General features: G+C 45.9%; 48 protein-coding genes (2 of these 48 cut by a window edge). 29 read left to right on the top strand and 19 right to left on the bottom strand.

Annotation, left to right across the window (positions count from 1 at the left end; genetic code table 11):
- The 4 genes from RIF36_RS14515 to RIF36_RS14500 all read left to right on the top strand — a co-directional run.
- Positions 1–790, top strand: the 3' portion of a protein-coding gene (locus tag RIF36_RS14515) for an acyclic terpene utilization AtuA family protein (protein WP_350122371.1). 533 nt of this gene lie to the left of the window's left edge; 790 of the gene's 1,323 nt are visible here — the last part of the coding sequence; its start codon lies off the left edge, out of view; its stop codon occupies positions 788–790.
- Positions 787–1,086: an AtuA-related protein gene (locus RIF36_RS14510; protein ID WP_350122369.1), complete on the top strand. Its 300-nt coding sequence runs from the start codon at positions 787–789 to the stop codon at positions 1,084–1,086. Before RIF36_RS14515 ends, RIF36_RS14510 begins: the two co-directional genes overlap by 4 nt.
- Positions 1,087–1,178: 92 nt before the next feature.
- Positions 1,179–3,353: an NHL repeat-containing protein gene (locus tag RIF36_RS14505; RefSeq protein WP_350122367.1), complete on the top strand. Its 2,175-nt coding sequence runs from the start codon at positions 1,179–1,181 to the stop codon at positions 3,351–3,353.
- A gap of 128 nt (positions 3,354–3,481) precedes the next feature.
- Positions 3,482–5,158 (top strand): carboxylesterase/lipase family protein, encoded by a 1,677-nt coding sequence (locus tag RIF36_RS14500; protein ID WP_350122365.1) that lies wholly within the window; start codon positions 3,482–3,484, stop codon positions 5,156–5,158.
- Positions 5,159–5,227: 69 nt separating this feature from the next.
- Here RIF36_RS14500 and RIF36_RS14495 read toward each other — a convergent pair whose 3' ends face one another.
- Together RIF36_RS14495 and RIF36_RS14490 are read right to left on the bottom strand one after the other, a co-directional pair.
- A complete protein-coding gene (locus RIF36_RS14495) occupies positions 5,228–8,107 on the bottom strand; it encodes a calcium-translocating P-type ATPase, PMCA-type (RefSeq protein WP_350122363.1) in 2,880 nt (959 codons plus the stop codon).
- Between the two features lie 195 nt (positions 8,108–8,302).
- Positions 8,303–9,136: an aldo/keto reductase gene (locus RIF36_RS14490; RefSeq protein ID WP_350122361.1), complete on the bottom strand. Its 834-nt coding sequence runs from the start codon at positions 9,134–9,136 to the stop codon at positions 8,303–8,305.
- Positions 9,137–9,500: 364 nt separating this feature from the next.
- Here RIF36_RS14490 and RIF36_RS14485 point away from each other — a divergent pair, with 364 nt between their 5' ends.
- Complete coding sequence (locus RIF36_RS14485; RefSeq protein WP_350095804.1) at positions 9,501–10,370, top strand: DUF72 domain-containing protein; 870 nt, start codon at positions 9,501–9,503, stop codon at positions 10,368–10,370.
- 23 nt (positions 10,371–10,393) lie between these two features.
- Here RIF36_RS14485 and RIF36_RS14480 read toward each other — a convergent pair whose 3' ends face one another.
- The 4 genes from RIF36_RS14480 to RIF36_RS14465 all read right to left on the bottom strand — a co-directional run bounded on the left by RIF36_RS14480 (position 10,394) and on the right by RIF36_RS14465 (position 12,527).
- Complete coding sequence (locus RIF36_RS14480; RefSeq protein ID WP_350074155.1) at positions 10,394–10,573, bottom strand: type II toxin-antitoxin system HicA family toxin; 180 nt, start codon at positions 10,571–10,573, stop codon at positions 10,394–10,396.
- Positions 10,574–10,883: 310 nt separating this feature from the next.
- Positions 10,884–11,291 carry a GNAT family N-acetyltransferase gene (locus RIF36_RS14475; RefSeq protein WP_350074069.1) on the bottom strand — a complete coding sequence of 136 codons (408 nt, stop codon included), beginning with the start codon at positions 11,289–11,291 and terminating at the stop codon, positions 10,884–10,886.
- A complete protein-coding gene (locus RIF36_RS14470) occupies positions 11,292–11,597 on the bottom strand; it encodes a hypothetical protein (protein WP_350074067.1) in 306 nt (101 codons plus the stop codon). It abuts the gene before it with no gap.
- Between the two features lie 108 nt (positions 11,598–11,705).
- A complete protein-coding gene (locus RIF36_RS14465) occupies positions 11,706–12,527 on the bottom strand; it encodes a DUF2911 domain-containing protein (protein ID WP_350122359.1) in 822 nt (273 codons plus the stop codon).
- Between the two features lie 89 nt (positions 12,528–12,616).
- Here RIF36_RS14465 and RIF36_RS14460 point away from each other — a divergent pair, with 89 nt between their 5' ends.
- From RIF36_RS14460 to RIF36_RS14450, 3 genes are all read left to right on the top strand, one after another.
- On the top strand, positions 12,617–13,219 hold the full coding sequence (locus RIF36_RS14460) for a DNA-3-methyladenine glycosylase (protein WP_350122357.1): 603 nt from the start codon (positions 12,617–12,619) through the stop codon (positions 13,217–13,219).
- Positions 13,220–13,222: 3 nt separating this feature from the next.
- Positions 13,223–14,149 (top strand): 2-hydroxyacid dehydrogenase, encoded by a 927-nt coding sequence (locus RIF36_RS14455; protein ID WP_350122355.1) that lies wholly within the window; start codon positions 13,223–13,225, stop codon positions 14,147–14,149.
- Positions 14,150–14,282: 133 nt separating this feature from the next.
- Positions 14,283–15,908 carry an OmpA family protein gene (locus RIF36_RS14450; protein ID WP_350122353.1) on the top strand — a complete coding sequence of 542 codons (1,626 nt, stop codon included), beginning with the start codon at positions 14,283–14,285 and terminating at the stop codon, positions 15,906–15,908.
- Here the strand turns inward: RIF36_RS14450 and RIF36_RS14445 are convergent.
- The 3 genes from RIF36_RS14445 to RIF36_RS14435 form a co-directional block, all read right to left on the bottom strand.
- Complete coding sequence (locus tag RIF36_RS14445; RefSeq protein ID WP_350122351.1) at positions 15,905–16,747, bottom strand: SDR family NAD(P)-dependent oxidoreductase; 843 nt, start codon at positions 16,745–16,747, stop codon at positions 15,905–15,907. The genes RIF36_RS14450 and RIF36_RS14445 overlap by 4 nt on opposite strands.
- A 118-nt stretch (positions 16,748–16,865) precedes the next feature.
- A complete protein-coding gene (locus tag RIF36_RS14440) occupies positions 16,866–18,551 on the bottom strand; it encodes an N-acyl-D-amino-acid deacylase family protein (RefSeq protein WP_350122349.1) in 1,686 nt (561 codons plus the stop codon).
- Positions 18,552–18,617: 66 nt separating this feature from the next.
- The gene (locus RIF36_RS14435) at positions 18,618–19,445 is read right to left on the bottom strand and encodes a VOC family protein (RefSeq protein WP_350122347.1); all 828 of its coding nucleotides are present in this window, start codon (positions 19,443–19,445) and stop codon (positions 18,618–18,620) included.
- A 176-nt stretch (positions 19,446–19,621) separates the two neighbouring features.
- Here RIF36_RS14435 and RIF36_RS14430 point away from each other — a divergent pair, with 176 nt between their 5' ends.
- Both RIF36_RS14430 and RIF36_RS14425 read left to right on the top strand, forming a co-directional pair.
- Positions 19,622–20,203 carry a hypothetical protein gene (locus RIF36_RS14430; RefSeq protein WP_350093299.1) on the top strand — a complete coding sequence of 194 codons (582 nt, stop codon included), beginning with the start codon at positions 19,622–19,624 and terminating at the stop codon, positions 20,201–20,203.
- Between the two features lie 247 nt (positions 20,204–20,450).
- A complete protein-coding gene (locus RIF36_RS14425) occupies positions 20,451–21,584 on the top strand; it encodes a transporter (protein ID WP_350122345.1) in 1,134 nt (377 codons plus the stop codon).
- A gap of 144 nt (positions 21,585–21,728) precedes the next feature.
- On the opposite strand, the gene RIF36_RS14420 is transcribed toward RIF36_RS14425, so the two are convergent.
- Both RIF36_RS14420 and ggt read right to left on the bottom strand, forming a co-directional pair.
- Entirely contained in the window at positions 21,729–22,856 is a 1,128-nt protein-coding gene (locus RIF36_RS14420; protein ID WP_350122343.1) for a DmpA family aminopeptidase, read from the bottom strand.
- Between the two features lie 18 nt (positions 22,857–22,874).
- Positions 22,875–24,581 carry a gamma-glutamyltransferase gene (ggt, locus tag RIF36_RS14415; protein WP_350122341.1) on the bottom strand — a complete coding sequence of 569 codons (1,707 nt, stop codon included), beginning with the start codon at positions 24,579–24,581 and terminating at the stop codon, positions 22,875–22,877.
- 237 nt (positions 24,582–24,818) lie between these two features.
- Between ggt and RIF36_RS14410 the strand changes: the two genes are divergently transcribed.
- Positions 24,819–25,082 carry a hypothetical protein gene (locus tag RIF36_RS14410; protein WP_350074043.1) on the top strand — a complete coding sequence of 88 codons (264 nt, stop codon included), beginning with the start codon at positions 24,819–24,821 and terminating at the stop codon, positions 25,080–25,082.
- Between the two features lie 204 nt (positions 25,083–25,286).
- On the opposite strand, the gene can is transcribed toward RIF36_RS14410, so the two are convergent.
- The 3 genes from can to RIF36_RS14395 form a co-directional block, all read right to left on the bottom strand.
- Positions 25,287–25,928, bottom strand: a complete 642-nt coding sequence (gene can, locus RIF36_RS14405; RefSeq protein WP_151996909.1) for a carbonate dehydratase — start codon at positions 25,926–25,928, stop codon at positions 25,287–25,289.
- Positions 25,929–25,933: 5 nt separating this feature from the next.
- On the bottom strand, positions 25,934–27,505 hold the full coding sequence (locus tag RIF36_RS14400) for a SulP family inorganic anion transporter (RefSeq protein ID WP_350122339.1): 1,572 nt from the start codon (positions 27,503–27,505) through the stop codon (positions 25,934–25,936).
- Between the two features lie 91 nt (positions 27,506–27,596).
- On the bottom strand, positions 27,597–28,040 hold the full coding sequence (locus RIF36_RS14395; RefSeq protein ID WP_350122337.1) for a DUF2062 domain-containing protein: 444 nt from the start codon (positions 28,038–28,040) through the stop codon (positions 27,597–27,599).
- 463 nt (positions 28,041–28,503) lie between these two features.
- Between RIF36_RS14395 and RIF36_RS14390 the strand changes: the two genes are divergently transcribed.
- The 10 genes from RIF36_RS14390 to RIF36_RS14345 all read left to right on the top strand — a co-directional run bounded on the left by RIF36_RS14390 (position 28,504) and on the right by RIF36_RS14345 (position 38,279).
- A complete protein-coding gene (locus RIF36_RS14390) occupies positions 28,504–29,310 on the top strand; it encodes a hypothetical protein (protein WP_350074037.1) in 807 nt (268 codons plus the stop codon).
- Positions 29,311–29,368: 58 nt separating this feature from the next.
- On the top strand, positions 29,369–30,373 hold the full coding sequence (locus RIF36_RS14385) for an oxygenase MpaB family protein (RefSeq protein ID WP_350122335.1): 1,005 nt from the start codon (positions 29,369–29,371) through the stop codon (positions 30,371–30,373).
- A gap of 1 nt (position 30,374) precedes the next feature.
- Complete coding sequence (locus RIF36_RS14380) at positions 30,375–30,779, top strand: DUF2721 domain-containing protein (RefSeq protein WP_151996904.1); 405 nt, start codon at positions 30,375–30,377, stop codon at positions 30,777–30,779.
- A gap of 32 nt (positions 30,780–30,811) precedes the next feature.
- Complete coding sequence (locus RIF36_RS14375; RefSeq protein ID WP_350122333.1) at positions 30,812–31,429, top strand: hypothetical protein; 618 nt, start codon at positions 30,812–30,814, stop codon at positions 31,427–31,429.
- Positions 31,429–32,541, top strand: a complete 1,113-nt coding sequence (locus tag RIF36_RS14370; RefSeq protein ID WP_350122482.1) for a serine hydrolase domain-containing protein — start codon at positions 31,429–31,431, stop codon at positions 32,539–32,541. Before RIF36_RS14375 ends, RIF36_RS14370 begins: the two co-directional genes overlap by 1 nt.
- A 191-nt stretch (positions 32,542–32,732) precedes the next feature.
- Positions 32,733–33,296: an RNA polymerase sigma-70 factor gene (locus RIF36_RS14365; RefSeq protein WP_193217758.1), complete on the top strand. Its 564-nt coding sequence runs from the start codon at positions 32,733–32,735 to the stop codon at positions 33,294–33,296.
- Between the two features lie 57 nt (positions 33,297–33,353).
- Positions 33,354–34,292 carry a FecR family protein gene (locus RIF36_RS14360; protein ID WP_350122331.1) on the top strand — a complete coding sequence of 313 codons (939 nt, stop codon included), beginning with the start codon at positions 33,354–33,356 and terminating at the stop codon, positions 34,290–34,292.
- Positions 34,293–34,486: 194 nt separating this feature from the next.
- Positions 34,487–37,033 (top strand): TonB-dependent receptor, encoded by a 2,547-nt coding sequence (locus tag RIF36_RS14355; RefSeq protein WP_350122329.1) that lies wholly within the window; start codon positions 34,487–34,489, stop codon positions 37,031–37,033.
- 3 nt (positions 37,034–37,036) lie between these two features.
- Complete coding sequence (locus RIF36_RS14350; RefSeq protein WP_350090527.1) at positions 37,037–37,894, top strand: DUF4249 domain-containing protein; 858 nt, start codon at positions 37,037–37,039, stop codon at positions 37,892–37,894.
- A 211-nt stretch (positions 37,895–38,105) separates the two neighbouring features.
- Positions 38,106–38,279: a hypothetical protein gene (locus RIF36_RS14345; RefSeq protein WP_193217756.1), complete on the top strand. Its 174-nt coding sequence runs from the start codon at positions 38,106–38,108 to the stop codon at positions 38,277–38,279.
- 12 nt (positions 38,280–38,291) lie between these two features.
- On the opposite strand, the gene RIF36_RS14340 is transcribed toward RIF36_RS14345, so the two are convergent.
- A complete protein-coding gene (locus RIF36_RS14340; protein ID WP_350122327.1) occupies positions 38,292–39,572 on the bottom strand; it encodes an N-acetylmuramoyl-L-alanine amidase in 1,281 nt (426 codons plus the stop codon).
- Positions 39,573–39,691: 119 nt separating this feature from the next.
- Between RIF36_RS14340 and RIF36_RS14335 the strand changes: the two genes are divergently transcribed.
- From RIF36_RS14335 to RIF36_RS14325, 3 genes are all read left to right on the top strand, one after another.
- Positions 39,692–40,372: a head GIN domain-containing protein gene (locus RIF36_RS14335; protein WP_350122325.1), complete on the top strand. Its 681-nt coding sequence runs from the start codon at positions 39,692–39,694 to the stop codon at positions 40,370–40,372.
- 207 nt (positions 40,373–40,579) lie between these two features.
- Entirely contained in the window at positions 40,580–42,643 is a 2,064-nt protein-coding gene (locus RIF36_RS14330) for a carboxy terminal-processing peptidase (RefSeq protein ID WP_350122323.1), read from the top strand.
- Positions 42,644–42,664: 21 nt separating this feature from the next.
- Positions 42,665–43,669 (top strand): ABC transporter ATP-binding protein, encoded by a 1,005-nt coding sequence (locus tag RIF36_RS14325; protein ID WP_350122321.1) that lies wholly within the window; start codon positions 42,665–42,667, stop codon positions 43,667–43,669.
- A gap of 3 nt (positions 43,670–43,672) precedes the next feature.
- Here RIF36_RS14325 and RIF36_RS14320 read toward each other — a convergent pair whose 3' ends face one another.
- A complete protein-coding gene (locus RIF36_RS14320) occupies positions 43,673–44,479 on the bottom strand; it encodes a hypothetical protein (RefSeq protein WP_350122319.1) in 807 nt (268 codons plus the stop codon).
- Positions 44,480–45,071: 592 nt separating this feature from the next.
- Here RIF36_RS14320 and RIF36_RS14315 point away from each other — a divergent pair.
- Positions 45,072–45,671 carry a sigma-70 family RNA polymerase sigma factor gene (locus RIF36_RS14315; protein WP_350122317.1) on the top strand — a complete coding sequence of 200 codons (600 nt, stop codon included), beginning with the start codon at positions 45,072–45,074 and terminating at the stop codon, positions 45,669–45,671.
- A gap of 138 nt (positions 45,672–45,809) precedes the next feature.
- Positions 45,810–46,583, top strand: coding sequence for an acyl-CoA desaturase (locus RIF36_RS14310; RefSeq protein WP_317492035.1), 774 nt, complete (start codon positions 45,810–45,812; stop codon positions 46,581–46,583).
- An 89-nt stretch (positions 46,584–46,672) separates the two neighbouring features.
- Here RIF36_RS14310 and RIF36_RS14305 read toward each other — a convergent pair whose 3' ends face one another.
- Positions 46,673–48,079 (bottom strand): DEAD/DEAH box helicase, encoded by a 1,407-nt coding sequence (locus RIF36_RS14305; RefSeq protein ID WP_350122315.1) that lies wholly within the window; start codon positions 48,077–48,079, stop codon positions 46,673–46,675.
- A gap of 189 nt (positions 48,080–48,268) precedes the next feature.
- Here RIF36_RS14305 and RIF36_RS14300 point away from each other — a divergent pair, with 189 nt between their 5' ends.
- Genes RIF36_RS14300 through RIF36_RS14290 form a run of 3 tightly spaced genes read left to right on the top strand, consistent with a single transcriptional unit; the run spans position 48,269 to position 55,505 of the window.
- A complete protein-coding gene (locus RIF36_RS14300; protein WP_350122313.1) occupies positions 48,269–54,058 on the top strand; it encodes a T9SS type B sorting domain-containing protein in 5,790 nt (1,929 codons plus the stop codon).
- On the top strand, positions 54,055–54,978 hold the full coding sequence (locus RIF36_RS14295; RefSeq protein ID WP_350074012.1) for a PorP/SprF family type IX secretion system membrane protein: 924 nt from the start codon (positions 54,055–54,057) through the stop codon (positions 54,976–54,978). The genes RIF36_RS14300 and RIF36_RS14295 overlap by 4 nt, the downstream gene beginning before the upstream one ends.
- A gap of 50 nt (positions 54,979–55,028) precedes the next feature.
- A complete protein-coding gene (locus RIF36_RS14290; protein ID WP_350122311.1) occupies positions 55,029–55,505 on the top strand; it encodes a DUF6495 family protein in 477 nt (158 codons plus the stop codon).
- On the opposite strand, the gene RIF36_RS14285 is transcribed toward RIF36_RS14290, so the two are convergent.
- Both RIF36_RS14285 and RIF36_RS14280 read right to left on the bottom strand, forming a co-directional pair.
- Positions 55,496–57,112: an ABC-F family ATP-binding cassette domain-containing protein gene (locus RIF36_RS14285; RefSeq protein WP_350122309.1), complete on the bottom strand. Its 1,617-nt coding sequence runs from the start codon at positions 57,110–57,112 to the stop codon at positions 55,496–55,498. The genes RIF36_RS14290 and RIF36_RS14285 overlap by 10 nt on opposite strands.
- Before the next feature lie 82 nt (positions 57,113–57,194).
- Positions 57,195–57,671, bottom strand: the 3' portion of a protein-coding gene (locus RIF36_RS14280; protein WP_350122307.1) for a DUF4136 domain-containing protein. Its footprint extends 93 nt past the window's final position; the window shows 477 of its 570 coding nt (coding positions 94–570); the start codon falls outside the window, past its right edge; the stop codon is at positions 57,195–57,197.

The following is a 57,671-nucleotide window of genomic DNA, read 5'->3' as shown; positions in this document are numbered from 1 at the left end:
GGTACATGAATTTGGATGGAAAACGGACGATTACGATCTTTTGGGAAAAGGAACCGTGATTGGTCACCTGATGGAATGTGCTGGCCAGATTACCGGCGGCTATTTCATGGATCCGGGGAAAAAGGACGTACCCAATCCGGCACACCTGGGCTTCCCAATCGCAGAGGTGTCGGCCGATGGATCGGCGGTCATCAGTAAAGTGGAGGGCACTGGTGGCGTGATCAACCTAATGACAAGTAAAGAGCAACTACTTTACGAGGTAGTAAATCCTCATGAGTACTACACGCCTGATGTGATTGCAGACTTTACCAGTGTAACGCTAAAAGAAATCGGCAAAGACATGGTACATGTTTCTGGTAGCGGTGGCAAGGGGAAGCCTGCTACTTTTAAGGTGAGCGTAGGATACCAGGCATTTTGGCTGGGTGAGGGAGAAATTTCGTACGCTGGCACCAATGCACTCCAAAAGGCAATGCTCGCCGGACAGATTGTTGAAGAACGGCTGAAAGACCGAATGGATGATGTTAGGGTCGACTATGTCGGGTTGAACGCTAGTTTTAGAGGGGCTTTTGATCAGCAAAATGAGCCGGCTGAAGTGAGGTTGAGAGTAGCGGGCAAAGCACAGAAAATGGAAGTGGCCGCTTTGGTGGGTGAGGAGGTCGAAGCCTTGTACACTAATGGCCCGGCAGGGGGCGGCGGAGCCAGAAAATACCTCAATGAGATTGTGGGCATAGTTTCGATACTAATGGATCGGTCAAAAGTAAAATCACAGGTAACACTTAAGGAATCATGAAGCTTTACGACATAGCGCACAGCCGGGCGGGTGACAAGGGAAATACTTCCACGCTTTCGCTGATACCTTACGATGAGACGGACTACCCGATGCTTTGCGAGAAAGTAACAGTGGAAACTGTGGGCAAACATATGAAGGGCATTGTAGTGGGCGAAATCAGACGATATGAGATGCCCAGTGTTTGTGCGCTTCTTTTTGTTTGCGAAAAAGCCCTGCTTAGCGGCGTTACCACTTCCCTCGCACTTGACACACATGGGAAGAGCTTGAGCAGCGCTTTGTTGGAGATGGAGATTTAGGTTCAAAATTTTCCGTTCTTCACAAATCAAATCAAACACTTTGCCCTTAGTAACCAGCTGGTTATATTTATTTAGTGCCAACCTACTTACTCATGAACCAGCTCAAAATCTCGCTCCTAGGCAAGAAGTCTGCTTACAGCACCATTGCCATCCTATTCTTCCTTTCTGGAATTTACAGCGCTTGTCAGTCTGATAAAACGGCGACTGGTCTGGATCCCGATGATATCGGAGGCATTGTTACAGGCGCCGGCGGGCCAGAAGTCGGCGTTTGGGTGATCGCCGAAACGTTTGATCTGCCCACCCGGTTCGCCAAAATTGTTGTAACCGACGACCAGGGACGCTACCTGCTGCCCGACCTGCCCGACGCTACCTATTCCATTTGGGTGAGGGGCTATGGGCTGATTGATTCACCGAAAAAGGAGGGAAAGCCCGGCTCGTCAATTGACTTAGAAGCCGTCGCAGCACCTGATGCCAAAGCCGCCGCTGCCTATTACCCGGGTGGCTATTGGTTTTCTTTGCTTCATGTGCCGGATAAGCAAAACTTTCCGGGGACAGGGGTGAACGGAAACGGCATATCAGAAAGCGTACTCACACAAGCCCAGTTTCTGTCTCGGATTAAGTCGGGTACTTGTTTGGCCTGCCACCAGCTCGGCAGCAAGGGAACCAGAGAGATTCCCCCTTCACTGGGCTCTTTTTCTTCTTCAAAGGAAGCCTGGGCACGCCGCATCAGGTCGGGACAGGCAGGATCGAGTATGGTGTCGGGTATTCACCAGATTGGAGCGGAAGGAACAATTAGCATGTTTGCCGACTGGACTGACCGCATTGCGGCAGGAGAAGTGCCTGAAGCACCCTCACGGCCACAGGGTATTGAGAGAAATGTGGTGATCAGTCAATGGGACTGGGCGGATCCCAAAGCCTACATGCACGACCTGGTGTCAACTGATCGCCGTAATCCGACAATCAACCCCAACGGAAAACTTTATGGCGCCACAGAGCTAAGCACGGACTATTTGCCCGTACTCGACCCCGTGACCAGTACAACGGGGCAGGTACCTCTTACGGTAAGAGATCCGGAAACACAATCTGTTTCCGGCCAAGTGCTGGAGCCGTCGGTTTACTGGGGCGATGAAGCCATTTGGGATAGCAAAACCAATGTGCACAACCCCATGATGGACGAGTTGGGTAAAGTCTGGATCACAGCCAATGTTGGGCTTCCCGACAACCCTGATTTCTGTAAAGAAGGGTCAGATCATCCGTCTGCCAAACTATTCCCGGTTGATCGCTCTTACCGCCATCTTGGATTGTATGATCCAGAGACTAAGAAATATACTACTATAAGGACTTGCTTCAGCACCCACCATTTGATGTTTGCAGAGGATGCCAACCACACACTATGGACGAGTGGAGGAGGTCAGGTGATAGGATGGTTAAATACAAAAGAATATCGTGAAACCGGAGATGAGGTGGCGTCGCAAGGTTGGACGGCACTCATTCTGGATACCAATGGCAATGGCAAGCGTGACGATTACGTAGAGCCGGATCAACCCGTTGACCCTAAAAAAGACAAGCGCATCACCAAAGGCCTCTATGCTGTGTCGCCAGCCCCTGACGGATCGGTTTGGGGCTCTTCGCTTGGATACCCCGGGGCAGTAGTACGCCTTGATCCGGGTGCCAACCCGCCGGAAACAGCATTGGTGGAATACTATGAGCTACCTCTGAAAGAGTCGGGAGAACCCGTAGAAGGCTTTTCGCCCCGAGGGATGGATGTTGATAGGAATGGAGTAGCCTGGGTAGCATTGGCCAGCGGTCACCTGGCTAGCTTTGACCGCCGTAAATGCAAGGCACCGCTCAATGGCCCGGAGGCAACCGGTCAGCATTGTGCCGAAGGGTGGACTTTTTACACTGAACCATTACCTCAATTCTCAAACATAGATGCATCAGGAAGTGCAGAAGCCAGCTACTACACCTGGGTGGATCAGTTCAACACACTGGGGCTGGGAGAAAATGTACCTATCAATACGGGCAATGAGTCAGAGGCCTTGTTAGCACTGAAAGATGGTGAGTTTGTGCGTTTGAGGGTTCCATATCCACTGGGCTTTTTTACCAAATGGATGGACGGCAGAATCGACGACCCCGAAGCTGGGTGGAAAGGAAGAGGAGTGTGGGCTACCATCAGTACCCGAACGCCTTTTCATATGGAAGGCGGCAAGGGCACCACCAGCAAGGTATTCAAGTTTCAAATGAGGCCCGATCCATTGGCTAAGTAAAGGTTGACGTGACATATTCTCCGTACTTTTTCCGTTCGTATAATATGTTAATATGACACATTGATCAATTGTCTGGAATTGATAACTTATTGATGAAAGTGAACTAAGAACTTAAAGACATACCTACCATGAAGACCAAAAGAAGAGACTTTATACATAAAATGGGCTTGGGCACCGCCGGAATAAGCCTGGCAGCTACCATGCCGCTCGTATCTTGTGATGCTAATGCTAACAAGTCCACGGCTGATGAAATCCATGATGATGAGCAGTTCCTGTTCATTGGAGACGACATCGCCGTGGCAAATACCACCTCGGGAAAAGTGAGGGGTTATGTACTGAATGGCGTGTATACTTATCTCGGTGTACCTTATGGAGCAGACACCTCTGGCAAAAACAGATTCATGCCACCCCAAAAGCCAGAGCCATGGTCTGATGTAAAGCCAACCATCTGGTGGGGTAATACCGCTCCTCAAATCATGGACAATCGCTACGCCAACGTGCACTACTCGTTTGCCGATCATTGGAACTACGACGACGTAAGCGAGGACTGCCTGCGTCTCAATGTGTGGACGCCAGCCACTGACGCCAAAAAGCGGCCGGTAATGGTGTGGCTGCATGGCGGCGGCTTTACCAACGGAAATGGTATCGAACAGGATGGTTATCACGGAGAAAACTTCAGCAAAAAAGGAGACGTCGTATTTGTATCAATCAACCATCGCCTGGGGCCCATTGGTTTTACTGATTTTTCGGGAGTAGGGGGTGAGAAGTATGCTTCTTCCGGCAATGTGGGCATGCTGGATATCATCGCTTCTCTGGAATGGGTACGAGACAATATTGCCAACTTCGGAGGAGATCCGGGCAATGTTACCATCATGGGGCAGTCGGGCGGTGGTGCCAAGGTAACTGGTGTCATGGCCATGCCGGCCGCTCAGCCACTGGTGCACAAAGGAGTGGCGCTGAGTGGGTCCATGCTCAAAGGTGTCGACCAAAGCTATTCCCGGAAGTTGGGTGAATATGTAATGAGGGAGGCTGGGCTCACACCTGCTACGCTTGACAAGATACAGGACATTCCGTGGCGAGAATACCTGGACATTGCCAACAGGGCCATGGACAAAGCCAGAAAAGACAACCTGAATTCCGGAAGCGGCAGAGGGGGCTTCGGTCCTGTGGCTGATGGTGTTCATCTGCCAGCCGATGAGTTTTTCAGCGACCCCAACGGAGCGGCCGCCAACATGCCTTTGATGGTATGCACTACTTTTCATGAGTGGTCACCTACCCGCACAAGTCCTGAGCTTGAAGCAATTGATTTTGCTGGAGTAGTTGAAAAGCTAAAGCCACGATTTGGTGATGATGCCGAAAAAGTAGTCAAGGCCTACAAAGCGAATTTTCCGGAGGCAAAACCGGCTGAAGTATGGGCACTTGCTGTTTCCAACCGGCAGGGAGCCATCAACACGTCCAATGCCAAGGCTGGCCAGCAGGCGCCTGTCTACCTGGCCTGGTTTGGCTGGGAGCCCCAACTGTACGATGGTCGCATGAGGGCCTTCCACTGTATCGACATTTGTTTCTGGTACGCCAATACTGACAGAATGTATACACATACCGGAGGTGGCAGCAGGCCAAGGAAGCTGTCGGAGAAGATGTCGGCTTCATTGCTCTCGTTCATGCGCACCGGCGATCCTAATGCTGGAGCCTTGCCGACTTGGGCTGCCTATACCAAAGAAAATGGGGAGACGATGGTGCTTAACGACACCTGCGAATTGAAAAACGACCCAGACAGAGCCGCCAGAGAAGCCTTACCTGCCTAAGAATTTATTGTGTTAGAGTATGATGAAAAAAAGCCGGTGAAATCCGGCTTTTTTTATGTACCCAGAAACTTACTTTTTGATAAGCCTGGATATTTCTCCTATCCAGAGCACTGGTGAGGTAGCAGCTATGATGATTCCCCAGTCCTTCAGCGAGATAGGTACCGTTCTGAAGACCTCTCCGCCAAACTCGACGATCATAAACTGCCCCACGACGATCAGAATACCCACGATGATAAAGCCAACCCCCTTATTCAGTTCATTGAAAGCAGACTTGCCGGTTGCGTATGCCTTGGCGTTAAAAAGGTTCCAGAATTGCAGCATCACAAACACGGTGAAGAAAACAGACAAGTGGTAGGCGCTGATTTCACCATCGGTTTTGGTAAAGTAGAAAAGCATTCCTACTAACAGCACGACAAACGAGAATCCCACGAACAAGATGTTTTTGCTCATGACAGGTGTAATGATAAAATCATCCGGATGGCGGGGCTTACTCTTCATCACATTGTGATCGGGTGGGAGCGAGGCCAGGGCTGCTGCGGCAAAGGTGTCCATGATCAGGTTGACCCAAAGCATTTGGGTGACGGTAAGCGGCAACTCAAAGCCCATGAGTGAGCCGAGAAACACAATTGATAAGGCAGCTACGTTGATGGTAAGCTGAAACAGGATAAACCGTTGAATATTCTGATAAAGGGATCGGCCCCACATAACCGCTGTGGCGATGCTGTTGAATGAGTCGTCGAGCAGTGTAATATCGCTGGCCTCCTTAGCGACGGAGGTGCCTGATCCCATAGAAAGCCCTACATGGGCGTAGTTCAACGCAGGGGCATCGTTCGTGCCATCGCCGGTAACAGCCACCACTGAGCCAGTTTGTTGCAGCAACTGCACCAGCCTTTGCTTATCAGAAGGCCTTGCACGACACATGATTTTCAGCGCTTGTACTCTTTTAAGTGCCTCTTCGTCACTCAGGGCAGCGAATTCTAAACCAGTGATTATTTGAAGATCGGTATCGCCGTCGTTCCAGACTCCGATCTGCTTGCCAATTTCTTTGGCAGTTCCGGGGGTGTCACCGGTAACTATCTTCACATCAATGCCTGCATTGTGGCAATCTTTCACAGCACTGGGTACCTCTTCCCGCACCGGGTCGGAAATGGCTACAATACCCAGGAATGTCAAGTCGAAGTCAGCCAGGTCTTTGATGCTGGCTGGCGTTTCATCCTCTATTATTTTGTAGGCAAAGCCCAGTGTTCGCATCGCCTTGCCCTGATACTCAATAAGCTTATTGTCTACATCACTCTTTACCTCTTTGATTAGCCTTGGCGTGGCATCAGAGGCTACATCTTTGCATTTGGACATCACAATTTCCGGAGCCCCTTTCACATACAGCACCTTTTTTCCAAGAGTAGGCGACTCAACGAGGGTAGCCATGTACTTGCGTTCTGTAGAAAAAGTTAGCTGTTCGATGACTTCAGCCTTTTCTCTTAGCTCAAGGTAGTCGATATCATTTTTGTGCAACCAGAAAAGCAGCGCTGCTTCCGTGGGGTTGCCAAGTGACTTGCTCTTATCAGGGTTAGAGTGGTCAAGATGGGCGGTTGTGTTGGCAGAAATACTTTCTTTAATCAGATTGGCTGCATTACTATTTTCCTTTGGTTGTTGGTCTCTTAAGCCAAAGAAATCAGTTTGGTAAATGGTCATCTGATTTTGCGTGAGCGTACCTGTTTTATCAGTGCAAATGACTGTGGTGGCCCCCATAGTTTCGGTGGCGTGCATTTTTCGCACCAGGTTGTTGGTTTTCAGCATGCGCCGCATGCTCATGGCAAGGCTTAACGTAACGCTCATAGGAAGACCTTCAGGAACTGCCACGACTATAAGCGTAACTGCCACCATGAAATGCTGTAGAATGATTTTTGCCAGGTCGATCGAGGCCCACGACTCAGCGCTTGTAACGTCTAACCCGGCAGCGAAACCAATACCGAGCAGAATCACAAAAGTCACCAGGCCATAAGCCAGCCAACGAAACCAGCTTCCGTTCTCAACGCTGTTCGGCACTTCTTTGTCATAGCCCATCAGTTGAATACCATCGTACACAATAGGTAGCCAAACTTTCACCAAAATCACCATTATCGCTATAATGACGATTCCTGCTGATCCAAGCTGTACCAACGGAACCTCGGTAGCTCCAAAAAACATGTCCTTGGCGAAAAGAACAGAAAAGGTAAGCACCGCCAGAATAAACCCAACTACTCCAATGAGCTTGGCCAGCCGATCCAGCTGTTTGTTCAAAGGAGTGTCTTCCTTCGTCATTTCGGTGGCTTTCTTGGCTACCTGACCAAACTCTGTGGCGTCGCCGACTTTTTTAACCTCCACCGTGGCGTGCCCGTCAATGACCTTGGTGCCCCTCATCACCCAATTGGATGGATAAGTGGAGTCAGAATGAAAATGAGCTGGATTGGTTGTTTTGTCTATGAGTGGCTCGCCGGTTAGCGTCGACTCGTCTATTTGGAGTGAAACGGCCTCCAGCAATTCTCCATCGGCGGGAACTTCCTCTCCGGTTTCCAGCACGATGATATCGCCAACGACGACGTCTGTCTTGGGCACCTCCCCAATTTTACCATTTCTGATGATCTTGATCAGCTCCTGATCGTTTACCTTGTTGAGGATGTCAAACTTTTTGTTGGCGTCCATTTCGAACCAAAAAGCGACTCCGGTAGCCAGGAATATCGCACAGAAAATACCTATCGTTTCAGCGTAGTCGTTATGAACAACGGAAATGATGAGGGATAGGAAGGCGGCGATAAGGAGTATTCTGATGATGGGATCCTCAAACTTCTCCAAAAAAAGCTTCCACAGCGGATCCCTTTCAGGCGGAGTCAGTAAGTTATTGCCATACTTTTTCCTGCTTTCCTGAACTTGTTCGTCCGTCAGGCCGACGAAATGCTTCTTGTTCTCCATAGTATAACATTACAAATGTCAGTGCTTCCGGTTCTTGCAGCAAACTATGGTATAATGTTCAAAGGGTAGTCTACACTTAGCAAATTTGGGCATATTTTTTCAAATCGTCATTATTGGAATTTACGAGAGTTCTTTGTAAAAGAATATTTTCCAACGGAAAAATACACCTTGGCGAGATGATAATTAAGGGATAGATCAGAAGCTGAAATTGTCAGGGTCGGCACCAACTCGTTGATGCTTATCTAGTTGGTCAATAGTAGCCATGTCCTGCGGGGTGATTGTGAAATCAAAAATGTTTGCGTTCTCTTTGATTCTCAGTGAGTTCACACTTTTGGGGATGGTAATTACGTCCTTTTGAAGGTTCCACCTCAAAACTAGCTGAGCGACAGTCTTTCCATATTTGTCGGCCAGTTGCTGAAGGGCATCAATTTTAAACACACCACCTTGCATCAGTGGGCTCCATGCCTCCACCTGAATTTTTTTCCCGGCGCAGAAATCCAAAAGGCTCTGCTGAACCAGGCGTGGGTGAAATTCGATTTGGTTGACCGCTGGTACCGTTGACGAACTGTTCATCAAATCTTCGAGGTGATGTTGGAGAAAATTGCTGACGCCAATGGAGCGTATATAGCCCTCGTTCAGTAATCTTTCGAGCGCACTCCAGGTTTCTTTGAACTTTCCTTTGACTGGCCAGTGGATCAGAAAAAGATCAATATAATCAAGCGCTAATCTCTTTATAGAGTGGTCAAACGCTCTCAGCGTAGGTTCATAGCCTTGTTCGTTGTTCCATACTTTGGTGGTAACAAATATGTCTTTTCTGGGAACACCCGACGCTCTCACTGCATCGCCAACCCCACGCTCATTTCCATAGAGCGCAGCAGTGTCTATGAGCCGGTACCCAGCCTCTACTGCATGATTTATGGAGTCAACTACCTCTTTCCCGTCTTTGGTTTTAAACACACCAAGGCCGAAGTAAGGCATTTGAATACCGTTGTTCAGCTTAACAGTGCCTCTTATATCTGTGATTGTCATCAGCGTCTATCAAAGGTTATTTTGCATGGCGACTGCCAAATTGCCTCAAAAGTTACCAAAGAGGGGGTTATTATGCTAATCAGATGAATTGAAACGTTTTGTTATGCGTTCTCTCGTCGTGAAAAACCCACAGACAAACTGCCTGCGGGTTTTGATTAACAAATGAAATATATGGACTTGAATGTAAGAGGATATTGCACTTTCAATCGTCTGGTGTAAGTATCGGTAATTCTTCTGAGTGCTACTATCGATTTGCACCGGACTGTTACGATGTTGTAGTAAGCTGTATAATCAATTGACTGAAATACTTCCTTTGAAAATGAAGAGTTGCGTATATTGGATGCTCAATTAAACGTTCAAATAGATGAAATTCGGTTCTGTTCCTGACCCCGGTATTATTGACTTTACAATTCCCTCTGATCATCCTGATACTGCTAAAGTGCTCTCCAAAGGAAACGGCAGTTTTGAGGCCTTTGTAGGTTGTGCGAAGTGGAACAAGACTGATTTGAAAAACTTCTATCCAAAAGGTACAAAAGACGAGCTGAGCTATTACAGCACACAGTTTAATAGTATAGAGCTGAATGCTACTTTTTATAACTCTCCAAAAAAGGATCAGGTGCTGAAGTGGAAGGAGAAAACGCCTGATGACTTTAAGTTCTTCCCCAAGCTTACGAACTCTATCAGCCATTTTAAAAGACTGATAGATACGAAACAGGTAGTGGATGAGTATTGTGATGCCATCAGTGGCCTGGAAGAAAAGCTCGGAATGGTTTTTCTGCAAATGCACGACAACTTCAAGCCAAAGGACTTTGACCGGGTCATCAAATTCATCGATGAGTTTCCCAAGGTGATTCCGCTGGCTATTGAGGTGCGAAACGAAGATTGGTTTACCGACCCAGCCTCAGCTGAGAAATTCTATCAGCTGCTGGAAGACAAAGGGGTAGCCAATGTCTTGGTGGATACCGCTGGCAGGAGAGACATGATGCATATGCGCATGACGACCAAAGAGGCATTTGTGAGGTATGTAGGCGCCAACCACCCAACAGACTACCCTCGGCTCGACGACTGGTTGGTGAGGGTAAAGGAGTGGAAGCAGCAGGGGCTGGAAAAGCTTTACTTCTTTATCCATCAAAATATTGAATTGGAGTCACCTTTGCTGTCAGCTTATTTTATCAAAAAGATGAATGAGCAGTTGGGGACAAACCTGATTGTACCTAAAACGTTGAACGATTAGCTCGTATGTTCGCCATTGCAAATTCAAAGAGGTAGTATTACATTAACTGCGTCAGCCTGGCGTAAAATGGAGCTGAAAGTACCTTTAGACAAATCCTTTTTTGGATGCGGAACAACTACACGTTTTCCGACGCCGTTCTTATAAATATGGTGGCTGCCTTTTATTCTGTCCAGAACAAATCCCGCTTCAAGGAGTCTCTTTATGATACTATTTGAGCTGTAATCAGGCGTGCTCTATATGGAGCGTGTATTCAAGAAAATTATCTGACGGGATTGGTGTGCCATCAGCCTCCAGCGACTCAATGAATAGTTCTATTGCTTCTCGGGCATTTTTTTTGCTTCATCGAGGGTTTCACCATAAGTTATACACCCTTCAAGGCTTGGGACAAGTACCGTAAATCCACCTTCCGGTTCCTCTCTCAATAAAATTCTATAATTAAGCACCTTCATTGTATTTCGCTTTACCTTCTCAATATAGCATCAATAAATTAAAAAAGAGATTACGTCAGGCGTCTTACACAAGCACTTTCTCCATCACCACAAACTCAATGCCTCCCTTCATATAGGTAGCGTTCGTTTTTAGAAGTCCGAACCTTTCGTAGTACCCGGCTTTCTCCGTTCTGGCGTTGCACCACACGGATGATACATGCAAGCCTTCGGTTTCCTTCAAAAGGTAGTTGAGCAGAAAAGTGCCGTAGCCTTTCCCCTGATGAGGCACTTCAGTGGCAAACTTCCTGAACTGCGCTTTGCCATCTTTGAGAAACAGCGAAACAATGGATACCAGCTCATCGTCAACAAAAAGACCATAATGGATGCCTTCGTTGTCTTCATCCACCTTCACAAAGTCAAAGGGTTGGTCAGGCCACATCACTCTGTGCCGGACTGGCCATGTGTCTTCAGCTTTGATCTTTCTTATTTCCAATCAGCAATTGTCTTTGTGGGTATTCAGACAAACATTGGCGTAACCATCGTAGATATGGAAAGACGGCCCTGGCTTACCGTAAAGAGTGACGATCTTATCCAACCGCACCTTATGACCCTTGGAAGTGAGCAGGAATTCGCCTTCGGGTGTCTCAATGATATCTGAAATTTTTCCTTCAGCCGTTTCCATTTCCGGTTCAGTAGTGAAGTAATATATCACGCCATCTTTTTCCTGCTTTCTTACTTCGTCCATCACCTCTCTGAAATCCCAGGGAACAGGCAAGTAACTGTCTTTAATCAGGGCCATAATTTTTCCTTTTACACTATAAAAGCAGACTTAGCACCCTAAAAGTTCTTTTAAGTTGCTACTAAAGGCCGCAAGGAGCTCATTTGACATCCTTGCGACCTTTTTCAATTATTTCTTAGTCTGCCATTCGGCAATCGACTTGTCGTTCAGCCTTGGATAGTCAGCATTGCCAGCGACTTTTGATTTCTCAGTACTCACTTGTGCTGACGCAATAGCCTCTTTGTATTTGCCCAGGCCAGCGAGGATAAGTGCCTTGGTTCTATGCTGCCAGAAGAAGCCATCGTTTACAGCGATGGCCTTATTAACCCACTCTAATGCCTTGTTCAGGTCTCTGCCAGTGTTGAGGTAGTAACTAGCCGCCTGGTAATAAGCGTTGGCCAAACTGGCTTCGGGGTTTTTGGCAAAGCTTTCAATTTGCGCCATTACCTGCTCGTCCGTCTTGAACGCCATCGGAATGGCGATGAGCGTCTTTTCCCAGAGAATTTGAAGGTCGGCTGAAGTTTCGGTGATTTTCTCAAATTGGATGCTCAATGTTTCGACATGAGCGGGGTAGGCAACGGGCAGTATTTTGAGACTCATCACCTTTTGGTCGTTTTGCGAGAACGTGACCGTCCATTCTGTTTTGCCAGGCACTGAGGAAATCACATAGCTTCCCGCTGCCAGCTCCTGTCCTCTAATCATCACTGGCTTGTCGAAGGCAAGAGTCGTAGGTGAGTTGGCACCTGTTCTCCATTCAACACCATAGGGCAGCAAGTCACCAAAGATCGTTCTCCCCCTGGCGCTTGGTCTCGAATACTCCAACGAGAGATTTGTTAATCCTATTTGTTGAGTGATACTACAGGACGGGCTCGCCGCCGGCGTACTGATTTGTGCATGGGATGACAGTCCCGTAAAAATCAAAGCGACTGCAAGTGCGAAAGTGTTTCTCATATTTTGATGAAGGTTTGTTTGAACGTTGTTTTGTATTGTCCAGCCGAAGTTATGGATTAATATTCAGCAGGTAAACAACAAGGATCGAAATGCCAGTGAAACCGCTCTCAAAAGACTTTTATGTGGTGAATGATGTGGTGCTTGTGGCGAAAAATTTACTAGGGAAGGTTTTGTGCACTTTTTTTGATGGAGAATTGACTGCCGGAATGATTGTTGAAACAGAGGCCTACAATGGTGTAAACGACATGGCCTGCCATGCCTGCCGGTTTGGAAAAACGAGCCGCACAGAAGTGATGTTTCAGGAAGGGGGAGTGGCCTACGTTTATCTTTGTTATGGAATCCACCATATGGTCAATGTGGTAACAAACGCCGAGGGCAATGCCGACGCCGTGTTGATCAGGGCGGTGGAGCCGCAGGAAGGTGCGCATAAAATGATGGAACGGCGGAGAAAGACCTCACTCAAGAGGATATCAGCTGGCCCCGGAACGGTAGGTGAGGCCCTTGGTATTAAAGTTGCGAACACAGGGGAGTCACTTTTAGGGCCTTCTATCTGGTTGGAAGAAAGAGGAATTGTCGTGACGGAGAAAGAAATAGTTGCCACGACCAGAATAGGGGTGGATTACGCTGGTAAAGATGCACTGAAACCGTGGCGCTTTTATATAAAGGATAACCCATTTGTAAGCAGAAAATAGTCTATGTCGATAGTAATTATTGCGCCAAAAAGGGACTTAAGCCAGTGGATCAGGGAATTCAATAAGGCAGACGAAAACCTTGATGTTAGAATTTGGCCTGAGACTGAAGACCAATCGGAAGTAACCTGCGCAGTAGTGTGGGGCCACCCGACCGGGTCGCTGACAGCTTTTCCTAACCTCAAGCTTATTTGCTCCATGGGGGCAGGTGTTGATCATGTACTCAAGGATCCGGAGCTGCCTGACGGTGTGCCCGTGGTTCGCATTGTCGATGAGGGCCTAAGCTTCTCGATGAGCAACTATATCGTTTCTGCGGTTTTGTATCATCATCGGCGGTTTGAGAAATACCTCGCCGATAAAAAAGCACACATTTGGGATCAGCCATCGCCGCCTGAAGTCGATTGCCGGATAGGCATCATGGGCTTCGGTGTACTGGGCCAGCATGCCGGCAGGAAGCTGAAAGCCCTCGGGTTCGATGTATTTGGATATGCGAATAGCCGTAAGAAGGTTGATGGAATTCAGTGCTTCGCCGGAGAAGGTGAGCTAGGCGCTTTTCTCAGGGAAATAAATGTGTTGGTGTGCTTGTTGCCAGCTACACCGGAAACTAAGGGCGTCTTGAACAAAAGGTTGTTTGAGGGCATGAACCGGGGCACCTATCTGATCAATGCCGCCCGTGGGCATCATCAGGTCACAGATGATATCATCAGGGCCATCGACAACGGAACGTTGTCAGGCGCATTTCTGGACGTTTTCGAAAAGGAACCGCTTCAAACGGATCACCCAATTTGGGGCCATCCAAAAGTGTTCATTACTCCACATATAGCCAGCATCACCAATCCTGGGGCAGCGGCTCCCCAGATTGTGGCTAATTATAAAGCCATGATGGAGGGACAGCCGTTGAAGAATGCAATTGACAGGGATAGAGGATACTAGGTTTGATGTCTGGCTTGTAAACATGCTTCGAAGGTCTCTCCGCCAGACCGTTCACCCAATTTTCGCCATACCGATTGCCTTATCCGGGCACGATTGTTCGTTATTCTATTAACTTTGCCGAAAATCCTGTTTAATGAAGTATTTAGCGCTTTTTATTGCTCCCGCCTTTCTGTTTTGTTCAGTGTTAGTTAACGCCCAAAACCTAACCATTTATGGTGGTCAGGAGACAGTGGGAAATAATATCAATTCCCCTTCATTTGAAGAAAACCCTGTGATGCACCCTTCTGGCACAAAGTTGTTCTTTACCAGAGTTCAGCACCCGGCTAATGTGGGAGGCAAAGGAGATAAGGGCGATATCTGGATGAGCGAGCAGTCGGCTTCCGGAGACTGGCTCCCAGCGCAAAATATAGGCGCACCATTGAACAGCGACGGACTCAATGCTATCATAGGTTTTGCCGATGGTGGCAACCTGATGTATCTTTCCACTGACTACAAAGACAAAGACGGGATACTCAGAAAAGCCGTAGCTACCAGCCGTAGAAACGGCAGCAGTTGGACGGCGCCGGAAAGGTTGAACGTTAAATACTTCAATAACAAGAGCAGCCATCAAAGTGGCTGGATAACGGCCGACGGAACAGTCTTGCTGCTTTCGATAGAAGCGCCCGGCGGCTATGGTACTGAAGACCTCTATGTATGTTTCAGAGAGTCGGATGGCAGCTATTCTTCGCCCAGGAATCTTGGCTTTATGATCAACACAGCCTTTCAGGAAAATACACCGTTCTTAGCGGAGGACTATAAAACATTGATTTTTGCTTCGAACGGGATTGCGGGGCAGGGAGGAAGAGACCTGTTCTATTCTGAAAGACTTGACGACTCCTGGCGAAACTGGTCAGAGCCAGTCAGCCTGGGAAACAAAGTTAATACTGTGGGCACCGAGTTATCGTTTTCGTTCCGGCCGGGTGCCGATTTCGCTTACCTCACCAGCACGCAAAACTCCGAAGGCTATAGCGATATCAAACGGGTGACAATCAAGTCGGACATAGTAGCTCAAAGGCTGGACACTATTCCGCAAACGCCGCTCATTGGCGCCGTTGTTCAACCGTCGATTGACCCGGAGATAATAGCAACGCCGGAAGCTCCGGTCGTGGCAAACACTCAAATTACAGGGATAGTAAGAGATGCGAAGACGCTTGGGGTGCTGTCTGCGAATATATCAGTGACTGGCCAAACGTCGGATTATAATACCAATTACCAGTCAGCTAATGACGGAGCATTTAGTTTCGCTCTGGAGAATGGCCATTCTTATACTCTTACTGTTTCCACCCGGGGATATCTGGAGGAGCAGTTGGTAGTCGAAACATTTGATGGAGAGGATATCAACGAGACAGTGTTGTTGCAGCCGCTATCTGTGGGCAACACCGTAACGCTTTCACATGTTCTTTTCGAGCAAAGTACAGCCAATATGATCAGAGGGTCGGAGGCCGACCTAGAAAGGGTAAGAAAGATGATGGAAGACAACCCGGAAGTCGAGATTCTCATTTCAGGGCACACGGACAACCAGGGGCCTATCAAGCCCAATATCGAATTGTCGGAAAGCAGGGTGCAGACCGTGATAGATTACCTGGTCAGCAAAGGAATCGACAAGAGCCGGTTGACCGGCAAAGGCTTTGGGCCGACCAAACCCATTGCATCCAATGCGTCGGAGGAGACTCGAAAGCTCAACAGAAGAGTTGAGTTCACTGTTGTGAAGAGTAACTAGTTTTCCAGGGCTTCCTTTATCATTTGCTCACTTAGCGCCCAAAGATTCTCGGAGTTTTTGTCGCTCGTGGCCTGGGTGGAAGGAGTGGTTAAGCGCCTCGATTTGAAATAACCACCACTATTTTTTTCAATTCCTTCTTTCGTGGCCAGATAAACCGACGTGGAAGCTCCTTTGGCAGGCGTGATCATAAAGAGCTGCGCAAATTTGATAACGCCACTCACAAAACCTTTCATGTTATGACCGAAATTGGTCTTCACAACGCCTGGATGAACCGAGAAGGCGGTAAGCCCACGGTCACTGTATTGTTCATGAAGTGATTTAGTGAACAACAGATTACATAGTTTGGCATCGCCATATCCTTTAAAGCCAGGTGTTAGACCTTTATTCTCCTTTATCTTCTCAATATTCAGGTACCCAATTTTGTGGGCCTCTGAACTCACATTGATGACTCTTGCCTTGGAAGCCAGCAGTTCATTGAGCAAAAGATTGGTGAGATAGAAGTGCCCAAGATGATTGACTGTAAAGTTCATTTCAATGCCATCTTTGCTGCGATCATCTGCATCTATAACACCACCTGCGTTGTTAATAAGCGCATCAATTCTGTGGGAGATATCTTTGATTTTGCCAGCAGCTTCCTGGATCGAACGGAGATCGGCCAAATCAGCCACAATATGGTGAACATTCTCGTGGCCAGCGGCGGCTTTGATAAGGCTGTCAGCTTTTCTGGCTTTGTCTTTATTCCGGGCAAGGTGAATAACCCTGTATCCCTTTTGAGCCAATTGTTTGGCAGTCTCAAAGCCAATTCCGGCGGTGGCACCCGTAATAACTACAGTTTTCATGGTCAGGTCAGTATAGTTTCATTAAGATAGGGGAATAACTGTAGCAAGTAAAATTGCCGGTTGATTATATCTTTTTTCTGCCCATTAATTCACAACCGAATGTCATCCACGCCATGGATCAGTCCTTGTAACCTACCCATCCCGGGCCTCTTACTACTCTTCCGGGAAAGCTTCCTGTATGCTCACTATTGCTAAGCACCTGTACGCCATTTACCCAAACGTCTGTTACGCCTGTGGAAAGCTGATGAGGGTTTTCGAATGTTGCGTGATCCTGAATGGTCGCTGGGTCAAAGATCACCACATCGGCATAATAGCCAGGCTCAAGTCTGCCTCTTTTTCTTATACCCATGTTTTCTGCTGGCATCGAAGATAGCTTTCTGATGGCTTCTTCCAGAGAAATCACTTTCTCCTCTCTCACATATTTGCCCAATAGTCGGGCAAAATTGCCGTAGGTGCGTGGGTGAGTGCTCGACTCCAACACTTTGCCCTCAGGCATCACTGATCCAGCGTCAGAGCAAAAACTCATGTATGGTAATTGAATCTGGCGTTTAACGTTTTCTTCCGACATCATGAAGTAGGCCGTGCCCACCCGGGTCTCATCGGCTATCACCAAATCGATGGCAGTTTCCTCTGGAGACTTTCCATGAATAGCAGCGGCTTCGGCCAATGTCTTTCCCGTGTAGATTGGCTTCAGCGAATCGTTCTTGAAGCCAAGCAGCACAACCCTTTCCGGTGAACCGGCAGATAGCAGCAGGTTTTCCCATTCATTGGTGGCAGTACGCATCTCTTCGATCACCTTCTTTCTTATCTCTGGGTCTTTGAGTCTTTCTCTCCATTTTTCAGGGCCACCTTCCTGCACCCAGGGAGGCATGGAAGCATCCAGACCTGTAGCGCCAGCAGTATAGGTATACATGTCCGTAGTCAACTGAACGCCCTCGGCTCTTGCGTTGTCAATCATCGACAGTAGTGTGTCCATCTTCCACCAGTTGTCTGTGCCAGCCACTTTCAGGTGGTAGATTTCTGCAGGTAGGCCAGCTTCCCTGGCGATCTTGATCGTTTCGTCAACCGCCTCCAGGAGCTGATTGCCTTCGCTGCGCATGTGGGTGATGTACCGGCCACCATAGGGAGCAGCCACCTTGCACAGTTCTATCAGTTCCTGAGTGCTGGCGTAAAAGGCCGGAGCATAAATCAGAGATGAACCGATACCCAAAGCGCCTTCTTCCATACCCTGTTTTACCAGTAACCGCATGCTGTCCAGTTCTTCTTCAGTTGGCGGACGGTTGTCATAGTCAACTGTGTGAATGCGCAAGGTAGTAGCGCCGATGAAGGAGGCTACGTTGGGTGTTACACCTTTGTTTTCCATGTACTCCAGGTACTCTCCGAGTGTAGTCCATTCTGGGGTGATATCAGTTTCTTCTTCCGCATTCTTCACCCAGTCTGCCTTCATTTTGTCACTCAACGGGCCCATAGATACACCCTCACCAAATACTTCAAGGGTAACTCCCTGCCTGATGTCACTCATTGACCTGGGGTCGGTAATGATGCTTTCGGTTGCCCAGCTCAGCATGTTGATAAAGCCAGGGCTCACAGCCTTGCCTTCGGCATCAATTTCGGCAGCTCCCGACTTGTCCTTTAAGTCGCCTATGAATGCAATCGTATCTGCTTTGATACCCAGGTCAGCACTAATAGGAGCACTACCCGAGCCGTCGTAGATAAGTCCGTTGCGGATAATTACGTCGTAATCTGGTGCAGAACAGGAAATAATTGCGGCAAGTAGCGGCAGGAGGTAAGCTAATCTCTTCATTTAAGGTTGGTTTGATTGGCATCGACGCCCAACCCTCAAATTGATATGATCAAAGGGTCAGCCGTACTAAAGCACCACTAATCCGTGTAAGGTAGAAAAATCGGAATCCACTTGCGAACCACTTGTACCAAATTCCCATTCGATCCCGAACACCCCCAAGCCCTTGCTTCTCAATTTTTTGATGAGCGCATCATTCTCCGATGATTTTTTTAAAATGAGGGTAGTTGAACCAATAATATATCTGGCCTCTTTGTCTTCTTCAGCCGTATTCTGTTGGGGCTCCTGGCCTAGCAGGGTGGTCAGGTTGCGCATCATTTCCTTAAAATCAAGCGCCAGAAGAGTAATTGATTTTATACCGGTAACGCCATTTTTATGCGTTGTGGCTTCCTCGGCAGGAGTTGAGGGAGTAGAATAAGGCCCCCGAATAAAGGGAAGCTCAGTGAGGAGGGTTGATGCCATTTGCCAGGTGATTTTCTTTCCGTCTGGCTTCTTTCTGGCCGCTGCCATTGGTTTGGTGACAAAAAGGCCGCCATCGTTTATCCTTGTTAAATCTGCTTTGATATCAGCTGATAAAAGGCAGAAATCGGTCACTCCTTCAGGCAACGAAAGAGCCCTGTCGTAGAACCTGTGAAAAAGCCCCCATTTCTTCGAGTACTTGAGAGACCTGAAAGCCTGGGTTTTCGAATAGAGCTTCAAAAGAAATGGTTTGAAACCTTTTCTCATCGACAATAACTCCAGAAAGCTGCCGTCTTTGAACATCACTAATGCATTTTCAGAGAATCCCCCCTTGTGAATCCCTCCTTTTGTTACTACAAAGCCACTGGCGGTGAACGTTTGCGTGGCTTTTTCTAAGTCATTGACTTTAATCACAAGGTGATCGAATGGTAAGCTCATAGATGTTGGAAAGGTTTGAGTTTTTGAGAAAAAACTATGCATATAATCCATTGAGACGGAACAGCACCTCTATGGTATAATGCTTAAAGTACTTATGAACTTACGGTTGGTTGCAGATATGCATTCGAAATATAGCAAATTATTCCTTTAAGGTGGGTTTGGGATAATTCACCTAAATGCATACATTTCGGGAAAGTATACCTACTTCATTGCGTCGGATCACCGCCATATCGCTTCTTTTTCTATTCTTGCTGAACATCATCGGGTTTTACGGTGTGTTCATGGGTTTGAAATATAACCTTGAACAACAGGTAGTTAGCGACCTTGATTCAGACAATTTCAATGAAGATCAGTTAGTTGAGTTTAAGGTAGCTGTGTCTCTTGCCTACATGCCCGACCAGGCCCGCTATGAAAGAGTTGACGGGCTCATAGAGGTAGAAGGAAAGTACTATAGATTGGTCAAGCAAAAATATGCAGGGGATACGCTGTACATCGTTTGCCTTCCTGACTACAACCAACAAAAGCTGCATGAAGCCATTGAGGACTATGTGAGTACCTTCACAGCGCCGGATGCCTCTACAACTAAACAGGTTGACCTTTCAAAATCGCTTTCCAAAGATTACATGATTTCGAAAGTGGCAATGGAAAGGGGTTCCTACGGTACTTTTTATTCCGTAGAGAATACCGACTACGTTGTCTCGGATTACACTTTTTATCTTTCGATCCAAAGCCCTCCTCCCAGGAGTATTTTAGTTTAAGGCAGAATCAGACCAATTCTGAACTTTCATCTCGTTGTTTCTTCATCGCCGACAAATCAATCATTTGCTGCGAAACTTTAGTTGGTTTCCTACAAACGAGGTTGTTTATAGTTGTTTGGTGCTTCAGTAAGTTACTGGCAGGTTTTCTGGTAAAGCTTTGTGGTGTCGATGATAGCAAGAGGTGACTAGCAGGACTTTTCAGAATTGGTCTATCCAATACTTTTTCTTTCACTAAAATCATCTCAAAATGAAATCTACTTTTACTAAATATATAGTACTCATTTGTCTGTTTACAGGCATCAGTGAAGCCTTTTCTCAGGGCTGTATCGCAGTTAGGTCAGGAGCCGGTGTCAACGTTGGAGGAGGTGCTGTGCTGGGCAAAGGGCAGTGGAATGCTGCAACCAATTTCAGGTATTTCCATTCATATAAGCACTTTCGTGGTAAGCATGAAGAAACTGAGCGTGTCGAAAATGGGACAGAGGTAATAAACGATTCTTATTTCCTCGACTTTCTGGTTGCCTACGGCATTTCAGACCGTCTGTCAGTAAATTTTGTTCTTCCTTTCGTTAATCACGCCAGGTCGTCGATGTACGAGCATGGCGGAAACCCACCCAATGGCCTCGGTGACAGACATTTTACTTATTCAAGCGGGCTGGCGGATATAAGGTTTGGTGCCAGCTACTGGCTGCTTGATCCTGCGACTCATACCGGTTCCAATGTTTCACTTGGCGTAGGCATGAAACTGCCCTCTGGTAATTACCGGGTAAAAGGAAAGTTTTATAATCAGGGGCCTAACAGCGACCAGGTGATCACTTCCGGCCTGGATCAATCGATACAACCCGGTGATGGTGGTGTTGGAATAACTTTCGAGTCTCAGGCTTACCACAACATTTCAGAGAAGCTGGTGGTGAGCGCCCTGTTGTACTACATGGTGAATCCCAGGGAGAAATATTCGACAACTAATTTCCGGGGTTCTGCATCAGAATTATCTGTGTCTGATCAGTACGCTGCCCGGCTGGGTGCCTTGTATGTAACTCCCGTGCAGGGACTTGGCTTGTACGGCGGAGCAAGACTGGAGGGTGTTCCAGCTAGCGACCTCATCGGAGGGGATGAGGGATTCAGAAGACCCGGTTATATAGTGTCACTTGAGCCTGGTGTCAACTATGGTGTTGGCAACATGGCTTTTAGTCTAACGGTGCCGATTGCTGTAGACAGAGCAAGGGTGCAAAATTTTTCCGACAAGCAAAGAACCAAAGAAACAGGGGAGTTGGTCAATGGCGATGCGGCATTTGCAGACTACCTGATCAATTTCGGATTCACCTATCGCTTTGGAATGGCAAGGCATACGGTTGAGGTGGATGATTTCCTAGAGAAAAACTAAGCCTCTCATTTTTACCAGGAAGCAGGGAGAGATTTAGAATCGCTTCTCCAGTGCTAGTAGTTTTTAGGTGGCAACGGGGCTATTTGTCAGGTTTATGAACTATCCGCAGAGCGGGGAACAGTAAAAAATATTCCCCGCTCTGCTCTATTTTTTGATTTTCCCTCCCTTTTTCAACAAATCCATCACCTTATCCTTTGGAAGTGCTTCAACGGTATGGTTTTGGTATCCCGTCATAGTAGTAGCGGCCCAAAGGGAATTCACAATTGCTTCTTCCGTTGCTTCAATTACTCCCATAAATAGCGGCGTCATGCTGTCGTTGGTCAGCACATTTTGTTGTAATAGAGGCGATGGGGAATCATAAGGAACTCTCAGTCCCTCAGCAGTGGAGAAAGCTATCACGTAGTCGCCGCTGCCATTGGATGCAATACCACCTGTCCTTCCTAACCCCAAAATAGCCCTTTTCGCAAGCCTCTCCAGGTTTCGTGCATCAAGCGGAGCATCAGTGGCTACCACGATCATGCACGAACCGTCCACCGAGCCAAGGATTTGCTTCCGGTAGGGGTATTGCTCCAGTATTTCATCAATGGCTTCGCCATCAATTGTAAGGTTACCACCAAAGTTCGTTTGCACCAGCACACCCACGGTGTATCCTCCTAAGCTTTCGGGGAGTTTTCGGCTCGAGGTGCCAATGCCACCTTTGTACCCAAAGCAAACTGTGCCAGTGCCAGCACCTACGTTGCCTTCTTCAACCTTTCCTGATTTTGCTGCCTGAATAGCCGCTGCAAAATGCTCTGGCTGGAGCGGAAAACTGCGAATATCATTGAGATAGCTGTCGTTGGTTTCTCCAACAACAGCATTCACTGATCTTACATTCTCATTACCAGGCAATGCTAAAGTGTATTTTACCAAAGCCTTGGAAGCATCTGCCACCGCAAGTGTATTGGTGAGCAGGATGGGCGTTTCAATATTGCCAAGCTCTTCCACCTGGGTGTACCCGGCTAGTTTGCCAAAAGCGTTACCCAGGTAAATAGCCGCTGGTACTTTCGACTGAAAGATATTCCCGTCGTGGGGTAGGATAGAGGTCACCCCAGTCCTGATACCATCACCTTCAGTAAGTGTGAAGTGGCCGACTTTTACACCTTTAACGTCTGTGATGGCGTTGAATTCGCCTGAAGGCAGGACACCGATTTTGACACCCAGCTCTGCTGGCCTTTGTTGGGCGTTGGCCAACAGGCTAATCAGGCAAAAGAATATCAGCAGCAGACGGTTCATCTTGTTTTTTCGAGTCACTTAGTAGCCAATAGCGGTATCATCACCTCTTGGATCTGCGCCGCCTTCCAGCATGCCGTCAGGCAAGACAAGAATGGCATCAACCCTGCCAATATTTCCAGCATCTCTGAAGTGATGGCCCATGCTATCCAGTTCAGAGGTAATCTCAGACGTGAGTGCATCGGTTTCAGTGAGTATCAAGTCGGGTAGCCACTGATGGTGAAATCTTCTGGCAGTCACAGCTTCCTGCATGCCCATGCCGTGGTCAACCACATTGAGGATTGTCTGAAATACGGAAGTAATAATGGTAGACCCGCCTGGCGTACCTACCACCATCATCAATTGCCCTTCTTTTTCAACAATAGAAGGGGTCATTGAGCTAAGCATCCTTTTACCCGGCTCAATCGCATTGGCTTCACCACCCACCAAGCCATAGGCGTTGGCGTAGCCAGGTTTCACGCTAAAGTCATCCATTTCATTATTGAGCAAAAAGCCAGCGCCCGCCACAAACACTTTACTCCCGAAGCCTCCATTAAGTGTGGTGGTTACGGACACAGCGTTGCCCTCAGCATCTACTACCGAAAAGTGTGTGGTCTGATCCGATTCTAAAAGAGCAACAGGGTTGCCTTCGGTAACTTCTGAGGATAAAGAGGCATTATCAGGATTGAAGGAAGACATCCGCTTTTTGTTGTAAGCAGGATCTACCAGTCCGGCCATAGGCACATCGAAGTAGTCAGGATCTCCAAGATATTTCGCCCGATCAGCGTACACACGTCTTTCGGCCTCAGTGATCAAATGAACCGTTTTGGTTGTGTTCCAGCCCAATTCACTGATGGGGTAGGGCTCTACAGACTGTAGCAGCTGCAGCAATGCGATGCCACCGCTGGAAGGAGGCGCCATAGAAATAATCTTGTGACCTCTATAGGAGCCAGTCACTGGTGTTCTCCAAACTGCATCATAGTTTTTCAGGTCTTCCAGCGTAATAATGCCCTTTCCACGTTGCATTTCGGCCACGATGAGATCGGCAGTCTCGCCTTCGTAGAAACCTGCCTCTTTTTTATCACGAATGAGCGAAAGTGTTTTGGCGAGATCCTTCAAAAATATGGTGTCGCCTGCCATCCACTCACCGTCCTTTAAAATAAAGTCCGGACTAACGGTATTGTACTTTATAAAATTGTCTTTTCCCCGATTGAGTCCGCCGGCTTCTTTTTCGGTAAGAGCAAAGCCGTTGGCTGCCAGGTCAATGGACGGCTGCACCAACTCTTCCCAGCTCAGGCTGCCATATTTTTCATGCGCCTTCACCATCCCATCCACCGAGCCTGGCACGCCAGAAGCCAGGTGCCCCAGCCAGCTCAGGTTTTCGATAACTTCTCCGTTTTCATCGAGGTACATATTTCTCGAAGCCGCCGCAGGCGCTTCTTCTCTGTAGTCTAAGCCATCAACCGATCCGTCATTTCTGCGGATAACCATAAAACCACCACCTCCGATATTACCTGCCCCTGGATAAACAACAGCCAGCGCAAACTGTACTGCAATGGCAGCGTCCACAGCATTACCACCTTTTTTAAGTATATCAGCTCCCACTTGTGATGCCAGCGGGTGTGCTGAAACGACCATCCCATTTTTTGCAGTCTGTCCACGCTCAATGACCCGCTGAGGCTCATTTACTTTTTGAGAGCAGCTGTACAATAGAACAGCAATAAGAATCAGGTTGGTAAGTCTTTTCATATAGTTGACGGTTTTGAGTTCCAAAGTAAAAAAAGAAATGCAGAATCAAAGACAGATTGTGGAGAAGGGTAACTTCAGAAAAATTATATCATTCATGTAAGGTTTTTCAGCTTTGTTGATCTTTCCAATCATGTGGTTGATCGAATATATAGCCCTGGTCGTAGTAATAAGGGTAGTGAGCCTTTCAATAGCCATGGTTTATGCGTACCTTCGAAGAGTAATAAAAGTAAAAGCGAAGTGAAAAAGGTTTTTTTAGTTATTTCTTTCTTAATGTTGGTCGGGTTTGTAAACGCCACACCTTCTCCCAAGAAGAGTGCAAAAAAAGCCTACTACACATCGCCAATAAGAGAATTTAGAGGAGCTACCTTTTATCAGTGGAAGAACAACGACACCGTGAAAGTGGCTAAAATCTCAACCACTGAGGATAGTGGAAAGAAAGCCGTTGCGAAGAGCGAATCAAACACCCCTGGTAAGCCTACTGCCAGCAATCGCACCAATTAATAGCGACTAGGTCGATTTCATTTTAACCTTCTTGACCCTGCTTTTATGTTTATCCTTTTTAGGATTGTAATAGCGGTGATGCACTTTCGGCTTCACAGTTTTTATATTGTAGGAATGGCTTGAGCATCCCTGAAAGGAGGGTGCTAGTAGAAAAAAAGCCAGCATCCACATGCTGGCCCTCAGAAGTGATACCTTTCTGTACACTTATTTCACGTCATCAAAGTCAAACATGTAGATGGGATCAAGCTGAGTATTTGGATCCATCCTAAATACTTCGTTCAAAATGCCATCTTTCAATCCGTATACCCACCCATGCAGCATCGGACGCTGCTCCTTTTTCCAAGCGTGTTGCACTATCGACGTTTTGGCTAAATTATGGACTTGTTCAATCACATTAAGCTCCACCAGTCTGTCTGCTTTTTTATCCTCATTGGGTAGCTGATCTATTTCCTCTTTGTGAATTCGATACACTTCTTTTATGTTTCTCAACCATTTATTGATCAGGCCAAAGTCTTGGTTGGTCATGGCAGCTTTTACCCCCCCACAGCCGTAGTGGCCGGTCACAATAATGTGATCGACTTTGAGGTGCTCAACCGCATACTGCAAAACACTCAACATGTTGAGGTCAGTGTGCACCACCATATTGGCAATGTTTCTGTGAACAAACATCTCACCTGGTTCAGTGTTCGTGATCTCGTTGGCCGGCACCCGGGAGTCGGCACAACCAATCCACAGAAACTGTGGGGATTGTATTTCAGACAGATGGTTAAAGTAGTTAGGGTCGGATTGAACACGTTCACGTGCCCATGCTTTATTTTCAAGTAACAGTTTTTCGTAAGGCTTCATTTGTACTATTTCTTAAATAAGTGATTGTAGCTGGTGGAAGACTTCTTCAATTCAACCGTTATGTTTCTGTTTTCTGATGTTTCAACGAAATCCTCAATAACTTCAGATATGTCGTTGTCGATAAAAATTGATTTGGTGCCATCAATTATCACATAGGCTCCCTTCGGAATATTTTGCAAGGTGGTTCTCAGGGCCGACTTATTGAGAAAGGTAACATCTTTGTTCAATTTCACCAGATAGTTAGCGTGATCTTCAGTGACAATAATCGCTTCGTGGAAATTGCTCTTGATCACAAAGAACAAGCCGATAGCCATTCCAATAGAAATGCCAATAAGTAAATCTGACAACAGAATCGCTGTGATTGTAATAACAAATGGTAGGAACTGCCCCATTCCCTTTTGAAACATGGACCTGAACAACGATGGCTTCGCCAGTTTGAAGCCAACCATTATTAATATAGCTGCAAGGGCAGCCAGCGGTATCAGGTTAAGGATATGTGGAATAACAACCACACTAAGAAGAAGCAAAGCACCATGGATAATTGCTGACATTTTTGTGTGCGCCCCCGAATCTATGTTGGCGGAACTTCTCACAATTACAGCTGTTAGCGGCAGGCCTCCGATAAGTCCTGAGACCATATTACCAATACCCTGTGCCTTAAGCTCACGATTTTGAGGGGCAACTCTTTTGTACGGATCGAGTTTGTCGGTGGCTTCCAGACTCAATAAGGTTTCCAAACTTGCAATAATGGCGAGGGTAATGGCCACTACATAGATTTCGGGGTTACCAAACTGGCTAAAATCCGGGAAAGTGAGTTCGTTGGCAAATTCACTCAGATTGCCAATAATAGGCAACGAAACGAGGTGGCTCTGACCGAGAGCCATGTCAGGTAGAAATTTGATGAAGAGCTGATTAATGCCTATTCCCAGGAGTACCACCACCAACGGTGCAGGCACGATAGAGAAAAACGCTTTTTTCTTTATCCCAGGCCTATCCCAGAGAAGGATGACAGCCAACGAAATTAGGCAGATGGCAATGGCTCCAATACTTAAATTTTCGAGGGCAGTGAAAATCTCGGTAAAGGTGTTTTGTCCGTCGGGTTGGAAAAATTCTATATCACCCTCCGGATCTGAATCGTAGCCGAAAGCATGAGGTATTTGTTTCAGTATCAATATAAGCCCTATGGCAGCAAGCATTCCTTTGATTACTGCAGAAGGGAAGAAATTGCCAATAACACCGGCCTTCAGAAAGCCCAGTAAGAGCTGGATAGCGCCCGCAATGAAGACTGCAAGAAGAAACGACTCGAAGGAACCTAAGTCATCTATAGCGTTGAGAACGATAATTGTCAGGCCGGCAGCCGGACCACTGACAGCTAGTTGAGAGCCACTGAAGGAGGCTACCACTAAGCCTCCAACAATTCCGGCAATAACGCCTGAAAAGAGCGGCGCTCCAGATGCGAGCGCAATACCTAAACACAGGGGCAAAGCAACAAGAAAAACTACCAGGCCGGCAGGGCCATCGTATTTGAAGTGCCCGAAGATGTTAGGGCTTGAGTTTAAAGAATTCTTATCGGACATTGTTTAGAGTTTGTGATTTTGATGATGCAAAGATGCAACAGGAAATACTTAAATATAGAAAATTTGTTGCAATGATTTGATAAGGGGTTGATTAGCCTTTTGAGTTGTGATCGTTGTCGCCAACTGCGCCGACCTTAGTTTGCCTGCTTGTCAACACTCGCTTTGAAACCAAATAGATGATAAAAGATGCCAGAGGGGCCAATAGCAGCCATCCCAAAAGCATATTGACCGCAATGAAAAGCAAATCTCCGGAAATTTCTGCCAGACTATTGAGTGAAAAAGAAAACTCCCCAATTTTGTCAATGGACGAACCGTTGATGGTAAACCCGGTGAAAGGCGCTCCGATGTAAAAGTAAGGGAGCAGAAGGGCCAACTGTATAGGATAAACGATGTAATTAACTGCCTGAATAATAGCCATGTTTAGCTTAAAGAACAGTGAACTGGCGGTGCAAAGTACCGTAGAAGTGCCTACTAGTGGAAAGACGCCCCAGAGAAAGCCGAGACTGATTGACAAGGAGACCTTCGAAGGTTCCATCCCTCCGGTTACAAAAGTATTTGCCAGTGACTTTAGCCTATAACTGAGATTCGTTTTTGTTTGATTTTGCATTAAATCTTACATGAGGCTGACTGGAAAAAAGATAGAAGAATTCTCTTCGTGAGTAAGTAACATCTTTGTTGAAAATATCAATAAAGTGAATAACGCTCACACTTAAAGTAATACTTTAAATTAAATAGGAGGTGAGTAAATCTAGGGATATTGGATGAATGCAAGTTTAATAAACGGTAAATAATTCATGTTAATTTGTCCACTACTGGCTTTATTACATATTGCGGATCATATTTTTTAGCCAAACTTTGCTTGTGTGCTATTTTTTTGATAATATTTCCAATCGGTAGCTGACTGGCCTGGTTAGCGGATTATTCGAAAAGTAATATTTTGCTGTATTTACATTATAAGTATTAGGAATCAGTGTAGAATTGTGTAACCAACCAAAAAGATGAATGAAAACCTCGAGCTAAGGAAAAGTGCAATTGACAACCCAAAAGATTGGAGAGTATATAAGATAAGTGGCGTTGAAAGGACAATCATAGCAAGAAAGGGCGGCCCTTCTGCCAGCGACATCAAAAGTAAAGAGTCATACCAGGAACTTAGGAACAATCAAAAGGAATTCGGTGTGGCCAGCATGATGGCCAGAACCATGCGCATGACTATGACCGGCGATCTGGGTGATATATGCGAAACTTATTCCTCTGGAAAATTGACAGCTAAATTCAGAGGCTTGGTAAAAGGTGTTGATGGCCCGACTGGTCGACGCCCCTTGACGCCGAGTAAATATGGCAAGCAGGTAGAGGGCTTTGAATTCAACCCGGAGTTCCCTTTTGGCACTACTTTCTATCCGAAATACTTTGTCCATCCGGGGCAGGGTCGGGGACATGTAATCCTCCACTTCCCAGGTTTTGTCCCTCAAAGCAATATCTCCTTCCCGGCAGAAGCTACTCATTTCAAACTAACAGCAAAGTTGGTCTCTATTTCAGATTTTTATTTCGATGAGGAGGAAGCTTCTTACAGGCCGTGCAATCCTGATCACCATGGCTTAACCGATTCATTTGAAAGCAACATGTTTCCTGATTTAAAAATAGCTATCCAGCCGATTACCGCCCAACTCTCAATAGTACCCCCAAAAGGGCTGCCCGAAAAAGTGGGCGTATTTCTTCTGATGGGTGTGAAATTTTATAAATACGAGAATGCAAAGTATACGTTCGTGAAGAATGGATCTTCATGTAAAGTGTTAAAATCTTTTTGATCTTTAGTTAACTAATAGGAAGCATGCAGGGTTATACCGTTAACTGCATGCTTTTTTTATGGATTTAGAAAAATTTAGGCTCATTGGTGATCCTCCCGCCGACGCTGTTGTTGAAGTCATTCAACGAGATATGCCTGAGCTTTGGGGGGCGGGCAAATGGAAGAACTTCTCTCTTAATAGCCAGCAGCCCGATGATAGCTGGCCCAAAGAGCTGATAAATTTCATCAATCAAAATGAGGCGCTACCTCAAAATAGCCTGCCGAAGCACTTAAAGAGTGCTCAGGAATTTTTCTCCAAACATCAACCTCTGATTCTGCTCTGCCTGGGACTCTATTCGCTTCCGTACTGCTATGCCGCCGCCAACGGCGCTAAAGTTTTGTATCACTCCAAACGGCTTAGGGAAGCCCCGGGCAAGCGGCTAGTCGAAACCGCCTCCTTTGTGATTGATGTATCTGAGCCTGGAGCATTTGATGCCCATGGAAGGGGCTTCAGGAGTATTCTCAAAGTAAGGCTTATGCATGCACTCACCAGGTATTACATAAAGAATCAACCTTTCTGGCAGGCCAGTTGGGGACTTCCAATCAACCAGGAGGACATGGCTGGAACAAACTTAGCGTTCTCATTAATAGTATTGCGTGGGCTACGAAAGTTGGGTGTCGACATAAAGGGCGCAGAAAGTAAGGACTTTTTACAATACTGGAACCTGATAGGGCAGTGGCTGGGGATTGAAAGAGAACTACTAAAGGGTAGTGCAAAGGAGGCGTTGGTGCTGGAAAAGCACATAGTGAAAAGGCACTTTTCCAAATCTGTTGAGGGGACTGAACTAGCAACCGCACTTAGAAGGCATATAGAAGTTGAAATGCGAAATAACTCCGTTAATTTACCTGTTTCCGCCCTTATGGAGTATTTGCTTGGAGATGAGATCAGCCGAATACTCAATATTCAAACTGCTCCCTTTGATAAGGTAGTTGCAAAATCTTTTGTTAGCTTAACCAAAATTCAGCAATTGATCGGGAGAAATTTTCAATGGCAAAGGCAAGAAATTGACAGGGTAAATTTGTGATATGCAACTAGAACTAAGCACTCCGGCATTGTTGTTTCCAGCCATCACTTTGTTGCTTTTGGCGTATACAAACCGGTTTTTAGCGATTGCCAGCCTTATCAGAGGGCTCCACAAAAGACAAGCTGATTCTCACGGCGAAAACAATGTGCCCATCCGGGAGCAAATTAAGAACTTACGTTTGCGGCTTTTGCTCATCAGAAACATGCAGGCGTTCGGTATTTTAAGCTTCCTGGGTTGTGTGCTTTCGATTCTGTTCTTATACCTCGACAATGGCCAACTCGGCAACTACTTATTTGTCGCTAGCCTCGTTCTGCTTTTGGTTTCTCTTGGGCTTTCATTTTACGAGACGCAAATATCTACAAAGGCATTGAGCATTGAATTGAGTACCTTAGAGAAAGATGAATAAGGGGTTAACAGAGTCACAATGGTTTCTAAACTATGAAAATCGGCTTTTTTGTGTTGATAATGATGGCAGCGACATGGCAGGCACTATCGCAGGCTGTTGATTCGCTTGCTGTTGATTCTGTCAAACTGCAAACGAAGCAAATCAATAAACCGGAAAGGAAATATGGTGTTTGGGTTGCGGGCTACATTGAACCCGCCTACCTCCGGCAGGCAAACGGTGTTAATCTGGGCGGTGGTTTGGGCTTTTTGTTCTACGGTCACTACCATGTTGGAGCTTACGGATCTGTTTATATGGGAGACTACAATCAAAGGCTGATTTTCCCTAATGAATTCAGTATGAAATACAGCCATATAGGCTTGTGGACCGGATACAAAACAACTTTGGAGAAGCCCTTTCAGTTTACATTTGATGCAAGAGTGGGGCAGGGGAAGGTGTTTTGGGAGCGGCGGGACAATTTCTATAACATGTTCGAAGACTATGCGCTATTTGTGCAGCCATCTGCTGGCTGCGACTACAAATTTCTTCCTTTTGCCATTTTGCATGGCGAGGTAGGCTATCGATTGGTCAAAGGATTGGATATCCCAGAAATATCCGATGATGACTTCTCAGGACTCACATTGAATGTCATGATTAAAATAGGGCTGTTTTGATGCGTCGAATCCACTTTCTTATTGTCGCCGTCTTCATGCTCCTTCCTCAGAGCTGCAAATGGAATGACGACGTACGGCCCGATGACTCACCATGGGGTTACGAAGATCCAAGGATATCGGGTTTCGATGAGCCTTTGCTTTTGGCATTAGACAGCCTTTTTGATGCGGGTCGCCTTGGTGGCATTGGCAGTATGCTGGTTTTGAAAGACAACAAGGTGGTTTTTGAAGACTACTATGGTTTCTACACAAGAGACTCGCTTCAGGGCATAGGAAGTATGGGTAACATTATTGTTTCACTGCTGGTAGGTATTGCTATTGACGGCGGTTTCATTAACGGAGTTGAGGACTCGGTTTACAAGTATTTGCCCGAACGCCAATCGTATTTCGAAGCTGACCAACTAAAGAAGAGAATCCGGTTCAAGGATATTCTCACCATGAAATCGGGACTTTCGTGGAACGAAACGCTGTCAGGAGTCAACTCCTCGTCCAACGATGTGAATGTGATAAAGACGGCCCCAAGTGCGGTGGAGTTTTTGCTTAAAAAACCAATGGAGAGCATTCCGGGTCAAAGGTTTTCTCAGAATTCGGCGGGCAGCCTTATTATACTTGAGGCGCTGGAGTCTGCAACCGGCTTGTCCGCCGACGAGATTGTCAATCGGTGGCTATTTGGACCTCTTCAGATCAACGATTGGACGGTGAGAAAAGATGACGTTGGGTTGAGCGACCTTTCTCTGGGGCTCGCCATAAAACCTCTCGATTTGTTAAAAATTGGAGACCTTATGCTCAACAATGGAAGCTGGCTCGGCCAACGAATTGTGAGTGCTAGATGGGTAGAAGAGTCGACAAGTACTCAGCATCGAATTTCTAGCTTTTCGGACATGGGGTATTTATGGTGGAGGTTTTCTGATGACAGCTCATGGTCGGTCTATTTTCCTGAGAACAGAACCTTTTATGCGCTCAGCGACGAAGATCACTATATGTTTGTAATGCCTGAATACGATATGGTTTATTTGCTTACGACAAGCGGCAGAACGTCCACCAGCACTAACTTAGGCTACTACGTGCTCTCCAATTATTTGCTGAGCACTCTACAACCAGTTGGGGGTAGTTAGGGTCTTTAAACTCAAGGTTGTTAAAATAGAAATGAGGACTCAATATTTCAAAAAAGTCTTCGTTGAACTAATAAACATTAGGTTTGGTTGGTTGTTAAGGAAATGCCTCGTTTTACGGGGCTTTCCTTTTTTAGTATTCCACACCAATCATTAATTTCGGCTGTCTTTGTAGAGTTTTATAGATTTTAAAATTGAGCCAACTGCTTCCTGATAACTTATCTTCACTAGAAGTACTCTTCAAACAGCATTACACGGAATTGTGCCGGTATGCGCTGAAACTGACCCGCAATAATGAAGTGGCAGAAGAAGTGGTTCAGGAAGTTTTCGTGAACTTTTGGGAGCGGCGTGAAGAGATCAATATTAGCTATTCTGTTAAAGCCTATCTCGTAGCATCCGTTCGCAACAGGTCAATCAACTACCTCAAACTGCAACTGCCCAAGGAGTTGAAAAAGGAGGATGTGGATAATTTAAGTGAAAAGGCTGACCTGTCAGATCCAACTCAAATTGAGTACAATGAGCTATATTCAATCGTCCAGAAGGCTATTGATTTATTGCCCGACCGATGCAAAGTTATTTTTGTGCTCAGCAGGGAAGAAGGGCTTACCTATCAGGAGATTGCCGAAAAGCTGGAACTGTCTGTAAAGACGGTAGAGAATCAAATGAGCATAGCGCTCAAAAAACTCAGAGTAAGCCTGAAGCCGTACGTTGATAAGCTGGGAGTAATTTTGCTAGCCTTAATCGAAAACTTTTTGTAGATAGCTTGGGGGTTAGGATGAAAATCCTTGACATCTAATTGAATACACCTGATTATAATGCAACGAGACTTAGTCGAATATTTTAACGGTAAGGCAAAAGGTGCTTCTGAAGCTGAGAAGAACGTTGATGCTCATCAATCAGTCGAGCTTCAAGAGACGATTAAGGTATGGGAGCATGCATCCCTCGACACCTCGGACTATTGCCCTGATGTGGAATGTGCATGGGGTAAAGTAAAGAGCAGACTTAGTGTGGAAAAGAAGGAGTTTGCTTTGAGGTACTTCTACTGGGCTGCTGCAAGTCTTGCTCTCATCGTTGGCAGCTATTTTGTATTTCAATCGACTGTCACTAGTCAGGCTTTTTCCGAAACCGCCGTAGTTAATGCCAATGAGAAGGTAAAGGAGATTACGCTACCTGATGGCTCTTCAGTTTGGCTCAACGCCAATAGCCAGATATCTTATTCTGAGGATGAGCCCAGAAATATCAAGTTGAAAGGGGAAGCTTATTTTAAAGTAACTCACGATGCTGAGCATCCTTTTGTTGTAGAGTCGAACGGTATGACGGCTAAAGTGTTGGGTACAGAGTTTAATCTGAAAAACACGAAGGAAGGGGTCAGGCTTGCTGTGATTGATGGAACTGTGGAAGCCTCAGCTCTGGAAAAGGTTCTTATGCTCCAAAAAAATCAACAGGTGGACGTTGTAATGAAAGATAACGTCATTAGGAGATCCGATATAACTGACATGAATTTTCTTTCCTGGAAAACTGGCATGATGACATTTTCTAATCAGCCTTTGGATAAAGTACTGAAACAAGTACAAGATCACTACCATGCTGATATCACACTCGACAATGAAGCATTGAAAGCGTGCAAGTTAAGTGTAACCCTTAAAAACCTCAGCCTTCAGGAGAGCCTGAACGTAATAGCTACGCTACTAAATGGATCAGTGGAGCAAAAAGGTGGTTCATATGTAGTTCTTGCGGAGCCCTGCGAAAATTAGAACAGGGAACTTCCAACCTCTTTTTTTATTTATTACTCCTATAGTTACCTTTTATAGACGAAACATGTCTTTATTTAGAGGTCGCTTTCGGGAGTATGCCAACGTTTTTAAGAGTCTGTTTTATCTTTCACATTTGCTTGCTGTCGGCAAGCTCAGCATTAGTCGCTCAGAGTCACACTGACGTGGTTTTGAGAATGCCTGACGGCGAAGCTAGCCTTTCTGTCAGGCAAGCTTTGCGCCTGATAGCTGATCAAACCTCTTTCAAACCCTCCTACGTTGATCAGTCGATTCCATTCGACAAGAAGATCAAAGTCAATGGAAGCACTATTTTGCTGGATGATTTGCTCGACAAGATAGTGCTTGCTGAAAATCTGAAGTATCAGTTTGAAGGCAACCTAATCTTGCTAATAGCCGTCAAAAATAAGGCTCCGCTAAAAAATGACAACGTAACCATGAAAGGCCAGGTGCGAGAGGCCAGCACTGGCGAGGCCCTGATTGGTGCCACAATCTGGATTGATTCTCTTAAAACTGGGTCTTCTACCAACTCCTACGGTTTTTTCTCGCTCTCATTGCCTAAGGGAGTTTACGATGTTCGTGTCTCATTTGTAGGCTATAAGTCAATCGAGACCAGGTTGACTTTGGCAGAGTCGACAGAAGAAAACTTTTCTCTGGAGTCGGCAGAGGCCAATTTGCCCGAATTGGTCGTGTCTCCAAAGGACTTTGACGTTTTGCTGACAGCTAAAAACACTGGTTATCACAAGATAAGCCGAAACATCTTTGGCAAGATTCCTTACTTTCTCAGCGAAGTAGATGTGCTGCAGGGGGCATTGCTGCTGCCAGGCATCAGAAACGTTGGGGAGGACGCCACTGGTATTAATGTAAGGGGCGGATCGGCCGACAATAACCTGATACTGCTGGATGAAGCAGTCATTTTCAATACATCTCATTTTTTTGGACTAGTGGGCGTTTTCAACCCTGAGGCGATCAACGACATAGAAATATATAAAGGTGATATACCGGCGTCCTACGGCGGCAGAACGTCTTCAGTGGTGAGTGTGAGACAGAGAGAGGGCAACAAGGAACGATTTGCTTTTTCAGGAGGACTTGGGCTTTTGTCGGGTAGGTTGGTAGCGGAAGGGCCACTTGTAAAAGGAAAAAGCTCATTCCTGGCATCGGTACGGTCTTCATTGTTTAATATCAATTATGAACTGGGCGACAACAATGTAAGGAGGAGTACCCTCAACTTTGCCGACTTCAATATGAAACTCAACTACGATTTGAACTCCAAAAATAAGGTTTATCTATCGGGCTATGTTGGCAAAGACCGTAACAAGGTTGGAGAAACATTTCAACGAACCTGGGGCAATAGTGCGCTGATCGCCCGGTGGAATCATATTTTTGGAAACCGTCTATTCAGCAATCATACGTTCACGCTGAGCGAGTACAGTTATAAAACGGAAGACCCTTCCGAAATTTCCAATTTTATAGGAACGTCTTACATCTTCAACTACACTTTTAAGTCCGATTTCAATTTTTATTCAAACCCTGACAATACCTATAATTTTGGTTATTCGTCTATTATCCACAGGCTCAATCCCGGAGACAGGATACCGCTTACTGAAGACGCTTCGGTGGTGGAAATAAAGCTGAGTTCGGAGCATGCTGTAGAGCCAGCCCTATATGGCAGTTGGGAAAAGAAGTGGAGCAGAAGGATTGAAACTGTGGCAGGAGCAAGGTGGTCTCGTTTTTACTACCTGGGCCCGTCAAATGACTATATTTATGTAAACGGGTTACCAAAAAGCAGAACGTCGATTGTCGACACCGTGCAGTATAAATTTGGTCAAATTATCGACTTCTATGAAGGGTTTGAGCCCAGGCTCGTTGCAAGCTATAAATTAAGCAAAGCCTCGATGCTTAAGGCCAGTTACAACAAAAACTATCAATACATCCACAGAATTACTAATAGTATCTCGCCTGCACCTACCGACATATGGAAACTCAGTGACAGGTATATTAAGCCGCAAGTGTCGAATCAATGGACCCTAGGCTACTACAGAGATATGTTTAATGGAAATCTGGAACTCTCTCTTGAAGCATATTTTAAGTCGCTGTCAAATACAATAGCATTTAAGAATGGGGCCGACTTACTATTAAATGAAACTATTGAAACAGAGGTGCTTGCTGGTATTGGCAGGGCTTATGGCACTGAGCTTCTTGTTAGAAAGCCTGAGGGGGTGCTTCGGGGCTGGATAAGTTATACCCTGGCGAGAGCGGAGACACAGATAAAGGGAGCAACAGTGGAAGAAACACTAAATGATGGAGATTTTTTCCCCAGCGATTATGACAGAACGCATGACGTTTCAGTGGTGAGTATTTATGACGAAGGCAGACAATGGAGCTTCTCTGCTACGTTTAATTTCAGCACAGGGCGCCCCGTAACCCTGCCAGACGCAAAATACGTTTATGATGGTGTGATAGTGCCAAATTTCTCAAAACGTAATCAGGGCAGGCTTTCCGACTACCACAGGCTGGATCTGTCGACAACTTACGTGAGCAGAAAAAGTCTTGAAAGAAAGTTTAAAAGCAGCTGGACATTTTCCATCTACAATGTATACGCCCGGCGGAACGCCTATTCTTACCTTTTCAGGCAAAGCGCTCTAGACCCAAGCCAAACAGAAACCATCAGGTATTCTGTGTTGGGCACAATCATTCCATCAGTCTCCTATAATTTCAAATTCTGACGGATGCGTAGATCAGCCCTGCTAGCTATTATTTTAAGCTCTTTTGTGCTACTGGCATGCGAAGACCCTATCTCAATCGATTTGCCCTCCGGCAGCACTTACCTGGTGGTTGAAGGATGGATTACCGATCAACCAGGTCCTTACCGTGTTAGCCTTTCTCAGACTTTACCCTTTGATTCGCCTGAGACAAACCCAAGAATATCCAACGCAAAGGTTTACATCAATTCGAAGGGGGTCAATTATTTTTTGACCGAAAATCCGGAAAAACCCGGCGAGTATCTAACAGATTCAGCAGAGTTTGTGGGTGTGCCTGGCGTGAACTACAAACTTGTGGTGGAATGGGAGGATAAGATCATTGTTTCAAATGAAAACTCTTTTAAACCAGCTCCGCCAATAGACACACTTACCTATACGTTCGTACCGAACATTTTTGTGCCCGAAACTTTATCATTTACTTCGGGCTATTTGGTGACTGGTTTCGTGTCGGATCCTGCGACTGAAAATGACTACTACCGTTGGAAAGTAGCGGAGAACGGAATTTCGTTCAGCGGAGCCGAAGACTTGATTCTCATTACTGACCGATTTTTCAATGGAAAGAAATTCGGTTTTGAGCTATCAAGCCTGTTATTCCAGATAGACGACACCGTCACTGTTAGTCAATACACAATTGATGCGGCTGCTTTTGAATACCTTAAAAACCTTAACACACAGGCAATTGGCTTAGGGAAGTCTACCAGCACGCCACCATCGCTGGTCAGGGGAAACTTAAAATACCTGAATGATGATGAGGGAGTAATACTCGGCTACTTCGGCATGAGTAGCGTGTCCAGTGCGCAGGTCGTCATCAAAAAAAATCAATAAAGTCATTCTTTTTTTAAAACAGCATGGGGGTAAACCGCCTTTTTGTTGACAATAAGTAGAGGAAGGTTACTACACGCAGCGCTGCTTTGCGCAAGTAGGCTTCTTCACCTGACTAGATTTAGCCAGAAAAAAAGTAACAAAAATGGGGGGTAGTAACGTTAAGAGCTAATGTTGCTTTCCTGAAAAGTAAAGACTTATAATTATTATTGCCATGCTATTAGATAACAAAATTTCGGAAGGACTTCTCAAATTGCTAAAAACAAAGGAAGTAAGACATTTTAATAAGGCAAAAGACGCTTTTCTGGACGAGGAGTCAAGGGAGTTGTACTTCAGGCAGTTTTATCTTGCTCAGGTGCTTGAATTGGCTGAAGTAAAAGCGCATTGATAACGTAAGCGCTTATCGAAGAATTATTTTTTTGTATTGAGGGAGTTCATTTTTTAGTTTGAACATCATCACGTAAACTCCGGGTTGAAGAAAGGAGGTCACTGCACGGTACCCATTAAGGCCCTCGTTGATTAGTCCAATGGACTGTTTTTGTCCGCTCAATGTTATCAAGTCAACAGCTTCAAGTTCCGTTTCCTCGGGCAGTTCAATGAGCACATCTCCTTCACTTGGGTTTGGATAAAACGTAACGGTGCTTACCACCAGCGGATCATTACAAGCCTGCAAATTTGCAAAGACATCCTGCCGTATTGTTTCTAGTTTTTCAAATACCTTTTCGCCAGGGCATTGTGTGGCGCAGCCCTGTCTGTGTCCCGCAATAGTATTTAGATTACCGTTGAGCGGATGTGGCGTGCTTCCCAGTACATCCAATATGTCTTTTGAAGCTTTCCATGTGAGTAGTGCTTCCAGCGAAGAAATAGCCTCTTCCTTCGGCTCTGTGGTACTGTAGTCGCCCATCATGCAAACGCCCATGGTGGTGGAGTTTTTTCCACAAAAATGAGCCCCAAGCACAAGGTCTTGCTCACCATCTGCCGGATCTCTTCCATTAAAAATAGTACCGTCAGGTGCCACCAAGTAGTTGTAGCCAATGTCGGACCAGCCGTTTACTTGCGTATGGTAGATATAAATGTTTCGAACCACATTGTAATAGTCTGTAAGCGAATTGGAGGTAGCCGAGTGATGGACAATGAGATGTTCTGTTTCTGTGTAGCTCCTCGAATAAGACGGTGCAGAAAGCCCTTTTCTCCATTCAGATTGATCGATAGTTTCGGGCTCTTCACAGCTACCTGGTGTTGTGACCAACGGTTTGAGCTCACCGGCTGTGCGGGCAGAAGATGGCAGCTCACCTGCACTAATATAATAAACTGAAAATGGTTCAGTTACGTTGGGTAGTCGCAATCTGGCATTTTGTCCGGGTAGGTCGAAGATGACAGGAAGACTCTGAAGTTCTCCATCTAAGTCGGTGTGCTCATCAACCTCAAGGGGATAAGAATTCCCTTCGGCGGCTATAGAAGAAGTTTCGAAAGAATCGGAGCCTGATATTTTAACCACTAGCGAAGTAAAATATTTTTCGCCGGATGAAAGCTCATATTCACCTTGGTTGTTGGGGATTACTCTTTGCACCGAAAGCTCGGGGCTTACTTCTAATACCCTACTGTTGTTTCCCACAGGACTCTGGGCCGACAAACTCCCTGCCACCAGAAAAACAACGGACAACACGCAAAATCTCATCATCAATTAGCCGGTCTAATTTCTTTCGTCATCGAAACGAAAAGATTTTCAAACAATTGCAACCCCTTCTCTAAATTTCGGTCTTTCACCAAAGCACTAATTAACGAAACTATACTGCACACATGAAACATCTTATTATACTACTTTTTGTCGGGCTCATTTCTTTTCAGGTAAATGCCCAGATGAAGGAAACCAGAAGGTTACCGGCCTTCAGCCAGCTGTCTGTCTCTCAATCTATTGAGGTCGAGTTGGTTAAGGGTAGTGAAGAAAGGGCGGAAATTACTTCTGACGAGGTTGATCTTGAAGATATTCTGACTGAAGTATCGGGTAGCAAGCTGAAGATACATCTTGATGGGTGGAACAGAAACTGGAGGGGCAGTATAAAAATCAGACTGACCTATAGAGAACTTGAAGGAGTATCAGTGGGCTCGTCAGCCAGAGTCACTGCCGAAGAAACTATTAATGCGACTTCTTTTTATGCCGATGCCAGCAGCTCTGGCAGAATGTCGTTGGCGGTAAATTGCAGTGATCTTGAGGTAGATGTGTCGAGCAGTGGCCGGGTGACACTCCGTGGCCGGGCCACATTTCAGGAAATAGATGGGAGCAGCTCAGGTTACTACGATGGGTTTGATCTGGAAAGTGAAAAGGCGAGGGCCGATGTCAGCAGCAGCGGAAAGGTAAATGTGTCGGTAAGCAGGGAGCTAATGGCAGACGTTAGTAGTAGCGGCAGAGTGACATACAAAGGAACGCCTGACAGACTAATTGCCGACCAAAATAGCAGTGGCAAAGTGGTCAGGTATTAGCCGTCACAAACAAATAATGATATTTAAAGCAGGGAAACCTGCTTTTTTTGTTTTTAAATAATACTTTTCAGGAATTCTTAAGTCGAACTATGCCGAATAGAGAAACCAATTTGCCAAAACTGTTTCCCGGTCATGGAAATATTTCTTTTCTAGAGATCATTCTGGCCTAATTTTCGTTGGATACATTATTATTGACAAAACAAAATTATGAATAAAGCATCATTCTTATGGATCGCCCTTTTGTTTGTGCTGTTGGGCACTGGTATTCAAGCTTCAGCCGGAAAAGCCGAAGTTATTGCTGACACAACGAAGCTGATAGTGCCAAATGCTGAACACGGCAAAGAGGCACTCCTGATCACTCGTCTACTTCTTCAGAATCATTACAGAAAAACACCTCTGAATGACTCTCTCTCTAATGTGATATTTAACAACTATATCACTAACCTGGACAACAACCGGATGTACTTCGTTGTGTCCGATATTGAATATTTCAAGCGCTACAAGGACTATTTTGACAACTACCTGCTTACCGGAAATATCGATGTGCCATTTCAAATGTTCAGGCTGTATCAGGAAAGAGCCCTGGATCGAATCAGCAAGGTGAATAAGATATTGGAGACCGAGCCTGACTTCAACTCAGATGAGATGTTTACGCCAGACCGGGAAAAGGAGCCATGGGCTAAGTCGTTTGATGAGTTGGACGAACTGTGGAGAAAAACCATCAAGTACCAGGCACTGGGGTTGAAGCTTGAAGGTAAGGAGTGGAAAGATATCAAGACCACCCTGGCAAGCCGCTATGCACGCTATCACAAAATGATTGAACAGTACAATAGCGAAGATGCTTTTCAAATGTTCATGAATTCATTTACAGAGGCCTTTGACCCACATACCAACTATTTTTCGCCGATCACATCCGAGAACTTTCAGATTGACATGGCGCAATCTCTGGAGGGTATTGGCGCAAGACTGACGCAGCAAATGGATAATACGCAGGTGTATGAGGTAATTCCTGGCGGACCGGCTTATAAGAGTAAGCAGATTTACAAAGACGATAAAATTGTGGCAGTGGCCCAGGGCGACAAAGAAGACTTTGTTGATGTCATCGGCTGGCGACTTGATGATGTTGTTCAGCTGATCAGAGGGCCAAAAGGGACAGTTGTTCGCTTAAAGATTGTTCCTCATGATGCACCTGATGGATCTTTGCCCGTTGAGTTGCGCCTAGTAAGGGACAAGGTGAAGCTGGAGGAAGAAACGGCATCTAAGAAGATAGTACCCTATACCGAAGGCGGAACGACTTATAAGCTTGGTGTTATTACTCTGCCGTCTTTTTACTTTGACTGGGAAGGTGCTCAAAAAGGGGAGAAGGATTATAAGAGTGCTACCAGGGATGTAAAAAGACTTCTTGCGGAGTTGGAAGCCGATGGTGTAGACGGCGTGATGATGGACCTGAGGTTCAATGGTGGTGGTTCGCTCCAGGAGGCCATTAATTTGTCTGGTCTTTTTATCTCTAAGGGGCCTGTAGTGCAGGTAAAGAATGCTGACGGATCAATTGACGTAGGAACTGACAAGGACAGCGAGATAGCCTACAACGGGCCGTTGGCAATTTTGGTCAACAGATTTAGTGCGTCGGCCAGCGAAATTTTTGCAGGGGCTATTCAGGACTATAAAAGAGGTATAGTCATTGGTGAAAACTCTTTTGGCAAAGGCACAGTGCAACAGCTTGTTGATCTTGATCAGTTTTTGCCGCAGGAAACTGCCAAACTGGGGCAGGTAAAACTTACGTTGTCCAAATATTATAGAGTCAACGGGAGCAGCACACAACACCTGGGAGTGAAGCCTGACATCGAATTCCCGTCTGCATATGATGCGGATAGTTTTGGAGAAAGCTCGCAGCCAAGTGCATTGCCCTGGGATCAAATCAGAAGCTCCAGTTTTACTCCGGTAAATAAAATTGACAGCAAACTTATAGAGCAGCTAACACGCATTTATTCGCTTGACTTGCAGAACAATGCAGAGTTCAAAGAGCTACAGTATGACATAGAAGAAGCAAAAAAAGCACGCTCAAAAAATGAAATTTCTCTGAACTACACTATAAGAAAGGCTGAAATCGATGATGTGAGAGCAGCCAGAGAGTCTATCAGAGACCTAAGTACTCAGATAAACGACTCAGAGGTGAAAGAAGCTGGCACAGATAGAAAGGAACCAAAGGACGTCTATCTCGATGAAAGCCTTAAATTATTGGCCAACTTGATTAAAATTCGATTGGGTTAAAAAAATGAAATACCTTTGGGCATGCCTGAAGGTTTGGAAGTTACTACATGCAGTGTAAAGTACCCCGGGGTTGAGACAAAAGCACTTTCGAAGCTTAGTTTCAATGTGCCCCGGGGTTCTTTTTTGGTCATCTCTGGCGCCAGTGGATCCGGTAAAACAACATTGCTGCGTTCGATAGCAGGCTTGGTCGATTTAAGCGATGGAAAAATCACTTGGGGTGGCAGTCTTATCCAGGGCCCCATCGACCGCTTAGTTCCTGGCTACAACCATATAAAACTGATTACTCAGGAATTGGAGCTTCAGGAGAAGATGACGGTGCGGGAAAACCTAAGGCATGCACTGAGGGCCTTCAGTGACCCGTACAAATCGCAAAGGGTAGATGAACTCATCAAAATTTGTCGACTAAAAGACCTGGAGGAGCGACGGCCCGATCAACTGTCTGGAGGACAAAGGCAAAGAGTAGTATGGGCGGTTAATCTCGCCGATGAACCCGAGTTGCTGCTACTGGATGAACCGTTCAGCCACCTTGACGTGATGCTTAAGAGCGAGATGACGACCGTTTTGAAGGAGATTCACCGAGAACTTCGCATTACGGTTATTATGGTTACACACGACCCGGCAGAAGCACTTTCCCTGGCGGACAAGATACTTCTTCTGCGGCTTGGCAAAATGGACATGTTGTCCAGCCCAAAAAAGATGTACAACCAGCCAGTCACCGCCTATGGTGCTTCTTTTTTTGGGGAGGTAAACATCTTCACCAGGAAAAATCTGGAATCAATGGGAGTGAAGGCCAGCGAGGTAAATGGCAAGTGGATGGTTCGGCCGGAAGATGTGGCGTTAGAGGCTGACGGAAGAGGGGTGGAAGCCACGGTAACCGACGCCCAATTCCGGGGCTTTTACTACATGATTCATTTGAGAACATCTCAGCATGTAGAGATAAAGGCCATTCTCAACAGGGCTTTGAAGGCAGGTTCCAAATGGCTCGTGAAATGGCCTGTCTCCAAGCTTCATCATCTGAAAAAATAACTATTAATTGCCTTTATTATCAATCTCGGCTGTTTCAGGCTTTTGAAATAAGGTGGCATCCGGAGTTCCTTCCTGAAAGGATACATCTGTTACTAAAGTAGCACCTCGTTTGTCTCCGAGAGAATCGTTTTCCCATTTGTAGGAGGTCCATTTTAAAGGAACCTTTAGGCCATTGACAGTTTGCCATTCTTCGTAAACCATAGCATTGAACTTACTGGCATTGGCAGGATCAAAATAGGTGACTGAGTAATTGATCATACTTAGCAGTTTGTCTGATTTTCTGAACCAAAGTATGTACTGATCATCAGGAGACTCGCCCACATCACTTCCAAAAGTAATGCTGATCCTGCTGTAAGCCACTCCGTCAAATGTGATGTCTGGTAAAGCGTTGTGATTAACCCCAGGGTCGGCAACGACAAAAGGAAGGGAAAAGAAATAGAATACAAGATTGTGGTAAAAAGTGGCTGAGGAGCCTGGATAGGCTGCCAGGTTTGGGCTTACCCAAACATCCTTCCCATCAAAACCCATTGTGAAGGTGCTGTCGGTGGTGATCAGCACTTTTCTACTATTCAGGTCAATCAGATGCTTTTCCGGGATGCTTTTGGAGGCTACGGTATAGCTTAGCGTACCGTATTTTGCCCATTTTTCAAGACCGCCATGGGCCTTAAGGCCTTCCTGAAGTGCGGAAGGTATTTGCTGAATGCGGGTTGTAAATGACTGTTCGCTCGAAGATGGGCTCTTTTTTGAGTCACAGGATGTTACGAGAAGCGATGCCCAAATAACGAGGGCCTGGGTAGTTGCTTTATTCATGGCTAAGAACTTGACGCAAAGCTAAGTTGCAAACTGGATTGAGAAAGTAAACCAGCCGACAATTGTGGATATCCTGTTGGTATGGAGGTGAACAACACTGGTCAGGGTGTTGATAATGTCGTGTATAAGTTGTTGAAAAGTAGGGGCTTGCAAAATTGTTATTGCAAAGGTTTATACGGAAATTCATTTCATCAAGTGAGAGATAGTTTGCTCGGCCAGCAGGGCCCAGGGAAGAAAAAGAAAAGTCGAGAGATCGGCGTACTTTGAATCCTGTCAGGCGTAGTGCCACCTAGGTGACGTTGCGATTGAGGCGGATGAACAATAGCTTGACGTTGTTCACTGGTTAAGGCTGGTGAAGAATGAAGCGGGCAGCGGATGACTAATCCCTGCCCGTTTTGCTTTTTAGACTGCATCAGTTAGCGATCTCCAGACCGCACATTATCATTTTCTCAGGCTTGTGGCAATTCAACCTTGAGAATTGCCATCCGAAATTGCACTTTATTGGTGTTTCGATTGTTTAAGGGTTAAATAATCGAAAACAAATAGTGCTAACTAAAGGTATTGACTTTACCTTTGTATATAATTTCAGAAATTGAATCAGGCTCAAACGATAACGCTCTATCAACCCTTGCTTCACAGGCTTGCCATGAAGATGGTAGGCTCATGGCAAGACGCCGAAGACATTGTGCAGGACACCTTTTTGAAGTGGTTAACACTAGATCACGAAAAAATCAAGAACACAAAAGCTTATTTGATCAAGTCGGTGACCAATAGTTGCATCAATCATCTCAATTCGATCAAACGAAAGAAGAACGAATACCTTGATGCCATTAACCCAATAGAGTTTGTGGAGAAGCTGGATCTTTCTCATATCGATATAGAGCACGAAATTTCCACCGCCTTGGCAATGTTGCATAAAAAGTTGGAACCTGTGGAGAGGGCAGTCTACCTGCTACGGGAGGTGTTCAATATTGAGTACGACGAGCTTCAGCAGATTGTCAATAAAAAGAAAGAGAACTGTCGCCAGTTGTTTTCCAGAGCTAAGGAGAAACTGGCAATAGATACCAGCAAGATAAATTTCGATATGGTAAGCTCAGCTCAGCTTATTGAAAGTTTCAAGAAGGCCTGCTCATTTGGGGAGCCCAAAGAGCTCATTGAGGGTTTGAGACTTGAGATCAGCCAAAAGGCTTAGTTGGCCAGGAAAACGGCTATGTTGCCAATACGAAAAAAAATATTTTATTAATTCTGTCACAAATTAAATTTGACTTTGTCTTAAGGGAATAGATCACAAGCAGGTCAAATCTAAACCGTAAAAAATACTAATAACAAGATGGAAGTTATCATACCCTTTTTTATTGCCCAGTGGTACTTGTCATTGTTCTTTCAAACGTTCTTCCTACATCGTTATGCAGCTCATGGTGCGTTTACGATGAGTAAGTTCACTGAGAAAGTATTCTTTGTACTTACCTGGATATTTCAGGGGTCAAATTACCTGAGCCCTTATGGCTATGGCGTAATGCACAGGATGCACCACGCTTTTGCTGACACAGAAAATGATCCCCACTCTCCAAAGTATGATGAGACCATTTTCAAGATGATGTGGAAAACAAAGACCATTTACTCAGACATTGCCAGTGGAAGAGTGGTGCCGGAGAAGAGATTCACCGAAGGAGTTGCAAAATGGGATGCCTTTGATAAATTCGCTCGTTCATGGTACTCAAGAGTATTTTGGGGTGCGTTGTATGTAGGAGTGTACTATTTGTACGCTGATGCATGGTGGCTGTGGCTGTTTCTGCCATTGCAGTTTATTCTTTCGCCAATTCATGGAGCGATTATCAACTGGTTTGCGCACAAATATGGATACAGAAATTTCGAGGTTGGCGATACTTCCCGAAACTTCTTGCCCGTAGACTTCCTGATGATGGGTGAAAGCTATCACAATAACCACCACAAATATGGCAACCGTGCAAATTTTGGTGGAATTCGTTGGCATGAAATAGATCCAACTTATTATATTATCAAGCTGCTGGATAAAATGGGTGTTATAGAGATCAAGCCCCACAAGGCGGTATCATTAGCTGACGCCAAAAAGGCAGCTGCTTAAGTCATATTCATTATATCTGCAAAAAGAAAGGCCTGCTGCGAAGCGGGCCTTTCTGCTTTTAGCTATTGTGCTTGCCGTTAGGTACTTTCCTAAAGCACCGAGACTCTGACTTTTATCTTCTTTATTTTTTCTCCACTCACTTTCATGGCTGTTTTCACAGCTTTCTCTCTGTTCACAGCAGCATAAGCAGCCTTGTCCGTCACGTCTATCAAGCCAATGTCTCCCTTTTCCAAAAGACCTTTTTTGAAGAGAAGGCCTACAATATCTACTTTATTGATCTTATCCTTTTTACCGGCGGAAAACTCAAGGGTTGACCACGCAGGAGCAGGGGGGGTGAGCAGGGTTTCAGGCAGGGTTACCAGTTGAGGCTTTTTGGCCAGGTATTTTGGTGGCTTCTCCGATTGAAGCAGCAAAAGGTATGAGCTACCAGAGGCATTCATTCTGGCCGTTCTGCCATTTCGGTGGATAAAGGCCTCCTGGGTTTGCGGAAGCTGGTAGTGTATCACATTTTCAATTTCTGCAATGTCAAGCCCTCTGGCTGCCAGGTCGGTGGCGAGCAAAACGTTGACGCTACCGTTGCGAAATTGGGCTAATACTTTTTCACGAGCATCCTGTTCAAGCTTTCCATGGTAAGTCCTGTGTTCCACGCCTTTAATAGACAACAGCTCTCCAATTCTGTCAACAGCCTCCCTGTGATTACAGAAGATCAGGCTTTTCTTGCTGCCCAGGAGGCAAAGGAGTTTAAAGAGAGCGTCAAGCTTGTCGTTGCCCTCAGCCACAACCATTTTTTGATCCAATTTGCTTTCCTTGTTCTCATACCTGGTGGTGAAGTCCAGCGTGTACGGGGCAGACATTTTAAGAAAAGAAGGGATTTTAACAGCCTGTGTGGCAGAGGTAAGAAACCTGGTTTTAAGGTTTGTCAGGTGCTCAAGGATACTTGACATCTCGCCACCGAAACCCATTTCGAGCGACTTGTCAAACTCATCCAGGATAAGGTGCTTAATACTCTTTGTGTCGAAAGCCTCTTTTGTGATCAGGTCGAGTAGCCGCCCCGGGGTGCCGATAGCAATAGCAGGAGGGTTGCTGAGGTTGTTCAGCTCTGTTCTCAGCGAATGACCACCATAGAAGCTATTGACACGGAAGCCGGTACCCATGCCTCTCGCCACTTGCTCTATTTGAATTGCCAACTCTCTGGAGGGTGCAATGATGAGGGCTTGCATCCCTGGTTGGTCTTTGACAAGACGGGGGAGGAGAGAGAGCAGAAACGCCAGGGTTTTTCCGGAGCCTGTAGGTGAAAGCAAGATGAGCTCTTTTTCTTTTCCAGCGGCTTTTATAGTGGCCTGCTGCATTTCGTTGAGCTGTGAAATGCCCAGATTGCGTAAGTATTGATCGATCATTTTGAGAATCTTGAGCACAAAGGTAGTTGATATATTACTTATATGAGGGGTGTGTGGTGCACTGCCTGACAAAAACTTTTCCTGAAAAGGGCATCCCATTTGCTTGGTTTGCGTATCAATAGTGGTTGAAAGTATTTTCTAAGGAGATTTTTTTATGTGTGGAATATGCTCGCTATTTTTATTGAACTTTATCAAGACAAAAATGGATTTTTTTGATAAAATGTTCCTGTTAGCTTAGAGTACATCGCTATTCATTTTAAGCGTTATTTTTTAATATATATATATTTTATGTTGAGGATCATCATCAGTGTGGCACTCTCATCTTTTGTATTCTCAGGAGTGTCTGGGCAAAGTTTTTATTGGGCCAAAGGTGACGCCGAATTTTACGGTCAGTCCAAGGGACATGTCGTAACTACAGACGGTGAGGGCAATACATACGCTCTTGGTAGCTACGAGAGCCAGCTCAAGGTAGGATCGTTTGAATTCTTCGATGACTATTATTATCACTATTTCCTTGCCAAATTCAGTTCAAATGGAGAAGTAGATTGGGTGCGCAGTATCGGTATGGACGACTATTACTACATCCATCCGCAAAAATCGGGTTTGGCGATAGGCCCAGGTGGTGATGTATACATCACGGGACAGATGTTTCACACTCTTTACTTTGACGAGCTTACTCTTAGCAACGAAGATTCAGAATACGAAGATTTCTTTGTTGCAAGGTTTACCCCGGAAGGGAAACTTGTGCATGCGTTTAATCAAGGTGCTCAAAAGGCCGAGATGTACGATATTGCGGTAGATAGTGAGGAAAATATTTATGTTGCCGGATCCTATTCCGGAGCCCTTGACCTCGGAGAAGGTATTTCTCCTCGGGAAGAACTAACCGGCTACGATCACAGAATACTTGTCAAATACGACAAAAATGGTATTCCCATTTGGCAGGTCACAAGTGAGGAGCCGGAGCCGGAAAATGGTAGCAATGGATTTGCAGTTGAAGTTGTAGATGATCACGTGTTTTGGGCATACAATTACACCCTTGGCGTGGAAGGGGAAAGGAGTTATGCGACAAGAATAGAGAAGTATGATTCTGACAAAAACTTATTGGCATACAATGGCGTCATAGGAACCTACCTCGAGGACTACACCACTGGTTATGGGATGGATGTGTATGGCAAAGAAATATACCTGACAGGTGGATTCAGGAACTCGCTTGACCTCCTCAGCGATAATGTAGAACCTATTTGGAGTGCATCTAATGAGTACACGGAGGCATACGCACTTAGGTTCACAGATGAGGGTGCGGGGTCTTTCAACTTTAACTGGATCAACTCAGCCTATGGGGACGCCAATATTTTTGGAAGAGATATTGCGGCCAGCGAAATGGGAGTGTTTTGGACTGGGCAAATGGGAAGTTATGCTACTTTTCAGGAGAGTACTTTATATGGGATTAGCGGTGATCAGAATACATTTATCGGCAGAATTGAGGATGCTGAGGGCACATTTGATATCCAAATCACGCCCGATCAGAATAGCACTGGCTCGTATAACTCTGGGCAAAGTATTTCAATTTCGAGCAACGGTGACCCTGTGATACTTGGCTCATATGATTATTCAGTCGGGTTTGGAGAGCATACGCTTGCCACTACATATGAAGACTTTTATTTGTTAAGTACAATTAGTGATTTCTCCAAGACCAACTTTTTGGTGAGTTGCGACCGTTACAACATCGCCATGGAAAAATCAGCGGTCGACGACCAGGGTAACATGTACAGAGCAGGGACTTTTAGTGGTATCTATTCGGATGGTGAAAACAGGTTGGTGAGTCAAGGAGAAAACGACATTGTTTTCGCAAAATATGATTCATATGGTGCGTTACAATGGATCAAGTCGGCTGGCTCGTCTGGATGGGATGATTTGGAAGAGATTGTTGTAGGCCCAACTGGCGTTTACTTCACCGGAACCTATGATGGGGATGAACTCATGTATTTCGATGGAGAGTACATCAACGATATTGGAGAGATTATAGTCGAGGATAGAGGTTTTGGCCTCTCGGAAGCGGCGGCCGTGGTGAGGTTATCGCAGGGTCGGGACGTATTTGTTGCTGCCTATCAAACTGACGGCTCCAAGCTGTGGGCAATAGATGCCGTGACTGGTACGTCAGACCAATACGTGAAAGACATCGATGTTGACGAGGTAGGGAGTGTGTTGATAACGGGCAATTTCGATTCCTATGGTGCTACCTTCAACGGCAGTCGGTATTCCGGGGAATGGGGAACTGACGATGTTCTCTATGTTGCAAGGTTTTCTGAAAGCGGTGACTTCGTATCGGCATTGGACACCCCCGATGCCTACGGAACTGTAGTGGGGGCCAACGCAGATGGCTCTTTCTTCGTAGGGGGAAGTTATTTTGCCTATACCTACAACTTTTTTAACGCCGATGTAGAGCTTCCCTTTGTTGGAGGACGGAATGACCTTTTTGTCGCCCAATTTTCCAAAGAAAATGAGCTTGACAATTATCTTTTTTTTGGAGCGGCCGACAAGGAACTAGGCGTCGAAGACACCGATTCTAACGAGGAAATAGCTGACCTCATTGCGAATGAGGCAGGTGATTTGTTCCTGACGGGCTACTACCAGGAAACCATGAATTGGGAGGGGAAGGAGTATACCACAACCGGATTATATGGCGGGTCAGACCTTTTCGTCGCCAAAATCAATTTTTCTGAAGGCTCCAACTGGTTTAACAATGGAGGTGGGGAAGGAACTGATATCGGGACAAGCATCACAATTGGCGCCGATGGAAATTTGTTTGCAACTGGTTCTTCCTACTTTTCCGCTACATTTGGTGGGATACAAATAGATGGAATCGATAGTTACGATTACTTAATTCCTGTAGTAGGAGCAAAGGCCGAAGACGGTTCATTTTTCTATGCAAAGGCATTTGGTTATGCCACTGACAATTGCGGTGAGTGCAGTTCTTACGAGGAAGGCGTGTCAATTAATTCCGACAGGGAGGGAAACCTCTACCTTTCTGGTGAGATTGCCGGGCCCGCCAGTTTTCACCCAATTCAGCTTGATTTGCCAGCGTATAATACCGGTTACTTTGCAGGAAAAATGTCTACTGAGGATTGTGTTATAGCTGGCAATATAGCGTTTGACACGTCCGCTGAGGCTTGTTTGGGCAATTCTGTTCTATTTGAAAACAATACAGATTTGATAAATTTCCAGGTAGATAGCTGGCTATGGGATTTCGGGGACGATCAAACATCTGACGAGGAAAACCCAAGCCATACATTTACCTCAAAAGGTGATTTCACAGTTACTCTCACAGTTTTCTTTGGTGGTGCTTGTCAGCAATCGGTCACTGGGATGGTGTCGGTAAAAAGCCCGCAAATAAGTGCTGGTGTTGACCAAAAGATATGTGAAGGAAATACAGTTAGTCTTGCGGGCAGCTTTGGTGGAAGTGTAACTGGAGTAACCTGGACAACCAATGGAGATGGCACCGTCGACAATGCATCCAGCATCACGGCCATTTATACACCTGGGCCAGGCGATATTGCCAATAAAACGATAGTACTGACGCTTTCATCGACCGATGAGCTGTGCTCGGCGTCGACGGATAATATGAATGTGACCATTCAAACAGCTGAAGGATCAAGCGTGTCAGCAGGTGATGACCAGAAGGTATGCGCTGACGCCACGGTACAATTAAACGGAACTTTAGGTGTGGACGTCAGCTCAATTATTTGGACGACCGATGGGGACGGGAAGTTCGACAATGCATCCAGCATCACGGCCATCTATACACCTGGACCTGGGGATATTGCGAACAAAACGATAGTACTGACGCTTTCATCGACCGATGAGCTGTGTTCTGCTTCGGCAGATGATATGAATGTAACCATTCAAACAGTAGAAGGATCGACCTTGTCGGCAGGAGATGATCAAAACGTATGTGAAGGTGCCACTGTACAATTAAGCGGAACTTTGGGTGCGGATGTCAGCTCAATTATTTGGGCAACCGATGGAGATGGCACCTTCGACAACGCATCCAATATCACGGCCAATTATACACCTGGACCTGGCGATATCGCTAATAAAGCCATAGTACTGACGCTTTCATCCACTGATGAGCTGTGTTCTGCTTCGGCAGATGATATGAATGTAACCATTCAAACAGTTGAAGGATCAACCTTGTCGGCAGGAGATGATCAAAACGTATGTGCAGGTGCCACAGTGCAAGTAAGCGGAACTTTGGGTGCGGACATCGGCTCAATTATTTGGACAACTGATGGGGACGGAACGTTCGACAATGCCAGCAGTGCGACGGCTGTGTATACCCCTGGCTCGTCAGACTTATCAAGCAAGACTGTTAACCTGACTATTTCTTCGGCAGGAGCGATTTGCACAAGCGTTTCTGATAAAATGGTTGTGAGCTTTAAGTCGATTTCCGATGTGACTATCTCTGCAGGCGCCACGATTCTCAAAAGCTGTGGCAGCGCTCAAGTTACTTTGAGTGGGTCGGTTGCCGGCGCAGCCGGGGTGGTTTGGTCTACGCAAGGCGACGGCATATTTGGTGATGTCAACGCCGCTTCCACCACTTATACGCCTGGTTCAGCGGATCAGCTTAATGGCACAGTCAAATTGGTGATTTCCACCGTTGGTTTCAGCTGTGGAGAAGTAACTGATGAGGTTACACTTAGTATTTTCGAGCCCATTGAGCCGCAAGCTCAGACGTTGTCAGTTGTGGCAGGAGAGACTGGAGAAGTGAGTGTGCTTAATTCAACTGAGCTGGGTCTTGGCTACTCACTTGAAATCACTCAGCAGCCAACTGACGGTCAAGCGTCTTTGGTATCCGGCTCATTGGCATACACAGGGGCCGAAGCCCAACCGGGCACTTACTTGGTTAAATATGTTATTCATTTGCCTTGCGGAGGCACATCAGCGGAAGGAACTGTGACGATACAGGTTACACCGGGCGGATGCACCGGGGACGGAACCGTAACGGCAGGAAATGATTTTACAACCTGTCCGTCGCAGTTTATTTTGAGCGGGGGAGAGTCAGGGAACATCTCCGACATCCACTGGACGACTGGTGGAACAGGGCAGTTTATCAATGGTGACGCTCTCAATGCTCAATACATACCAAGTGAGTTTGACCAGGAAATAGGGTTTGTTGAGTTGGTCTTGACAGCTAACAATACTTGTGGTATTGTGTCTGATGCGATCACTGTCACTTTGGACATAATCGATATAGAGGAAAAAGTGGAGGTAGAAGCAACTATTGGAGCACCGGCAATTGTCGATCTGGCCCATCTGAATGGACTGTCAGAGGAAAACTATAATTTTGTGCTTACCTCGCAGCCGGAAAAAGGACAGGCCTCACTTAATGGATCGTTACTGACATTCACGGCCGCTTTGGGCACTTTTGGTGTACAATCCCTGACTTATTCCATCACTGGTTCCTGTGGTCTGGCAACCCCCGGCTCCGTCGACTTTGTTATCACGAACCAAGCGCCTGAAGTTTCGGCTATATCATTGGTGACACCTCTGGGGACGGCCGTGGAAGTGGATGTTGCCGATTTTGTGACCGATAATAACGGCAATGTAGATTTGTCGTCCCTGGCACACCCAGGTACTACCAACAATGGGGCTTCCATTGCATTAGTCAGGGCTGGAGTACTTCGCATAGATTACGCTGGCCTCTCTTTTGCTGGATTTGATCACTTCGATTTTACTATTTGCGACTCTGACGGTGCCTGCGCAACAGGTACTGTAGACATCAATGTAACCTCAGTGGGAGCCATCGTTTTCAATGGAGTTTCCCCAAATGGTGACGGCAAGAATGACTTTCTTAAAATTGAATTTGCCGACAGGCATTTAGATAACAGACTTCGGATTTTTAACCGATGGGGTGATGTAATTTTTGAAAAAGAAGGATACGACAACCGAACGGGCGTGTTTGAAGGGAAAAGTAATATCGGAGGCGAGAACGACCTCCCTTCCGGGACATACTACTATCAATTCGAGGTTCCGGCCATCAAGAAAACATTCAAGGGCTCCTTACTCCTCAAAAGATGAAATCACTTGTAGGAAAACTATTGATGGTTTTGTCTGCTGCCCTTATGGCAACGGTGGCATATGCACAGCAAGACCCGCTATACAATCAGTACCTGACCAATCCTATGACAGTTAACCCTGCCTACGCCGGGGTACATAATCGATTGTCGGCTGGCGTTAACTACCGTGCCCAATGGACTAACCTGGATGATGGTCCAAGAACCATGACTGCTTCCGGCTATAGTTCGTTTTTTAAAAATATGATCAGTGGTGGACTGATTGTGTTGCAGGATCAGGTGTCTTTTGTTCGGAACTCTGAAGTTTATGCCGTTGGTGCATATAAGATATCATCACCCACCTACAAGCTTTCTTTTGGGTTACAAGCGGGTGTGTTAAACAGCCGAATCGATTACTCCAAGCTTGTGCTGGATCCTGATAATTCCGATGATCCTGTTTTTGTACCAACCAATGGATCCACCAAAGTCAATTTTGGGACTGGTGCTGTATTTACAGCGGATCGGTTACTCCTTGGGGTTTCTGTTCCCCGACTGTCAAAAAGCTCGCTACCGAGAGACAGTCAGGGAAATACATCATATAAAAGAACGGCCTACCTGATGGGTGCATTCCTGGTTCGAATTGATGAAGAAACCGACCTGAAGCCCTCCGTATTGATTAGAGCGGTGGAGGGTGTACCGTTGTCTTACGATCTCGGCATGACTTGGATAGGGAACCGCACTTTTTCATTTGGTCTTTTTACCCGGAATCTGGATATTTTTGGGGCATTGGCAGGCGTAAAACTTCAAGAGAAAATTCAATTCAACTACACTTTTGAAATCCCCACCAATAAATCTTTGGGTTATCAGTATGGCACTCATGAGATTAGTATCAGGCTCGATTTGAAGGCACTCCCATTTCAGGAAATTGAACCAACTAATTTCTAGTGCTATTTTTTGGTGCCATGAAACAGTTTTGAGCCTTATCTTTGCCACCTATGGCAAAATACCGTACCCTAACAAGGGAAGAACTGACAGCGCTTGAAAAGGAGTTTATTGACTATTTGATCGTCAACGGAATCACCGCAGACGACTGGGAGAAGTTGAAGAAGGAAACTCCCGCCAAGGCCAACAAAATAGTGGATTTGTTCAGCGACGTGGTTTTCGAAGACGTATTGAGAAAAACTGAGTTTCTGGAAATCAGAACAAGGTCTCATGTAATGACCTATCAGTGCCTCCAGGACAAAGTTGTTCTTTGCGGGATGCATGGGGGGGAAGCGGCCGATTTTACCGATCAGGATTTTTTGCAAAAGTCCTTAGCCAGTCCTCCGTCGGATATTGAGCTATTCACCTCCGAAAAGCTCTACAACACAGTACGTGAAGAGGAGCTTTTTCTGATGCTGAGCAGCGGTCACCTCGTCTCCGATGGAAAGCTTTTCAAAACACTGGCCCTGGTCATAGCCGATCAGGCATAGAGTTCTTCTCTCTGCGCTGTAATCTTTTCGTTCTCCACATACTCATCGTAAGTCATCAGTTTATCAAGGCAACCATTTGGCGTTAGCTCTATGATCCGATTGGCAATTGTTTGGGTAAACTGATGGTCATGAGAGGTGAAAAGCACTGTGCCCGGAAAATCTGCCAGGGCGTTGTTGAATGCTTGAATGGATTCCAAATCGAGGTGATTGGTGGGTTCGTCCAGGATCAGCACATTGCCCTGGGCAAGCATCATTTTGCTGATCATACATCGCACCTTTTCGCCACCGGAAAGAACGCTTGCTTTCTTGAAGACTTCTTCGCCAGAGAAAAGCATCTTTCCGAGGAAGCCTCTGATAAACACTTCGTCTTTTTCTCCTTCTGAAAACTGACGCAGCCAATCGATCAGGTTGTCGCTTGTATTAAAGAACTTGTCGTTTTCGTTGGGCAGGTAGGCGGTAGTAATGGTTTGGCCAAATTTGAATTCACCTTTGCTTGGCTTCAGTTCACCCATAAGCACTTTAAAGAAGGCGGAAATGGCCATGCTGTCTTTGCTCAAAACAGCTATTTTATCGCCCTTGTTAACAAAAAGATCCAGCCCGGTAAAAAGGTTTGTGCCGTCGGTGCTGTATCCCAGATTTTTTACTTCTAAAATTTGATCGCCAGCCTGGCGGCTTTGATTGAATATAATGGCTGGGTATCGCCTGGTGGAGGGCTGAATATCATCGATATTGATTTTTTCGAGTAGCTTTCTCCTGCTGGTTGCCTGCTTGGACTTGGAGGCGTTGGCACTAAAGCGGGCAATGAAATCCTGCAACTCTTTCTTTTTCTCTTCAGCCTTCTTATTGGCTGAGCCTCGCTGCTGAAGGGCTAGCTGGCTGGACTCGTACCAGAAGCTATAGTTACCAGTGTATAACTTTACCTGGCTGAAGTCAATGTCAACCACATGAGTACACACGGTGTCCAAAAAGTGCCTATCGTGAGAAACGACAATGACCGTGTTCTTGAATTCCAGCAGGAAGTCTTCCAGCCACGACACCGTGCGGATGTCGAGGTCGTTGGTAGGTTCGTCAAGAATAAGCACATCAGGATTACCGAACAGGGCTTGGGCAAGCAACACCCTTACCTTCAGGTTGCCGGGCAACTCCTTCATCAGCTTGTAGTGGTCAGCTTCTACGATGCCAAGGCCACTGAGCATGGCTGCAGCGTCCGATTCGGCGTTCCAGCCATCCATTTCGGCGAACTCAGCCTCCAGCTCGGAAGCTTTGATGCCATCTTCTTCAGAAAAATCAGGCTTTGCGTAAATGGCGTCTTTTTCCTTTATGATAGTCCATAGCTTTTTGTGCCCCATCATTACCGTTTCAATAACAGGCACCTCATCAAACTCGAAGTGATTCTGATTCAATACGGCCATTCTTTTGCCAGGCTCCATACTTACCTGACCAGCGTTCGCAGCCATCTCGCCTGATAGAATTTTAAGGAAAGTGGATTTACCGGCGCCATTGGCTCCGATCACACCATAACAGTTACCCTGAACGAACTTGATGTTGACCTCATCAAATAATACACGCTTTCCGAACTGGAGAGAGACGTTAGAAACAGAAATCATAAATGGAATTTTTGCAATTGAAGCCGCAAAGGTAGGGAAAGAATGGTATTTAACTAAACACTTGCACTATGATACTTTATTATCACCCTTTCTTCTTTTTTCCTTCGACCTCTACTTTTTTATTGCTACCGGCCAGGTAGGGGTAGTCGCTGAAGATTCGTTCGACAGCATCGGGGATGATGCTGTCTTTCTTTTTGGAATTACGTGTGTAGCGAAGGTCGAGGCTACCCTGCCATACGGTTTTGCCTGTGGTGGCGTCCTTCATCTCCACAATGACAATGCTTTCGGTGTAATTGGTCTGCGATACATTGTAATAGTTTCCATAGTACCACGGGTTATAGTAGTAGGGGCTTCTATTTACATTGGTATCCCGTTGTCGGCTCGAAACGATATCGTAGCTTACCTCCAGGTCAGGAGAGTAGGTGAGGTCATAACCTCTCTTTTTCATCTCGGAATTAATGGCGTCTTCGAAGCTGGCGATGAATTGCTTGCCTTCAGGTGTCAGGTCCTTGTTATCGGCCATTGGCCGCTTTAAAGTGTACTCCTCAAATTTTCCAAA

It is taken from the genome of Imperialibacter sp. (assembly GCF_040222815.1).
GTDB lineage: Bacteria > Bacteroidota > Bacteroidia > Cytophagales > Cyclobacteriaceae > Imperialibacter.
The sequence above is the reverse complement of the archived record's forward strand: the minus strand, read 5'-3'. Positions and strand labels throughout refer to the sequence as shown.

Bases quoted from the DNA above. Each gene is read 5' to 3' on its own strand.
- ggt (WP_350122341.1), bottom strand. From the start codon at position 24,581: ATGAAAAGACTTACCAACCTGATTCTTATTGCTGTTCTATTGTACAGC.
- RIF36_RS14390 (WP_350074037.1), top strand. From the start codon at position 28,504: ATGAATGAAAACCTCGAGCTAAGGAAAAGTGCAATTGACAACCCAAAA.
- RIF36_RS14435 (WP_350122347.1), bottom strand. From the start codon at position 19,445: ATGAGCTTACCATTCGATCACCTTGTGATTAAAGTCAATGACTTAGAA.
- RIF36_RS14355 (WP_350122329.1), top strand. From the start codon at position 34,487: ATGCCTGACGGCGAAGCTAGCCTTTCTGTCAGGCAAGCTTTGCGCCTG.
- RIF36_RS14490 (WP_350122361.1), bottom strand. From the start codon at position 9,136: ATGACAATCACAGATATAAGAGGCACTGTTAAGCTGAACAACGGTATT.
- RIF36_RS14325 (WP_350122321.1), top strand. From the start codon at position 42,665: ATGCCTGAAGGTTTGGAAGTTACTACATGCAGTGTAAAGTACCCCGGG.
- RIF36_RS14285 (WP_350122309.1), bottom strand. From the start codon at position 57,112: ATGATTTCTGTTTCTAACGTCTCTCTCCAGTTCGGAAAGCGTGTATTA.
- RIF36_RS14430 (WP_350093299.1), top strand. From the start codon at position 19,622: ATGCATACATTTCGGGAAAGTATACCTACTTCATTGCGTCGGATCACC.
- RIF36_RS14420 (WP_350122343.1), bottom strand. From the start codon at position 22,856: ATGAACCGTCTGCTGCTGATATTCTTTTGCCTGATTAGCCTGTTGGCC.
- RIF36_RS14305 (WP_350122315.1), bottom strand. From the start codon at position 48,079: ATGGGATGCCCTTTTCAGGAAAAGTTTTTGTCAGGCAGTGCACCACAC.
- RIF36_RS14450 (WP_350122353.1), top strand. From the start codon at position 14,283: ATGAAGTATTTAGCGCTTTTTATTGCTCCCGCCTTTCTGTTTTGTTCA.
- RIF36_RS14380 (WP_151996904.1), top strand. From the start codon at position 30,375: ATGCAACTAGAACTAAGCACTCCGGCATTGTTGTTTCCAGCCATCACT.
- RIF36_RS14395 (WP_350122337.1), bottom strand. From the start codon at position 28,040: ATGGAACCTTCGAAGGTCTCCTTGTCAATCAGTCTCGGCTTTCTCTGG.
- RIF36_RS14440 (WP_350122349.1), bottom strand. From the start codon at position 18,551: ATGAAGAGATTAGCTTACCTCCTGCCGCTACTTGCCGCAATTATTTCC.
- RIF36_RS14370 (WP_350122482.1), top strand. From the start codon at position 31,429: ATGCGTCGAATCCACTTTCTTATTGTCGCCGTCTTCATGCTCCTTCCT.
- RIF36_RS14500 (WP_350122365.1), top strand. From the start codon at position 3,482: ATGAAGACCAAAAGAAGAGACTTTATACATAAAATGGGCTTGGGCACC.
- RIF36_RS14375 (WP_350122333.1), top strand. From the start codon at position 30,812: ATGAAAATCGGCTTTTTTGTGTTGATAATGATGGCAGCGACATGGCAG.
- RIF36_RS14300 (WP_350122313.1), top strand. From the start codon at position 48,269: ATGTTGAGGATCATCATCAGTGTGGCACTCTCATCTTTTGTATTCTCA.
- RIF36_RS14295 (WP_350074012.1), top strand. From the start codon at position 54,055: ATGAAATCACTTGTAGGAAAACTATTGATGGTTTTGTCTGCTGCCCTT.
- can (WP_151996909.1), bottom strand. From the start codon at position 25,928: ATGAAGCCTTACGAAAAACTGTTACTTGAAAATAAAGCATGGGCACGT.
- RIF36_RS14455 (WP_350122355.1), top strand. From the start codon at position 13,223: ATGTCGATAGTAATTATTGCGCCAAAAAGGGACTTAAGCCAGTGGATC.
- RIF36_RS14330 (WP_350122323.1), top strand. From the start codon at position 40,580: ATGAATAAAGCATCATTCTTATGGATCGCCCTTTTGTTTGTGCTGTTG.
- RIF36_RS14350 (WP_350090527.1), top strand. From the start codon at position 37,037: ATGCGTAGATCAGCCCTGCTAGCTATTATTTTAAGCTCTTTTGTGCTA.
- RIF36_RS14310 (WP_317492035.1), top strand. From the start codon at position 45,810: ATGGAAGTTATCATACCCTTTTTTATTGCCCAGTGGTACTTGTCATTG.
- RIF36_RS14400 (WP_350122339.1), bottom strand. From the start codon at position 27,505: ATGTCCGATAAGAATTCTTTAAACTCAAGCCCTAACATCTTCGGGCAC.
- RIF36_RS14510 (WP_350122369.1), top strand. From the start codon at position 787: ATGAAGCTTTACGACATAGCGCACAGCCGGGCGGGTGACAAGGGAAAT.
- RIF36_RS14470 (WP_350074067.1), bottom strand. From the start codon at position 11,597: ATGGCCCTGATTAAAGACAGTTACTTGCCTGTTCCCTGGGATTTCAGA.
- RIF36_RS14345 (WP_193217756.1), top strand. From the start codon at position 38,106: ATGCTATTAGATAACAAAATTTCGGAAGGACTTCTCAAATTGCTAAAA.
- RIF36_RS14425 (WP_350122345.1), top strand. From the start codon at position 20,451: ATGAAATCTACTTTTACTAAATATATAGTACTCATTTGTCTGTTTACA.
- RIF36_RS14320 (WP_350122319.1), bottom strand. From the start codon at position 44,479: ATGAATAAAGCAACTACCCAGGCCCTCGTTATTTGGGCATCGCTTCTC.
- RIF36_RS14340 (WP_350122327.1), bottom strand. From the start codon at position 39,572: ATGATGAGATTTTGCGTGTTGTCCGTTGTTTTTCTGGTGGCAGGGAGT.
- RIF36_RS14385 (WP_350122335.1), top strand. From the start codon at position 29,369: ATGGATTTAGAAAAATTTAGGCTCATTGGTGATCCTCCCGCCGACGCT.
- RIF36_RS14460 (WP_350122357.1), top strand. From the start codon at position 12,617: ATGCCAGTGAAACCGCTCTCAAAAGACTTTTATGTGGTGAATGATGTG.
- RIF36_RS14505 (WP_350122367.1), top strand. From the start codon at position 1,179: ATGAACCAGCTCAAAATCTCGCTCCTAGGCAAGAAGTCTGCTTACAGC.
- RIF36_RS14495 (WP_350122363.1), bottom strand. From the start codon at position 8,107: ATGGAGAACAAGAAGCATTTCGTCGGCCTGACGGACGAACAAGTTCAG.
- RIF36_RS14335 (WP_350122325.1), top strand. From the start codon at position 39,692: ATGAAACATCTTATTATACTACTTTTTGTCGGGCTCATTTCTTTTCAG.
- RIF36_RS14445 (WP_350122351.1), bottom strand. From the start codon at position 16,747: ATGAAAACTGTAGTTATTACGGGTGCCACCGCCGGAATTGGCTTTGAG.
- RIF36_RS14485 (WP_350095804.1), top strand. From the start codon at position 9,501: ATGAAATTCGGTTCTGTTCCTGACCCCGGTATTATTGACTTTACAATT.
- RIF36_RS14290 (WP_350122311.1), top strand. From the start codon at position 55,029: ATGGCAAAATACCGTACCCTAACAAGGGAAGAACTGACAGCGCTTGAA.
- RIF36_RS14465 (WP_350122359.1), bottom strand. From the start codon at position 12,527: ATGAGAAACACTTTCGCACTTGCAGTCGCTTTGATTTTTACGGGACTG.
- RIF36_RS14360 (WP_350122331.1), top strand. From the start codon at position 33,354: ATGCAACGAGACTTAGTCGAATATTTTAACGGTAAGGCAAAAGGTGCT.